Genomic DNA, 57,671 nt, shown 5'->3' with positions numbered 1-57,671 from the left:
CATTTTCATAAAAGAGGAAATTGGCTTCTTTTTAGGTAATCTTGTTATTTAGGATGATATGAAGTTGAAGAATTTGGTGCACCCGACAGAATTCGAATCTGTGACCTCTGCCTTCGGAGGGCAGCGCTCTATCCAGCTGAGCTACGGGTGCTTCACACTGATTATTAAAATCAGTTATGGTCTTTTAACTAATCATACTCTTAGCTTCAATGCTAAATTATCATTCTAATAAAAAAATTACTCGTTTGTAATTTATCTAACGACGCATTCCTTTTACTTTTTAATGATACTTTACCTTGAAATAACTTCTCTTTATTCAATGCTCTTTTTATTATAAAAAGAGCTTTTATTACAACTTCAAAACTCTCAAAAATAAGTTACAACATAAATTATAAGTATCAGGATAATTTTTAAATGGCTACATTACCAAATCGCTTTCATTTTATTTCCGCAGAAACTGAGGAGGCTATCAAAGCTACCCATAAATTAATTTCCGTTTATGGTCATTCTTCTCTGGAAGAAACTGATATTGTTGTTGCAATCGGTGGTGATGGGACAATGTTACAAACCGTACGAGATGTCATGAACACAGGCAAACCTATTTATGGTATGAATCAAGGTTCTGTAGGATTTCTTATGAATGAATTTCATGAAAAAAAATTGCCCAATCGTATTGCTGCCGCACATAAAAAAGAAATCCATCCCCTGCGCATGATTGCAAAATCTGAATGTCAAGATTCTATCGAGGCGCTTGCAATTAATGAAGTATCCCTCTTTCGGCAATCTTATCAAGCGGCAAAAATTCGCATCACCATTGATAACAACGTACGCATGGAACAATTAAGTTGTGATGGTGTCCTCGTCGCTACACCAGCTGGATCAACCGCCTATAATTTATCAGCACAAGGACCTATCTTACCTCTTATGGCTCCCCTTATGGCCCTCACTCCCGTTAGCCCTTTTCGCCCTCGGCGTTGGCATGGAGCTTTGCTTCCCGATACAGTAACAGTGCGCTTTGATATGCTTGAACCTGACAAACGCCCTGTAAACGCTGCTGCAGATAATATTGAAGTTAAATCTGTTCATTCAGTTACTATTTCAATGGCAACAGAAGTAACAGCTTCAATCCTTTTTGACTCAAATCATTCATGGGATGAGCGCATTTTATCAGAACAATTTCGCTATTAATGATTGTATTATGCGTTTTATATGTATATGATTGTTATAGTTAGTTTTTTTGTGAAAACATCTTAACACTTTTAAAGAGTGTAGAATATTGGTTATAATCATCATTAGATAGCGCAGTTAAAATCACAGAGCAGTTGATAAAAAAATGATACCATCTTTAAACAGTTTTGATGATTTAGGTCTTTCCGCAAAGGTTATTAATGCGGTGAAATCAGCGGGGTATACAGCTCCGACACCTATTCAAAGTGAAACAATTCCGTATGTCCTTCAAAGAAAAGACGTTTTAGGAATCGCCCAAACGGGAACAGGTAAAACCGCCTCTTTCGTATTGCCTATGCTCACTCTCCTTGAAAAAGGTCGTGCAAGAGCACGCATGCCCCGTACGCTTATCTTAGAACCAACAAGAGAAATTGCAGCTCAAGTTGAAGAAAATTTCGATAAATACGGCATAAATCATCGTTTAAATGTTGCTCTTTTGATTGGTGGAGTTTCTTTTGAACTCCAAGATCGCAAACTTGAACGGGGAGCTGATGTTCTTATAGCAACACCAGGACGCCTTCTTGATCATTGCGAGCGCGGTAAACTGCTCCTGATGGGCGTTGAAATCCTTGTTATTGATGAAGCTGATCGCATGTTGGATATGGGCTTTATTCCTGATATTGAACGCATCTGTAAGCTAACTCCTTTTACGCGTCAAACTTTGTTCTTTTCTGCAACAATGGCGCCAGAAATTACAAAATTAACGAAACAATTTTTACATTCTCCCGTATCTGTTGAAGTTACAAAAGCATCCTCAACCGCAACCACAATTACACAGCGGCTCGTCAAATCTGGAAGTAAGTCATGGGATAAAAGAGCTGTTTTGCGAGAACTTATTCATAATGAAGGTGCAGAGCTTCAAAATGCAATCATTTTCTGTAATCGAAAGAGAGATATCTCTGAACTTTTTAGATCGCTCATCAAACATAACTTTAATGTAGGGGCCCTTCATGGAGATATGGACCAATATTCGCGCATGAACACCCTAGCTGATTTTAAAAATAATAAACTTACACTTCTTGTTGCTTCTGATGTTGCTGCCCGTGGACTCGATATTCCAGCTGTAAGTCATGTCTTTAACTATGATGTTCCTACACATGCTGAAGACTATATCCATCGAATTGGTCGTACAGGGCGTGCAAATCGTAGCGGAAAAGCTTTTACAATTGTCACAAAAGCTGATCAAAAATATATCAATGCCATTGAGGAAATGAGTAATGAAAAAATTGAATGGCTCAATGGAGATCTCTCAACTTTAATAGTCGATGATCAAACAGAAGATATTGTTGTAAAGAAAAAATCTTCAAAATCATCAAAGAAAACTGCTCACAAAGAGCCTGTTGCTCACACTAAAAAATCTGTAGAAGAGAATAAAACAGAATATATCAAAAATGCAAATAATAAGGAGAAGCCCTCTGAGCACCAACGCCCACGAAAAAATAAGAATTACACGCCCCTTGGATTTGGTGATGATATTCCTGCTTTCATGCTTATAAAAACGTGTAAATAAATCCGTTCTTTACTCTCTTTAAGAGTGAAATGAACGAAATGCTTTAAAAAAAGCCGCTCCTATTTCCTAGAGAGTCTTTCTGCTACCTTTTCACGCCCTAAAAGCTGCAAAATTTTTCCCATTTCAGGTCCATGATCCATGCCTGTAAGTGTCTGACGTAATGGCATAAATAAAGCTTTTCCTTTTCGACCTGTTTTTTCTTTTAATGCTGTTGTCCAAATTTTCCAACTTTCCTCCTTCAAAGCACCTTCAGGTAAGAAATCGAGTGATTGGCGCACAAAAGCGCGATCCTCTAGTGCCACTGTATCAAAATTCTGTTCATCATGAATGATTTTCCACCACAAAACAGCATCATTGACTTTATTAATATTGCTTCTTATCGCGTTCCAGAAATATTCCGCCTTATCTCCCTCAATAGAAAGTTTTTTAAGGCGCATTTTTACTTCCTCATAGGTTAACTCATGGACAAGATGACTATTCAAAGCAAGAAGATCAGCAATATCAAATTTTGCAACGGATCTTGACGTATCTTGGAGATTAAAATGCTCTAAAAGCGCTGCTTGATTAGGATAGGGATGCACATTTTGCGATGTCCCAATCAAAACGGCAAGGCATTGAACAGCTATAGATTCAAATCCTTCTTCCCGTAGAGAACGAATAGAAAGATCATTATTACGTTTTGAAAATCCTTTTCCTAAAACTGTCGCCAATAAATTGGTATGAGCAAAAACCGGTAATTCTGCATTAAGAGCTTTAAAAATAGCAATTTGAGCGCCTGTATTTGTAATATGATCATCCCCACGAATAATATGCGTAATAGCCATATCTACATCATCAACAATAGAGGGCAATGTATAAAGATAGCTTCCATCTTCACGAATAAGAACGGGATCTGAAAGAGAAGCCAAATCAATCGTCTGCTTTCCCTTTATTGCATCATTCCAGCAAACTTCTGTTCGCTTTGTTTGTAAAGGATCACTTTCAAAATTAGGAAGAAGAAAACGCCAATGGGGTTTACGACCTTGAGATTCAAAGTTTTTTTTCTCTTCTGCTGTCAATTTTAATGCTGCACGGTTATAAATAGGAGGCAATTTGCGTGAAAGCTGGATTTTACGACGTCGCTCTAACTCTTCTGCAGTCTCATAACAGGGATAAAGAAGCCCGCGTTGTTTGAGAATTTCCGCAACTTCATCGTATCGATTAAATCGCTTAGATTGGTAATAAATTGAATCTGGTTGAATACCAAGCCATTCAAGGTCAACAGCAATAGCATCAATATATTCTTGTTTAGAACGTTCAACATCTGTATCATCATAGCGCAAAATAAATTCTCCTTTATGCGCTTGCGCATAAAGCCAATTGAAAAGCGCAATACGGATATTGCCAATATGAATATAACCTGTTGGAGAGGGAGCAAAACGAACTTTAACCATAACATAATACTCAATTTTTATCGCGAAAATGATTGACTATAGGATAGCGACGATCGCGTCCGAAATTCTTGTAACTGATTTTTACACCTGGTGCAGATTGTCGCCTTTTATATTCAGCACTATAAAGAAGCTGTTCAATTTTCTCAACAATTTCCCGTGAATACCCACGTTGAACAATATCACCAATACTCATGTCATTTTCTACAAGAGATTGCAAAATATCATCTAGAATAGGATAAGGTGGAAGTGAATCTTCATCTTTTTGATTTTCTCGCAGCTCTGCAGAAGGCGCTTTTTCTATAATATTGGATGGAATGACAATTCCTTCTGGTCCTCTCAAATTGTGCAAGTGATTTTTATTGCGCCACTCAGCTAATGCATAAACCTGCATTTTATAAATATCTTTAAGAGGATTAAACCCGCCATTCATATCCCCATACAATGTTGCATATCCCACAGCCATTTCTGACTTATTGCCTGTCGTTACCACCATTGAGCCGAATTTATTTGAAAGCGCCATTAAAAGTGTACCGCGTATACGACTTTGAAGATTTTCTTCTGTGACGTCAGAGGATAACCCTGAAAAAACAGGTGCCATTGTCTTTAAAAAAGCCTCAACAGGTTGTGCAATCGGTATGATTTCATAACAACATCCCAAAAGATCAGCACATTCTTTGGCATCTTTTAATGATTCTTGCGAAGTATAATGATAGGGCATCATAATGGTGCGAACCCTCTCAGCACCAAGAGCATCCACCGCCATTGCTGTACACAGGGCTGAATCAATTCCTCCTGAAAGACCAAGAATAACATCCTTAAAGCCGTTTTTATTAACGTAATCTTTCAACCCTAAAACACAAGCTTGATAATCGGCCGCTAATCCATTGAGAAGACTTTCTTTAGGACCTGAAATACAGTGCCATCCCGTCGTTGTTTTTTGCCAATGGCTTAAAGCAATATGGCTATCAAAGTGTTTCATTTGAAATATCTTTTTTCCTTCTCCATTCAAGGCAAAAGACCCGCCATCAAAAACGAGCTCATCTTGACCACCAACTTGATTAGCATAAATAATTGGCACCCCAGATCGTAGGGCTTGCGTATGAACAACATCTATACGTTTTAAGGTTTTATTACGATAGTAGGGAGATCCGTTAAGGACAAGAATAATTTCCGCTCCTTTATTACCAAGCTCCGCACAAAGTGAAGAATCATTCCAAATATCTTCACAAATCACTATTCCTAGTCCTACCCCACGATAGATAAGAGGCTCAGGTCGTGGGCCTGAAGAAAATAAACGCTTTTCATCAAATTCAGCATAATTAGGTAAATCAAACTTCAAACTTTCGGCAATGACTTGCCCTTCATCAAGAAGCATGACACCGTTGTAAATATTGCCATTGCGTCTTAATGGAAGTCCAATGACAATTCCTGGTCCGCCTACGGTTATCTTTGCTAATTTCTCAACAGTCTCTTCACATGTTTTTGTAAAAGCAGGTTTTAGAACAAGATCTTCCGGCGAATAAGCGCTTATAAAAAGTTCCGTGAATAAAACAAGATCTGCCCCCTCTTCTTTGGCCTTTTGATGCGCCATGACAGCTAAAGAAAAATTCCCCTCAATATCACCGACAATAGGATTTAATTGAGCAATTGATACCCGAAAATTATTTTTCATAAGCCTTTGTATCATTTCATCAGTTTAGTAACCACAACTTTATTCTTCATCATCTTTATTCTTCATCATCGGAAATATCATTTTTAAAAATTCTCTTCTGCCATAATGACCTAAAAAATATTAGGCAAATTTTTGCCTACCCCCCAGCAGCAATTGCTAACGAGTCAGTCACGCGATTTTTTTTAAGGAGTTCAGCAACAAGAAAAGCCAATTCTAACGCTTGATCTGCATTTAACCGTGGATCACATTGCGTATGATAACGATCAGATAAATCGTCCACAGAAATGGCATGTGCCCCTCCTGTACATTCAGTAACATCACGACCTGTCATCTCAATATGAATGCCTCCTGGATAAGTTCCCTCTCCACGATGCACTGCAAAAAAATTCTCTACTTCTTTTAAAACATAATCAAAGGGACGCGTCTTATAACCATTGGCAGTAATTGTATTGCCATGCATTGGATCACATGACCATATAACCGCACGCTTCTCGCGTTCAACGGCACGGATGAGTTTAGGCAGATAACTTTCAACTTTATCATAACCAAAGCGCGTAATGAGAGTAAGCCGCCCCAGCTCGTTTTCAGGATTTAAAATATCAATTAATTTTAAAAGCTCATCAGACTCAATGGAAGGACCACATTTTAATCCTATAGGATTCTTAATGCCGCGACAATATTCAACGTGAGCATGGTCAATCTGACGCGTACGGTCACCAATCCATAACATATGACCAGATGTTGCATACCAATTTCCTGAAATTGAATCAATCCGAGTCAAAGCCTCTTCATAACCAAGCAACAGTGCTTCATGACTGGTATAAAAAGATGTTTCACGCAATGAAGAATGTGTTTTGGATGTAATCCCTATAGAACGCATAAAATCAATTGCTTCAGAAATACGCTCTGCCAATAATTCATAACGTTCTCCCTGCGGACTGTTAGAAACAAAACTCAACATCCATGTGTGAACATTTTCTAAATTAGCATAGCCACCTTGTGAAAAAGCACGCAATAGATTAAGTGTTGCCGCAGATTGGCGATAAGCCATAGACATCCGTTGCGGATCTGGAATACGAGAACCTGCTTCAAATTCAATGCCATTAATAATATCCCCACGATAAGCAGGAAATTCAACTCCCTCTTTTCTTTCAATATCAGAAGAGCGAGGCTTTGCAAATTGACCAGCAATACGACCAATTTTAACAACCGGTTTAGAACTACCAAAGGTCAAAACAATCGCCATTTGCAAAAATACACGAAAAAAATCACGGATATTATCAGCTTCATGTTCTGCAAAGCTTTCGGCACAATCACCACCTTGCAATAAAAAAGCTTGTCCTTTTGCAACAGCTGCTAATTCATTTTTTAAATCACGTGCTTCACCGGCAAAAACTAAAGGAGGGTAACTTCTCAGTTTTCGTTCAACATCTTCTAACATAGACTTATCCGGATAAGTCGGAACTTGTTTAATTGGCCTTGTTCTCCAAGAGTCAGGTGCCCATTCTTTTATCATTACACTCTCTCTAAAGATTAATCTTACAGATTGGCATATCAAAAGCTTTTTACCGCAATATATGCTGTTTAACTTTCTATTTTCTTTCCATTTTCATATATATAACTTGGTTTATACATCGTTACCAATTCTTCTGCCATCGTTGGATGCACTGCCATCGTTTCATCAAAGATATCCTTCGTCAGCTTTCCTTTGAGAGCTATCCCAATAAGCTGTGCCATCTCACCAGCGTTTTCCCCTAAAATATGAGCGCCCACAACAATACGGCTTTCACCATCAACAATGAGTTTCATAAGCATTTTCTCTGAACTACCAGAAAGAACATTACGCATAGGACGAAAAACTGTACGATAAATTTCAAGACGCTTATAACGCTTTACCGCCTCCTCTTCTGAAAGACCAACCGTTCCAATCTCTGGCTGTGAAAAAACTGCTGTTGTAATTAAATCATAATCAGGTGTTGTTGGAATATTCTCAAATGCTGTCTTAACAAAACACATTGCATCATGAATCGCAACAGGTGTTAATTGAATATGACCTGTTACATCACCAACAGCCCAAATGTGGGGTACATTCGTTGTCATTCTTTCATCAACAACAACTGCACCAAATTCATCCACTTGAACACCTGCTCGCTCAAGTCTTAAACCTGTTGTATTTGGTACACGCCCCGTAGCCAACATAATCTGATCGGCACTAATCGTTTGCCCATTTGATAAAATAACTTCATAACAATTTTCTGCAGCCTGCACTTTAGAAATTGTTACACCATAGAGAATAGAAATCCCTTTTTCAGTCATTTCATCGCTGAGCAATTGCCGCAAATCATGATCAAAACCACGAAGGATTAAATCACCACGATGGAGCAGCGTTGTTTTTACACCTAATTCATGAAAAATATTAGCAAATTCAACACCAATATACCCTCCACCAACAATGACTATTGATTTTGGGAGTTGATCAAGGTCAAAAATCTCATTAGAAGTGAGGCAAAATCCACCGCCTTCTATGGAAGTATTTGGTGCAACTTTTGCCCCTGTTGCAATCAAAATTTTTTCTGCACTGACCCGCTCACCCGTGGCAGAAAGCTCTAATGTGTGATCATCTACAAAAGTAGCACGACTTTCATAAATATGCACATTGTTATTCTCTAATCCCTTACGATACAGCCCTTCTAACCTTGATATTTCTTTATTTTTAGCTGCAACCAACTTTTCCCAACTAAAAATTGGATCCGCATATTTCCACCCAAAACCAACACTTTTCTTAAATTCTTTTACATATTGTGATGCATAAACATAAAGTTTTTTGGGAACACAGCCACGAATAACACAAGTGCCCCCTATACGATATTCCTCTGCTATAGCGACCCGCTTGCCAAGACCTCCAGCAAGCCGTGCTGCACGCACTCCACCAGAACCACTTCCAATAACAAATAAATCAAAGTCAAAAGAGCCCACGAATTATTCCTTCTTATACATCTGCAAGAGTAGGCTAAGATCTTTTATTATCAAATGAAAGTCTTTTTTATAAAGCAGCATTCTAAAAGGACTTATTCTCATTAAAATATTTAAAACGGCGGGAAAACCGCCGCTATTTTAAAAATCAGAAATTGCCCATTGGTTGTCATGATATCAATCAAGCTATTTTTTATTTCCTGAAGATTCTGATTTTATAGGCACATTTGTAGGCATCGTAGAATTATTCAAATTAAGTGTTTCAGACATCTCTTTTCTCACATTTTCTACAAGATCCTGCATAAAAGCAGTACGCCATATATCAAATGCTGAGTAAGAATCACGTGCGATATTGGGAACTTCTGTCAAAAACTTTTTACCGGTATCAGAATTATAAAATGTTGTTATTGCATCAAGCTCTTTTTGAGTAAAATATTTTGCATATACATGAGCAATCTCTTTTTCTAGATCAGAGCGCCTTTTAATTAAAGCAAGCGCCTGCTTATCAACAATATCAGAAATATCCGCTGCCAAGTTTGGATCATCCCTCATCAGTACAGTTTTAAGATCTTCTACCGCATTTGGTAAAAAACTATCAAACTGATCCGTTGCGTGAATGGCACTTATAGCTTTTCTAGCTGAATCTAAATGTTGATCGCTCACACCTTGTGCATAAGCCATTCCAATATTCACAACAAAAACGACAACTACACCCAAATATACGACAAAACGCTGAAAAGAAAATATTATTTTCATTTAATGATTACCCCGATCGCTAATTATAATTTTAATTCGTTATTCTACCTAAAATCTTTAAGACCCTTTTTTACTGTGCTAACATATCATCATGTAAATGCCTTTTCTAAAAATCAAACGGTTCTAAAACTTTTATTTGACCATCAGCCATAGCGACAATTGCACGTGAAGCCAACCCCAAAAAAAGGCCATGCTCAACAACACCAGGAATAGCAAGAAGTGCATCCGATAATAGTTTTGGTTGCAAAATGCAGCCCCAAAATGCATCAAGAATAAAATGGCCACCATCTGTTTCAAAAGGATTTTTTCCATTCATTCGCAATGCAATTTTTCCAGAAAGCCCTAAATCATCAGCAACTTTTTCGATGGCTCTGCATGTTGTGTGGATACCAAATGGATTAACTTCAATTGGTAGTGCAAAAGCACCAAGCCTTTTTACCACCTTTGTTTCATCCGCAATGACAAGCATTGCACGAGATGCCGACGCTACAATTTTTTCATACAACAATGCTCCCCCTCCCCCTTTAATGAGCATCATCTCAGGACCAATTTCATCTGCTCCGTCAATATCAAGATCCAGCTCAGGTATTTGTTCTAAAGTGCTAACAGGCACTCCAAACTTATGACAGAGTTGTTCAGAATATTTTGAAGTAGCAACACCAGTCACCCGCAAACCATCCGCAACACGCTCACCTAGAAGACGAATAAATTCATTGACTGTCGAACCAGATCCGATTCCAAGCCGCATACCATCTTCAACAAACTCAAGCGCTTTAATAGCTGCCATTTTTTTTAACTGCTGAACATTCATGAATGACTTTGCCTTCTATCCGTATAAGCAGCATTTATCACCCCTATTACCACCGATAATAATGATAATAAAAGATAACCTCTTGACGCAATCTATTTAAATTGACCATCATCTTTTGCTTGAAGAGATGTTACTCGTTATAGAAATATATGATAAGAATAAAATAGAATAATCAACAATTATCTTTTTTATTTCTTTGAGAATATTTGTTAGCATTTTTCTCATTCAATAAGAATTTTTGATTTATTTTGTGCTATCAATAGGATGCACAAAGATGCACATATCAATTTTTTGAAAAAATTAAAATGATCAGATATAAAAAATCATCTATTTCTAGAAAACTGTAGATTATTATCTCATTTCAATGACGTTATCCAAATGTGAAGCAAAATATGACTGATTATATGTTTTTATGAACGCTGTCTGTGCATATTCCATGGTCTATGAAACCCTAGCGAAGACCAAATAATATCTCCACCTTTGGTCATCATAACGCTTCCTCGTGATAACAATTGTTGAGGTATAAATATTATTTTTGCCTTCTTGTAACAAGTTGGATTATGCATCACAAATGTCTGAATGAGAATATCTGCCTCTACACATTGACCTGTTTCTCTCTGTAAAACGATCACTTTTAATCCATTATCCAATAAAGATGTACATACATGATAATCACAAATAAATTGTCCGTGCAACGAAGGACCATATTTTGTTGGTTTAATCGTTTCATTCACACGAAATGACTTTTTCCATATGGATGTCGTGAACTTAGAAATATGGTAACGATCAATATATAACTTTTTATCATGGATAACGCCCACGAGACGCATATTATCTGCTATAATCAGTTGTACAGGTGAATGCATTACACAAATAGAAATACCTGCCAAAATAAACAAACTAAAAAAGAGCCGGATGGGTGTTTTGCAAAAAGTCAGTCCAACCAAGCCTATACTCAATAAAACTAACGCTGATAACGGCATAAAACCAGGATTCAAATCAGGAGAAATAGCCTTGATAGCATGTGCAATCTTTATTACAAGATCAACTCCAAAACCCATAATTTGAAGAGGAAGCCATTCGAATCCTCCTAACATTGCAAGAACTGCGATTAATCCAAAGGGAATGACAAAAATTGAGATGACAGGCAAAGCAAAAGCATTACTGATAATGCTCAACGATGCCATATTAGAAAAATGATAAGCAGCATAAATTCCACTTGCACTCCCTGCAACAAAGGAAGAAGCACATGTTGAAAGCATCGATAAGAAAACAAAATTTATCACTCCTCCTCCAACATAAAAGGGAGTTGTTTTTCTTTTACGAAAAAATGACCTTCCACTCCACCAATCAAAAAAAGCGATCAAAGCAGCAGTCGCAGAAAAGGACATTTGAAAGCTAGGACCTAATATTTCATGGGGTGTCATCGCTAGAGTTATCAACCCTGCAATGGAAAAATTACGCATTGTTATAGCAGAGCGATTACACAATATAGCAACCAACATAACAGCAATCATCACAAAACTTCTTTGCGCTGATATTGCTAAGCCCGACAATAACAAATAAAAAGCTGTTATCATAAAAGCAACGATAGCAGCAAATTTTTTACTGGAATAATAGGAAGAAAAAACTGGAAAAAATGCTAAAAAACTACGGATACTCAAAAGAACTATGCAGCTTAACAACGCCATATGTAAACCTGATATTGATAAAATATGAGCTAATCCAGCTGTACGTAATGCTTCATTTGTCTCATTTGAAATACCAGCACGCTGCCCTGTTATGAGGGCAGCTGCAACACTCCCCTTTTCTCCTTCAAGGGCTATACGGATTCTTTGTGTCATCTTCGTGCGTAAATTTTCAATTTTCTGTAGAATGATAGCGAATATTCCATCAGGCTGCGAAACGGATATTTTTCTTGGTTTTCCTAAATAAACGCCTTGTGCTCCAATTCTTTTAAAATAATTATGAAAACTAAAATCGTAGCCTCCTGGACGCACCGGCCCAGAGAATGCACGAATCTTAACTTTTCCATGCAATCCATCACCAATCGCTAAGCCAGATGGCAAATATCTTGCCGATAAACGAACACGATGAAGACTATGGCGTAATACGGGATTTTCTGTATTCAAAATATCCAAAACTAAACGAAATCCTCCTTTGGCACCTGACTCAATAGAAACAATTCTTCCCGTCAATGTAGTGACAATGTCACTGCTTAGCATGGGTGTTGCAATACGCCACGTTTCTATTTTTGCCGCTAAAACACCCAATATAATACAAAACAGAAACCCCACGGGAATCCATATTTTTCGATAAAAACGTGCAACATAGAATATTCCCAGAAAAATACTGACCAACGCCCCCAATTGTCCCCAACTTGGTTCCCACTCTAAATGAAAATAGAAAATGATTCCTAGGGCAAAAAAGACTAAAATCAGCGAAAAAAGGATACCAAAAGAAACTTCTTTATTAATACAATCTTCTAACCATTTGCGAAAAAAAATGATTACTTCTTTTAAGAGTGTCAATAAAAAAAGTTTTTGTTGATTATAGCTACCGTTCTTTGCATCATCATACCTAGAAAAAACACTCTGCCCTATCTGACATGGCTTTTTTCTTTCTGTAACAGATTTTTCGGATAAACCCTCTTTACTTTTATAAAACATCAGTCCCCCACTTTAACTCGCAATACGGCTATTGCACGCCCCATCACTTATGCTAACATGACTTTTCTATAAAATTCCATAAGTAATATCTTAGTTTAAAGGAAAATATTCGTGTCTGTTATTACTCGTTTTGCCCCTTCACCCACTGGCTTCCTTCACATTGGTGGTGCTCGTACTGCTCTTTTTAATTGGCTTTATGCAAAACATACCGGTGGAAAAATGCTTTTACGAATTGAAGATACAGACCGAGAGCGTTCAACAGAAGCAGCTGTAAAAGCCATTATAGATGGCTTGCACTGGATGGGTCTTAGTTATGATGGCGCCCCTATTTCGCAATTCGAACGTGCAGAACGTCACCGCCAAATCGCTGAACAGTTGGTCAAGAATGGCAAAGCATATTATTGTTATGCTTCACCTGAGGAGTTAGCTGAAATGCGTGAAAAAGCCCGTACAGAAAGGCGCCCACCCCGTTATGATGGACGTTGGCGGGACCGTGATAGTTCTGAAGCTCCTAAAGGTGTTAAGCCTGTTATTCGCATCAAAGCCCCTCAAGATGGAGAAACGATCATACATGACCGTGTTCAAGGTGATGTCCGTTTTCCTAATAAAGATCTCGATGACTTTATTATTTTACGTTCTGATGGTTCGCCTACCTATATGCATGCTGTTGTCGTTGATGATCATGATATGGGCATCACACATATTATACGTGGTGACGATCATCTTACCAACGCAGCCCGACAAACGATTATCTTTAAAGCAATGGGATGGGACATTCCTGTTATGGCCCATATTCCTCTTATCCATGGTGAAAACGGTGCAAAATTATCAAAGCGACATGGTGCGCTCGGTGTTGATGCCTACCGAACAATGGGATATCTTCCTGCTGCTTTGCGCAATTACCTTGTCCGTTTAGGTTGGAGTCATGGTGATGACGAACTGATGTCACTTAAAGATATGATTTCTTGGTTTGATATTGAGGATATTAACAAAGGTGCTGCTCGTTTTGATCTCAAAAAACTCGATTCCATCAACGGACACTATATGCGTATGAGTAATGATCAAGAACTTTTTGATGCCGCTCTTAATATTCTACCAGAAACCGATAGGGGAGCACAAATTATTGAAAGACTTGATGAAAAACGCCGTGTTCAATTTTTAAAAGCAATCCCGCATTTGAAAGAACGTTCAAAAACACTGTGCGAACTGATTGACAATGCCTCCTTCATTTTTACGCAACGACCTTTACAACTTGATGAAAAAGCTCAAATACTCTTAGATAAAAATGGACGAACCATTTTAAACGATCTTTATCTTGCTCTGAAAGCTTGCCCCTCTTGGGATACAAAAACTCTAGATGAAACACTTCGCTCTTGTGTACAAACACAGAATCTCAAATTTGGATCTATCGCCCAACCACTTCGCGCAGCTCTTACAGGATGTGCAACATCACCAGGTGTTTTGGATGTTCTTATTTTATTAGGACGCGATGAATCCCTTCATCGCATCAAGGACCAACTTATCACAACAATATGCCCATGATGGACACTGAGTATATTTCCTCAAATAAGGATCTATACAGATATCTCAACGTGCCCTAAAAGAGTTTTTTATGTTATATCATTGAAATACATTTCTTATTGAGTAATAATGATCAACAAGGAAATATTTTTAGATTGCATGTACTCACTTTTAGAGGCAATCTACCCTTAAATAAGTAAGAAAAGCTTCAGTTATACATCCCCTACTCTGATGAAGCAGAGTCTTAATTTTTAGAAGTGAAGGATCTGAAAGGAATACCGAATGTCTGAGAATAACGCATATATTATTGTGAATGATAAAAAAGTAGAGCTTCCCTTGCGTAAAGGCACGAGTGGACCTGAAGTCATTGAAATTGCTTCTCTCTATAAAAAAACCGATATTTTTACTTATGATCCTGGTTTTACTTCAACAGCTTCTTGTGAATCAAAAATTACTTATATCGATGGTGATAAAGGCATATTGCTTTATCGTGGTTATCCTATTGATCAATTGGCTGAAAAAGGAGACTTTCTCGAAAGTTGTTATCTTTTACTTTATGGTGAACTCCCAACACAGCAAGAAAAAAATCAATTTGATCGATGTATTATGCAGCATACCATGGTCCACGAACAATTTGCACGCTTCTTCCATGGCTTCCGTCGTGATTCTCATCCTATGGCCGTCATGGTTGCCTGCCTTGGCGCTATGTCTGCGTTCTATCACGACTCTATTGATATTACAGATCCTCACCAGAGAATGATTGCTTCTGTTCGTCTTATCTCAAAAGTTCCAACGCTTGCTGCTATGGCCTATAAATACAGTATTGGACAAGCATTTGTTTATCCACGTAATGATCTTAGTTATGCTGCAAATTTCCTCCATATGTGCTTTGCTGTTCCTTGTGAAGAATATAAAACAAACCCTGTGCTTGCTCGGGCGATGGATCAAATCTTTACCCTTCATGCAGATCATGAACAAAATGCTTCTACATCTACCGTACGTCTTGCTGGATCCTCAGGTGCTAATCCGTTTGCCTGTATTGCAGCAGGTGTTGCATGCCTTTGGGGACCAGCACATGGTGGTGCCAATGAAGCATGCCTAAAAATGCTACAAGAAATAGGTTCTATTAAAAGAATTCCTGAATTTATTGCACGTGCAAAAGATAAAAATGATCCTTTCCGCCTTATGGGCTTTGGGCACCGTGTCTATAAAAATTATGATCCACGTGCAAAAATCATGCAAAAAACCTGTCATGAAGTTTTAAAAGAACTCAACATTCAAGATGACCCTCTTCTTGATATTGCAATAGAGCTTGAAAAAATTGCCTTAAGTGATGAATATTTTATTGAGAAAAAGCTTTATCCCAATGTTGATTTCTATTCCGGCATTACATTAAAAGCTCTAGGTTTTCCAACTGAAATGTTTACTGTCCTTTTTGCATTGGCGCGCAGTGTCGGGTGGGTGGCACAATGGAAAGAAATGATTGAAGACCCTGCACAAAAAATTGGTCGTCCTCGACAACTCTACACAGGCTATGCTATGCGTGACTATGTTCCTATAGATGAACGTGCAAATTAAAAAAGAAATCAATAAAGCTTCAATTTACTGAAGCTTTATTGAGAGTAATCAAAAAACATCCTTTAAGAATTTTTATAAAACGTGATTTTAAAACTCTTTCTACAGAGATAACATCATCATAAAAATTTACTAAAAAATTCTAAGTTTTAGCTCTGTAAAGAAATTGAGAATACTCTTCTGCAAATTAGCCAAACATTTAGCAAAAAGAAATTGAAAATTTTACCTTATAATCCTCATTATCTTTAATGGAAATGTATTCCCTATTATTCCCCCATGTTTAAAAGCCTTATTACATATTAAAATCTAGCAATGTCAGAATTTTTCTTTCTATCTTCTTCAGATAAAATTGCAAAAAGCTTACATTAAGTGCTTCTCTAGTTAGAATAAAAACACTTTACATTTTGTTCTGTTAAAAGCTGAAATTTTCTTTGTATTTAAGTTAATAGTTTTTCTTTTAAAGATAAATTATTGATTTTTAAATAAAATTATTAAAAATCACCCTATAATCAATAAGAGATGACCTTCTTTCCTGTGTTTTTTATTCCCATACTTGATAAAAAGAAATTACTTTTTTTATAATGATATTCAGCATAATGATAGCAAAATGAACACAGATAAATTTTTTACATTGCTCCAAAAGAGCTTACAGATTATAAAAATTCATGATGGTTTCATATTTGCCAGCTTATCTAATAGGAGAACATAATGAAATTATTAGCAGGAGCGCTTATAATAAGCGCGACACTGTTTACCCTATCGGCCAATTCTCAAACGCTGAAAATTGCAAGCGATGCTTCTTATCCGCCATTTAGTTATATCGACTCAAATAACAAACTGCAAGGGTTTGATATTGATATATCTTATGCGCTTTGTAAAAAAATGAATGTTGAATGTACTATTGTCACACAAGACTTTGAGGGGATGATTCCCGGTCTTCTTGCCAAAAAATATGATGCTATCGTTTCTTCCCTTTCTCCTACAAAAGAGCGCTTACAAAAAATTGATTTTACAGATCCTTACTACAACACAGCACTCGCTGTTATCGTTACCAAAAATTCGGAAATTAAAGAAATCTCAACACAAGCCTTTAGAGGTAAAAACCTTGGTGTACAATCAAATACAACACAAGCTGCATATGCGGAAGATCATTATGCCTCTGAAGGAGTTAATATCAAACTTTATCCTACAGCAACAGAAGTTAATCGTGATCTTTTAAGCCATCGGCTTGATATCATCATCTTTGATAAATTAAAAGCATTAAATTGGCTTGAAAATGAAGGAAAAGACTGCTGTCTCCTCTTGGGAACTCTAAAAGAAACAAATTTTCCTATTGCAATTGCACTCCGTCAAAATAATAATGATCTTAAAAACAGTTTTAATAAAGCAATAGAAGAAATCCGCGCCGATGGAACCTATGAGAAAATTATGAGAAAATATTTTACTTTCGATATCAATTAGATAGTACTATGAATTAAAACTCAATCTGTATATTTAAGGAGTATTTTTTAAATCTTTATTGGACATGCAGGTATAATTAGAAATTCGGCATTTTTATAAGAAAATTTACATTTATCAAAATAACTTTAATTGCTCCTTGAGAGCTAAACATTTTGTAGAATCTAATGACAACAATAAGGTTGTATTTTTATCGTATTAAAATCTAATTTTTTTATGTTCAAATTTAATAGCCTTATTTTCAAGAAAAATCCTCAGTTTTTACCCATGAAATGATTCAAATCAAAAATTTCGTGAAAATTAAGCTATCATACAAGCAATAAGATATTTATTCTTTTTTTATCAATAATGCCCAACATAATGATCTAAAATAAACATCAATAAATTTTTGAATTGCTCCCAAAAAGCTTACAGATTATAAAAACATAATGATTTCATATTGCCCGCTTATCCAATAGGAGAACATCATGAAACTATTAGCAGGAGCTCTTATAATAAGCGCCGCACTATTCACCCAATTGGCTGATGCGAAAACATTAAAAATTGCGAGTGAAGGCACCTATCCTCCCTTCAGTTATATTGACTCAAATAATAAATTGCAGGGACTTGATATTGATATATCTTATGCACTTTGTAAAAAAATGAATGTTGAGTGTACTATTGTTACACAAGACTTCGAGGGAATGATCCCTGGACTTATTGCAAAAAAATATGATGCTATCATTGCTTCCCTCTCTCTCACACAAGAGCGTTTACAAAAAATTGACTTCACAGATCCTTACTACGATACAGCACTGGCTGTTATTGTTACCAAAGCTTCGGGAATTAAAGAAATCTCGACAAAAGACTTTAGAGGTAAAAATCTTGGTGTGCAATCAAATACAACACAAGCTTTCTATGCAGAAGATCATTTTGCCTCTGAAGAGGTGAAAATAAAACTCTATCCTTCCACAATAGAAGTGAATCGTGATCTTTTAAATCATCGACTTGATGTGATTATTGTTGATAAATTACAAGCATTAAATTGGCTTAAAAATGAAGGAAAAGATTGTTGTCTCCTCTTGGGAACTCTAGAAGAAACAAGATTTCCTGTTGCAATTGCAGTCCGTCAAAATAATAATGATCTTAAAAATAAGTTCAATGAAGCAATAAAAGAAATCCGTTTGGATGGAACTTATGAAAAAATTATGAGAAAATATTTTACAAGTGATGTTTATTAAATATCAATATGATATTTAAATAAAACCCGTTGGTTATTGCTAAAAAATATTATCTAACTCTTTCATGAGGAATACAAGAATGATTGAAAATTTAGCATTGCTATCATTTAGCAATGGTGGATGGGGAGCAGTTATACTTTCCAGTGCAGGAATGACTTTGTCATTGGCATTATGTTGTGGACTTCTAGGATTTCCTCTAGGACTTCTCAATGCAGTGATGATTCGATCCAATATTAAGATGGCCAAAGCTATGGCACGCCTCTTTTCAACGATATTTCGTGGGCTACCAGAGCTTTTAACTTTGTTTTTAGTTTACTACGGATTACAAAGCCTTATTCAAAATTTATTTGACTATTTTAGTTTTGAAATCATGTTCAGTATCAATGCTTTTGTTGCTGGTGTTCTTGCCCTTAGTATGGTTCTTGCAGCTTTTTCTTGTGAAGTTTGGCTTGGAGCATTTAATATTTTTGATAAAGGTCAATATGAAGCAGCTAAAGCTTTAGGACTTTCACGGTCAACCACATTTTTTCGTATTGTCTTCCCTCAGCTCATCCGAAATGCCTTGCCAGGACTTTCTAATAATTGGCTTACTTTACTGAAAGATACATCCCTTGTTTCTACCATCGCGCTTGTTGACCTCATGCGACAAACGAATCTAGCTGTCGCTGCTACCAATAAACCCATGCTATTTTATTTTGTAGCATGCTTACTCTATTTGTTATTTTCAGCGGTTTTTACTGCAATCTTACGCCATTTGGAAACATACACTCAAATAGGCTATAAAAAGGTGCTAGGTCAATGATTCCTGAGTGGCTTTATTTTCTTTTTAATCCTGATCTTTTAAGTCATTATGGACCAAAATTTATTAATGGCTTTATTGTTACTGTTGAACTTGTTTCTATTTCTTGTTCTCTAGGACTTTTTCTTGGTATGCTTATCGCTTTTGCACGTCTATCAGAGAATACATTTTTACAATATTTTGCAAATGCTTATGTCTATTTTTTCCGTGGCTCTCCTTTATTAGCTCAACTCTTTCTTTTTTATTATGGGCTTGGTTCAATGAACAGTTTTTGGCAACAAGTGGGGCTATGGTGGTTTTTTCAAAACGCGTGGTATTGTTGTCTTTTTATTTTTACACTCAATTCTGCTGCCTATCAATCTGAGATCTTTAAAGGAAGTTTTCTATCCGTAACAACTGGACAACGCGAAGCATCAAAAGCTTTAGGTTTAAGCAACTCTGTCACATTTTTTAGAGTTATTCTTCCACAAGCAATGATTGTAGCATTACGCCCCCTAGGAAATGAGTTGATTTTAATGATTAAATCCAGTGCTGTTGCCTCACTTATTACTGTTTATGATTTAATGGGGGTTGCTAAACTCGCTTATTCACGGACTTTCGATTTTCAAGTTTACGTTTGGGCTGCTCTTATCTATCTCTTTATCGTTGAACTCATTCATCGTTTTATTGTTTTTATCGAGCAGCGCCTCACTCGATATTTACGGTAAATAAAATGATCATAAAAAACTTTACCAAACCAAAATGTTGAATTAATCAAGTTCTTCATCAATGAAAGAATAAAATAAGATGAATTTGAAAAATAATAAATCGATCTCTCCCAGTAAAAAACCAGTGATCTCTATTCGAAATCTAAATAAATGGTATGGAAACTTTCAGGTCCTACATGATATCAACTTTAATGTTCAAGCTGGTGAACATATCGTTATTTGTGGACCATCCGGATCAGGAAAATCAACGTTAATTCGTTGTATTAATCAATTAGAACAAGCACAAAAAGGTTCAATCTGTATCCATAACGTTGATATCCATACTGCACCTATACAACAGCAAAAAAATGTTCTTCGTAAGATAGGAATGGTCTTTCAGAACTTTAATTTATTTCCCCACATGAGCGTTATACAAAATTGTATTTTAGCACCTATGACAGTTCAGGGACTTTCCAAACAACAAGCAAAAGAACGGGCAATTCGTTACTTAACACATGTTGGTATTGAAAAACACTGTGAAAAATATCCTTTACAACTTTCTGGTGGGCAACAACAACGTGTTGCGATTGCCCGTGCACTTTGTATGGAACCTGAAGTCATGCTTTTTGATGAACCAACCTCTGCTCTTGATCCAGAAAGTGTGGGAGAAGTTTTGGAAGTGATGGCTCGATTGGCCGATACAGGGATCACAATGCTTTGTGTTACCCATGAAATGGGCTTCGCACGTAAAGTCTCAGAAAGAATACTCTTTCTAGAAAATGGAAAAATTGTTGAAGATGCAGCCTCTGAAGAATTTTTTACCAATCCTAAAAGCCAACGTGCTTGTAATTTTCTTGCTAAAATTAAATATTAATCATTAAAATATTGCTTTATTTATACAATTTTATTCCTGCTTTTTAAAATAGTGATAATTGTTTGTGCGCCAACAACCCCCGATGGTACTTCAGTTTTCATTTTCTGTTCTACCATCTCAAAGGAATCAAGTTGTGCCTGTCGCAATAAAGGATTAGCCAAAAGTTGTTCTACCTGTCTTGCTAACATGCCAGGACGGATTAATTCATTCAAATATTCCGAAACAATAGGCTTATCAGCAATAATATTTGGAAGAGCAGCACTCCATAACATCATTTTAGGAAAAATAAATAATTTAGAAAAGAAATCAAGTTTATAGCAAAGAACCATAGGAACTTTTGCTAAGGCTAATTCAAGTGAAACAGTTCCATGTGCAGCAAGAGCAACATCTGCTTGTGCAAAAGCACGCCATTTTTCATCTTCACTAACTACAATTTCTATCTTGCTTTTCCAGCCCTGCACAAAGTCCCGGATTCTATCTACCAAATGAGGTAAGGTTGGTAAAATAATACGTAAATGAGGAATACGTTGTACAAGAATCTCTACTGTTTCTCGAAAAATAGGCATTAAGGAACGAATTTCTGAATTGCGTGATCCTGGCAAAATAACTAATGTAGGCGATAATGTTTGTGTATCGATCAAATTTCTTTGTTCTAATTGGCTTTTTTTTTCTGACTGAATTCTCAAAAGGGGAGGATATGTCAAAAGACGATGTCCAACATAAGTCGTGGCAGGGCCTCCCAAATCTTGCATAATCTTTTCTTCAAAAGGAAAAACCGCTAAAACATGATCAACAAATCCACACATAGCTTTTGCACGCTCTGGCCTCCATGCCCAAACGGTTGGTGCAATATATTTAATGATAGGAATAGAAGGCGCTAAAGCACGTACCTTTTTTGCAATACGATGCGTGAAATCAGGACTATCAATAATAATTAAACAATCAGGTTGTTCTTGTGCAATAAATTTGGATAAATTGCGAATATGTAGCAACAACAATGGTAGTTTTTTCAACACCTCCTTTAAACCTATTAAAGCAATATCATGGGAATCAAAAAAGCTTTTTAAGCCTAATGCCTTTAAATGGCTCCCCCCAACACCAATCAAATGAATATTGCATCCTATCTGTTGTAATAAACAAGAAATTAGATCGGCCCCAAGTAAATCACCAGATTCCTCACCTGAAACCACTGCAATCTTTAAGAAACAATTATTCATGACCAAACTTTTCAAATGTCTCTATAAATAAAGAATATTTGTTGGCTTTTTCTATTGTTGTTTTCACCGATAATATTAGACTTCTATTTGCCTCCACCGCAACACCAGATAAACCACTCTTTGCAATATTCATTATTGTCGCGGGCCCAATTGATGGCAAATCAACGCGATTATCCTGTTGTGGTTTTGCGCATTTTACAAGAATGCCACCTTTAAGGGGAATTTGCCCTCTTTCTCGCATTTCACAAATACGCCACAACATATTATCAGTTCCCTCAGCGCCCTCTAGAGCAACCACCCTTCCTTGAACAACGACAACGGCTTGCCCGATATCTAATTGACCTAAAAGCTTTGCTGCTTCTACTGCTAAAAAAATATCTTTTTTCTCTTTTGGAGTAGCGCGCCGTACTGTTAAATTAAATTCTATGGGAGCTAAAAGATCTGGGACTATTTCGTGAGCACCGATAACACAAAAACCGTGTGCTTCAATAACCCGTATAAAAGCTTTTAATAACGCATCGTCTCCCCTCTTCAAAGCTCCGATTAAATTAGGAAGAGCTAAAAATGTTGTCCAGTCCAGTCGCAATTGTTTAAGAAGTGGACGCTTTTTCACACCACCTGCCAAAACAACATTATATACACCAGCCTCTTTTAAAATTTTAACGAGTCGTGCTAACTCTACAATTGATAGCTCGCAATGCTCATAGCGATAAAGAACAGAATCTGCCTCACCATGCAAAAGCACAAGAAAAGGATTTTCTCCATTCTTCTCAAGAGTCTGCGCAACAGTAATCGGTAGAACACCATTTCCTGCTATAATAGCAGTACGGCCGGAAAGAAAACTTCTGGCTCCCCAAATAGGCATTTTTAATCCTTATGTTCTTTTATTCTAACACCTTCAAATTTTGGTGTACAATAAAAACGCTTTCCTTCTTCTTTAATAAAATTAACAACTTCAGAAACAGACTGAGAAGAAGAATAGAAAGAAGCAACATCACTGACACGCTCTTTAAATGGTTTGCTATGATCAAAAAGCATAGCAACCGCATGACGGAGTGCATGAATATCTTGACGCTCAAGTCCTGCACGCTTCATACCAATAATATTGAGTCCAGCAAGTTTTGCCTGCACACCAACAGCTGTTCCATAAGGTATCAGATCACCAACCAGTGCAGATACGCCGCCGATAAATGCATGATGTCCAACACGAACAAATTGATGAACAGCAGCACCACCACCAATAATCACATAATCACCAATAGTAACATGACCAGCAATCATTGCGTTATTGGCAAATGTTACATGATTGCCTACATAACAATCGTGAGCGATATGCGCATAACAAAAAAATTGGCAATTATCACCAACAACTGTCATTCCTACACTCGAATCGGAGCCCCTATGCATTGTTACACCTTCACGAATCGTACAATTCTTACCAATAAAAAGAGTTGTAGCCCCTCCTTTATGTTTATTATTTTGCGGATCTGCCCCCAAAACGGCATGAGAAAATACTTTACTCTTGGCTCCTAACGTTGTCTTTCCCATTATTACAACATGACTTGTCAAACTACATTCATCACCAATAACAGCCTCTGAACTAATATGGCAAAATGGTCCAACGCGTACATTCTCACCAAGCTGCGCTCCCTTCTCCACAAGAGCAGTTGGATGGATTTTCGTACCGGACATTTTTAAATTCCCATCAAATATCGTTTATTCTTCTTCGACAATCATCGCAGCAATTTCTGCTTCAGCGACACGGACATCTTCTACTTTTGCAACACATGAAAAACGTCTCATACCAGATCTTTTTTTCAAAAGCTGAACATGAATCTTGAGCTGATCACCAGGCATAACCGGCTTACGAAATTTCGCATTATCAACCGTCATAAGGTAAACTAAATTTGTTTGCTTATTGCCTAAATTTAAAAGTGCTATTGCTCCTGCCGTTTGTGCCATAGCTTCTAAAATCAAAACTCCAGGCATAACAGGCTTTGAGGGAAAATGTCCCGTAAAATGAGGCTCGTTAATCGTTATATTTTTAATACCAATCGCTTCTTGTTCACCATTAATATCAATTATACGATCAATTAATAAAAATGGATAACGGTGCGGTAATATTGATAATAGTTTTTCAATATCGACAGCCTCTAAGTTTTTAGTTTTTTCACTGCTGATCATATCAGCGTTTCTCCTTTTTAACTTTTCCCATACTGCGCAACGCCGCTACTTCACGAAACCATTGTTTAAATGGTCGCGCTGGACTACCTCCCCATTTTTCGCCATCCGGAATGTCATTCATAACACCACTACGAGCAGCAATCTGAACAGATTTACCTATTATGATGTGATCAGCTACTCCCACACTTCCACCAAGCTGAGACATATCCCCTATAGATGTACTTCCCGCAATGCCACATTGAGCGGCAATAAGACAATAGCGGCCAATTTTTACATTGTGGGCAATTTGTACAAGATTATCAATCTTGCTTCCTTCACCAATAACAGTATCTTGAAATGTCCCACGATCAATTGTCGTGTTCGCACCAACTTCTACACCATCCTCAATAATAACGCGACCAAGCTGTGGAATTTTCTCGATTCCAGAAACGCCCCCAACATAACCAAAACCATCTTGCCCAATGCAAACACCAGGATAAAGCTGAACCTTATCACCTATTATAGAACACTGAACTGTTACCTTAGGAGCAATATAGCAGTCACATCCAATACGGCAATTTTCACCGATAACAGCTGTGGATGAAATAAGAGTTCCTGCACCAATCTCAACATTTTTACCAATAACAGCTCCCGCTTCAATACACACATCATGTGCCAACTTAGCCGTTGGATGAATATGCGCATGCGATGAAATCCCCTTCTGCCCCAACCAAGGCATTGGCTTGACAGAATCTGGAAACAAAATACGACCAATCTGAGCAAAGTCACGCTGTGGTGTGGATGTCACCAAAATTGCCATAGTCTCGGGAACTTTAAAAACAATCTCATTCGTACACAAAACAGCAACAGCAGAACTGTCCAGTAAAGCATCAGAAAACTTCCGATGCTCTACAAAAACAAGCGAACCTTCCACAGCACTCTCAAGTGAAGAAAGAGTATTGATAACTTTATGAGAAAACTCTGGATTAAGAAGCTTTGCACCCGTCAACTCAGCAGCATTTGCAACTGTCAATCGTCGGGACGGCGTAAAAAAAAATGTATCCGCCATCAAAACACTTTCTCTCCCAGCTTAAGCTATTCTCTTCAAGTTTTCCCTCTTAAAATCGCTCAAATCAGAACTTCGTAGAAATACCAAAGTTCAATTGTTGCAAACGATCACCTTCCTGCTTCGTTATTGGCCAAGCATAATCAAAACGCAAAGGACCAAACGGAGAATCCCACATCAAACTCACACCTGCAGATGAACGCCAAGCACTTTTGGTATTGGTAACAGACGGTTCACCCTTAAAAACGGCTTTATAATTATTGCCATAAAGCGTGGCAATATCCGCAAATAAAGCACCGCGCAACCCAAATCCTTCAGGCACGACAGGGATAGGGAACTGTACTTCAGCAGTCGCATTCATATATGTCGTTCCCCCCAAGAAATAAACCTCACCCTTACTGGAAACCTGACGCGGACCTATTCCATTATATTTGAACCCTCGAATCATATCAGAATTTACTTTAAACATATCGAAAATACGAACACCATCTCGGCCCATTCCGTGGATATAACCACCCCCAAAGGAAAGCAAACCAACGATATCCTTCTGGTCAGAAAGAGTCTTGTACATCATCGCCTTACCCGTGGTCTTCAAGAACTTTGCACTCCCACCAAGCCCTGCATATTCCTGAAGCAGATGCACGTACCACCCATCATGGGGGGATCTCATATCATCAATCGTATTATAGGTGAAACCATAACTAATTGATGAACGTTTCCAAGGGCTGTGTTTTGCAGCTTGAACAATCGCACCAGAATATTTCCCATATAATTCTATTATGTCACTCTCTTTGTCAAAATCATACTCTCCGCCAAAATCATATTCTTCCTGCACATAAGAATAAGCTACATTAGCAGATAATTGATTATTAATAGGTAACGAAAACCGCAGCGATCCACCTGTCTGCCGTACATCATAGGCTTTATCAGCACGATAAGTACTACGAAAAACATCAACGCCAGCAGATAAACGATACCCTAAGAAATAAGGATCAACAAATGATAAATTATAATTACGAGATTTTTCTTGCCCCGCACCTAATCCTAAACGAACATATTGACCACGTCCCCCAAGATTACGTTCAGTAACAGAAACTTCAAGTGACATACCAGGACTTGTTCCCCCTGTTGTATACCCTCCAGAAAGAGAGAGATCTCCTGTTGAAGCTTCAACGACATCTATTACCAAAACAACTTGGTCAGATTGATCTGTAGGAACCATTGAAATATTAACGGCTTTGAAGAAACCTAAACTTTCTAGACGACGTTTTGCCCGCTGTAATAAAGTTTGATTGTAAGCATCTCCTTCGTTTAAATCAATCTCACGGCGAATGACGTAATCACGCGTTTTCTCATTGCCACGTATATCAATACGTTGAATATAAGCACGTGTACCCTGTTCAATATTATATAAAATTGAAATTGTATGATTTGCTAAATTACGATTTCCCCGCGGTTCAACTTTAGCAAAAGCATATCCCGAATCAGCAACTTTGTTATTAATAGTTGCAACAGACTGTTCAATATCTTCTGCACTATAAACATTACCTGGCTGGGTTTTAAGCACCCTTTTTACAGATTGAACGTCAATTCCATCAACATCACTTTCAACCTGAATATCGCTAATTTTATAGAGCGCACCCTCATCAAGAACGAAAGAAATTTTATACGTATTGCTTGCTGCATCAAAAGTTGCTTTAGAAGAGACTACACGAAAATCTGCATAACCACGGTTATAATAAAAGCGACGTAAAGCTTCTTCATCAACAGCGAGGCGCTCTTCACTGTAAACATCACCTCCCAACAACTTCGAAAAAATTCCTGAAGTTTTTGTTGAAATCACATCACGCAAACGGCGACTTCCAAAGACACTATTGCCCTTAAAAGTGATATCACCAATCTTTGTTTTTTTCCCTTCAACGACATTAAATACCACATTAACCCGCCCTTTTCCAAGGTTAATCGTTTGAACGTTAACAGTGATATTATTACGACCAAGAGTTTTATAAGCCTCACGAATTGTATTTATATCAGCAGAAAGCTTCGCAGAATTAAAAGGCTCATTCGGTTTTAAAGAAATAAACCGCTTAAGATCTGGGTCTTTAAAAGATTTATTTCCTTGAAACAATATTTGATTGACAACCTCATATTCTTTTACGAATACAACCAATTTATCACCCACCGGATTTATTTTAACATCATAAAATAAACCCAATTCGAAAAGGTTCTTCACAGCACTATCAACATCACCACTGGAAACACCTTGCCCAACCTTAATCCCCATATTGTCTCGAATCGCCTGAGAACTTACAAACTTATTCCCACGAACCTCAATAGAGCGGACTACAGACGCTTGTATTTCTCCGACCGCAGCAATTGACATAAAAACCGTTGCTGGGGCAATCATCCCCATCTTTAACACCAATACAGATGCTGCATTTAAAAACTTTGAATTCGTAGTCATTGGCTTTTTTACCTTACTCTCGTTCCTTAGACATGATGCCTTAAAAAGCTAACTGCCATAACAACCTTTTTACAGCAACCTTTTTACAGCGAGACTTTTCATTCCTTAATTACTCATTATAATGTACAACGCCACAACATTTTGTAGACATGGTAAACAACCTTCAATTTGTTTTTGCTATTATTACTTAATTTATAAAGCGTTTTCCATAATTTAATTAGCTAAACCAACAAAAATAATCATTAAAAAAGACAAAGATCATAAAAAGGAGAAGAATGGAAAAACCTAAACGAAAAACGATTCCCTGAATTTTAGCAGATATTTTCCTCCCAGTAATGACCTCAATGACATGCAATAAAAGATGCCCACCGTCAAGCGGTAGAATCGGAAAAAGGTTAATAAGCCCAACACTTATTGAAAGAAAAGCTGCTAAATTCAATAAAGAGATAAAACCTGTCTCGCTCACTTTCCAAGCAATTTTAACGGTTTTAGAAGGTCCACTTAGCCGACAACGATCCTCTTTGCCTCCTATTAAACGACTCATAAAAAGAACGGTTTGAGTGGCGATAAACACAGTACGGTCTGACGCTTTTCTTACAGCTGTTACAAAACCATAGCGAATATGTTTTATATAAGTTGGATCTAAACGTGCAGGATTATTTAAATCAACAGGAACACCTACACCTATCATAGCACTTCGTGTTCGATTACCAAATCCATCATCTCGCTCAACGACTTTCGGGGTAATCATCGTTGTAAAGAATCGCCCCATGCGTTCTATTTTAAACTCTATGGGTTCTCTTCCGTGAAAAGCTACATAATTCATCAAATCTTCAAAGCTTTCAACCCGTCGCCCATCCATTTCAACAAAACGATCACCTAATTCCAAACCGGATTGAAGAGCAGGGCTATCTTTTACCAAAGAACCAACAACGGGCTCAATGGCTACACGACCATAGATAAAGAAAAAAAATGTTAGAATAACAACAGTAAAAAGGGCATTGAAGAAAGGACCGGCAAAAACAGTTGCTGCTTTTTTCCAAGCATGCGCACTAGCAAATGAACCATCAACAATCAGAGATGATTGGGATGATTCCGTATCGATTTTTTCCTCATCCCCAACAAATTTTACATAACCTCCTAAGGGGATAAGTGCTAAACGCCACTTCGTGCCATGCTTATCTGTATAACTCGCTATTTCTGGTCCAAATCCAAGCGAAAAAATTAACGCCTTAATACCACACCACCGACCAATGAGATAGTGCCCAAATTCGTGCACAAAAATGATAATCATAATGATGAAAAGAATACTCAAACTTCTTAAAAGAAAATCACCCATAGTGACGATATGATTTAAAAGTTCCAAACTATCTTCTCCCAATTAGATCATACTAAAAAGATTAAAAGGCGCATCCATATCAGACATAAATGAACCAATTAAATAAAGAAGAAAAGCTGCCCCTACCAATCCATCTATACGATCCATAAAACCACCATGTCCAGGCAATAAAGAACTAGAATCTTTAACAGAAAACCGTCTTTTGAGCCATGATTGCCCTAAATCACTCAATTGTGAAACAATTGACAAAACAAGTGTAAGGAGTGGCACAAAAAAACTGGCTAAATTTATATCAAAAAATCCAAAAGCAACCCATATACCACCGAAAACTCCGACAAATGTACCACCAAGTGCTCCTGACCATGTTTTATTAGGAGAAAATTGTGGTGCTAATTTAGGGCCCCCTAATGCACGTCCGATAAAATAACCACCAATATCTGTTCCCCACACTATCGTAAATAAGAAAATAACAACTTGGAACCCCAACATTTCATGATCCCGTAGAAAGCATAAAGCAACAACAGGAAAAGATGCATATAAAAAACCACAAAAAACCCAACCACTCTTTTTTATAGATATAATAGCTAATACTGTAGCTAAAACGATTAAAACACAAAAAATCAATGAAGCAGATACACTCAACACTAAAAAAAAGCCAAAGATTAAATAAAATATACTTGCTAATATTTTTTGTAAAATACACCATTTCTCTTTAGTAATACTCATCCACTCATAAAGAACAAAACCGCCAATACACCATACAAATAAAAAAAAGAAGTTTCCTCCCAACCATGTTAGATACAACGCAATAATGCCAAAAACAAAAGCTGTCAGAATACGATAAACCAAATTAGACAAAACAACATCCAAACAATAAAAATAGAAAATACAAGCTCTAAAATTAACGCAAGAAAAACTCCCCTACGCAGTATTTTTATCTCATACCTGTATAATTTCTCTTATAATTTATCATAAATAATTCAGTCTACTAAGATAGCGCTTATGAAACTAATAATCAATGAAAACAGCTTCAAAAATCTCCGTCAAAATTATAAAATATTTTTTTAATATTTTCTCAAATATAAAATGAAAAAGCAGTTACCTCTGCCCCATACAAATTAACTAATATAGGTTTCGTATAAAAATACTTTTCTATCAACTATTCGTCATTAAAAAACGAATTACGCCACATAACATCTGCTTGATCAATTATACTCACATGTTTTATAATGAGAAATAAGAGAAAGGTTAGGCTTGTTTTTTGCATTATATTCTTTCCCCAACCTTCATCTTAGAATATTTGAATAATTTCTAATAATGCTTTCATTATGCATTTTAACAAAGACGTGCTCAACTAAAAAACCGCACCATGCTGTTAAATAGTGTCTCCCAGCAAAGGGCATGATTTATCACGCAGACTAAAAAATAAAAACATCCGCCCTTTCAAATCAGTCTCTCCCATATCAAAATGATAGAATACCTTCCTGCATCACACCTTGCTACCACAGAGCACACCACGCCCTACAATTATCCCTAGAAACAATTTACAGGCTGGGAGTATAACATCCTTTTTCTAGCGACAAAATCGTCTTAAACGTGCATAATCTCAGATTCTTTTACGGCTAAAATTTTATCAATATCAGCAATAGTTTCATCTGTGAGTTTTTGAACTTTTTCAGACAAACTATGGGATTCATCTTGTCCAATTTCACCATCTTTTTCTAACTTTTTCAAATTGTCCAGACCATCCCGACGAACATGACGTGTAGCAACACGCGCTTGCTCTGCATAGTGATGCGCAATTTTTACAAGTTCTTTACGGCGCTCTTCATTCAACTCAGGCAAAGGAATACGTAAATTCGTACCATCAGTTATGGGATTTAAACCAAGACCAGAATCGCGAATAGCGCGCTCTACAGCTCCAACCATCGTTTTATCCCATACAGAAACAGAAAGCATCCGAGGTTCAGGAACAGAAATATTAGCAACCTGATTTATATGAACAACAGAACCATAAGATTCAACGGTCAACGGTTCTAATAAACTGGCCGATGCACGTCCAGTCCGCAAACCACCTAACTCATGTTTAAAAGCCGTAATGGCACCATCCATGCGACGTTTCAGATCATCCATAATTGATGTAACATTCATATTTCTGTCTCCTTCAATTGTCCTTTGAAGCTTACCCTTATTCCGATACTATTGTAAAGCGTCCTGTTCCATTCAAGACCTTAGCCAAACCGCCTTTTTCATGAATGGAGTACACAATAATCGGTACATTGTTCTCACGTGCTAAAGTGACCGCCGTTGAATCCATAACAGATAATCCCCATTGCAAAACTTCAACATGTGTTAATTGGTCAAAACGCTTAGCCGTAGGGTCTATTTTTGGATCTGCTGAATAAATACCATCAACTTGTGTTCCTTTAAGAAGGACATCCGCACCAATTTCTGCTGCACGTAAAGTAGCAGCAGAATCAGTGGTAAAAAATGGATTTCCTGTACCACCTGCAAAAATAACAACTTTTCCCTGATTCATATAAGCTATTGCTTTACGTTGCGAGAAACTTTCACAAATTTGTGGCATAGCAATCGCAGAGAGTACAACAGTTTCAACCCCTAATTTTGTCAAAGATGTTCGCAATGCTAAAGAGTTAATAGCAGTTGCAAGCATTCCCATATGATCACCTGTCACTCGGTCCCCACCATGCGAAGCAACAGCAACGCCACGAAAAATATTTCCCCCACCGATAACAACCGCAACTTCTATCCCCATTGTGCGCACTTCTGCAATATCAGCGGCAATACGGTCTACAACAGAAACATCAATGCCAAAATTCTGCCCTCCCATAAGAGCTTCACCAGAAGCCTTTAAAAGAATACGTTTATACGGAAGTGCTAATGCCATTAATAATCTCCCCAAAAGCCCATTTACTTTTTGCTTTTGACATCACGAAGGGCACCACTTTTTTCACGTGACGCCCTCTCAACAATTACATTTTTCCCCTCAGAGATTCTACAACCAATGATATGACTTTAAATCTCTGATCAAGAGTTTGCAATAACTAGCCTTTTACAGCAGCAGCAACCTCTGCTGCAAAATCAGACTCCTCTTTTTCCACACCTTCACCTAATGCAAAACGAATAAAGCCTGTAATTTTTGCTGGAGCACCTATTGATTTCTCAGCATCCTTTAAAGCAGCCTCAACAGTTATATCAGGATTCATAACAAAAGCTTGAGAAAGCAAAACAACCTCTTCAAAAAACTTACGCATACGCCCTTCTACCATTTTTTCAATGATATTTTCAGGTTTTCCAGACTGACGTGCTTGATCTGAAAAAATTGCTTTTTCACGTTCAACAGCAGAAGCATCAACATCTTGTGCTGTAAGTGCTAATGGATTGGTTGCCGCAATATGCATCGCGACCTGCCGACCAAAAGCAAGAGCAGCCTCTTTATTTCCTGTTGTTTCAATCGCAACCAAAACACCAAGTTTTCCAAGCCCATCAGCCACACTATTGTGTATATAAGTCGCAACAACACCATTCTCAACGGACAATTTAGCGGAACGACGAAATGTTATATTTTCGCCAATTGTACCAATTGCATCTTTAATTGTAAGCTCTACAGTCTTCTCAGAACCTGGATAAAGAGAAACAGAAACAGATTCAACATCCCCTGACGTATCTAAGGCAGCAGTTGCTACTTTACGCACGATGTCTTGGAATCCATCATTGCGTGCAACAAAATCTGTTTCAGAATTAATCTCAACCAAAACTGCATGTGAATCTTTTGATACGACTCCGATTAATCCCTCAGCTGCTGTACGACCAGCCTTTTTATCTGCTTTAGCTATTCCTTTTTTACGAAGCCAATCAACAGCAGCTTCCATATCACCATTGGTCTCTGCTATGGCGGCTTTACAGTCCATCATACCAGCGCCAGATAGTTCTCGAAGTTCTTTTACTTGTGCAGCAGTAATGCTCATATTTGCCTCTTTATTTTGTAACAGTGAAAGCGTGCAAAATCCCTCTGCACGCCTATAACTTCTTCTTTAGACAATAAAAGTACCTTAATTAGGCATTTTATATTATTCAGAAACTTCTGAAACTGCATTTTCTTCCAAAATAGGCTCCACAGGTGCATCAACTTGAGCTCCTAAATCGATACCCATTGCTCCTTGCTGGCGTGCAATACCATCAAGAGCAGCACGGGCAAAAAGATCGCAATAAAGAGAAATTGCACGTGAAGCATCGTCATTACCTGGTATTGGATGTGTTACGTCATCGGGATCACAATTGGTATCAATAATAGCAATCACTGGAATACCTAAACGTTTTGCTTCTTGGAGTGCAATATTTTCTTTATTCGTATCGATAACAAAGATAAGATCTGGAACAGAACCCATATCTTTAATACCACCAAGCGCACGATTAAGCTTTTCACGATCACGTTCAAGATTTAAACGTTCCTTTTTAGTAAAGCCTTGCGCTTCAGCAGCAAGAATTTTATCAAGCTTTCGCAAACGATGTATCGAATTGGAAATCGTTTTCCAGTTTGTGAGCATGCCGCCAAGCCAGCGTGCATTAACGTAATACTGGGCAGAACGATTCGCCGCATCAGCGATAATGTCAGATGCTTGCCGTTTCGTACCAACAAATAGAATACGACCACCACGCGCAACAGTATCTGAAACAAGTTTAAGCGCTTGATGTAAAAGCGGAACGGTCTGAGCAAGGTCAATAATATGGATATTATTACGCTGACCATAAATATAGGGAGTCATTTTGGGATTCCAACGATGAGTCTGGTGACCAAAATGCACACCTGCTTCTAAAAGCTGGTGCATAGTAAAATCGGGTAGTGCCATAAATCTTATCCTTTCCGGTTCAACCTCCGCGGAAAAAGCAGGAAGACCTGCTACCGGCGGATGCTTGCTAGAAGTTTCTCACAGATCATTTGCAAACACCCAGACTCCGCGTGTGGAATAGCGCAAACATACTAATATTTGATTCTTTTTCAAGTTATTTTCTTTAATCATTTAATATTTGCATTTTCACATTGATTAAGATCTTTTCCAAGTTCCAAGAATTCGAGACTGTTCAATTTTGCACGCACTGAAAAAGTTCCATAATCTATATGAAGATCACGCATGACACCATTCTCATGTAAGAGAAAACTGCTACGATAAACCGGCAAACCATCTTTATTTTCTCCATCATCAAAATAAGAAATTGTAACAGGCCAATATTCTTCTTCATCCAATTTTCTTACTTTTTCCGTTTCGCTATCAGATAAAAGCGTCTTCTTTTCCCCTATGACGATACTTTCTTTTATAACTTTATCTGCTTTATTTGTCCCATCAAATACAGTAACATTGTAAAAATGATCTCCTGCTTTTGCATGGCGGATAATATTTTTTAGTTGCATCATTGGAAATTCAGCCATTGCAAGCTTATACTCTTTTTCCTTTGGCTTTTTTAAGGTAACTGTAATACCATCTTGCGTACGCTCCGCAACTCCCTCGGCACGATGCACAACCTCTTCTCCCTCTTGATCTGTAATATTAAAACGAAATGTACGGCTGTCTCCTGTTTCATAACTCGTCGTCTGTTGATCCGTCAAACGTACTGGCATATCTTCAATGTAAACACGGCTAATGAAACGAAAACGTGTGCTATAGCCTTGGCATGCCGAACCAGCAAGCTCGTAAACCATTCGCCCTGACATCGCAGAAATTGTCATGTCATGAGAAACGCTATCGAGATGAAAATCATAAATTGCTCGATGAGGCACAATAAAAATAGGCTCTTCAGCTCTCGCTGTACATAAAAAAACAATATATAAAATTATTATAAATAATGATCTAATCATTCCCAAATTCCAAACTTTATCCCCGTTGCATAACATCATACAATAAGGCAAAAAAGGCTAATTTCTCAATTAACCACACATTTCCTTAAATCAAAAAATAGATTATACAATGAATGTATTATAGAGCAGCTATGGAGTTTAAATTATGACTAATATGATTGAAAAAAACTTAGAGAAATTCGGAATCACTCTTCCTGAAGTAATCTCCCCCCTTGCCAATTACATCACCACTTCACAAAGTGGCAATCAACTCTTTATTTCTGGACAACTCCCTCTTATTAATGGAAAACCAATAGCCATCGGTAAAGTTGGTGCAACTGTGAATACCGAACAAGCCCAAAAAGCATCCGAAGCTTGCGCTCTCAATATTCTCGCTCAACTCCAAGCAACTCTAGGTGACTTAAATAAAATAAAACGTGTGGTAAAAATTACTGTTTTTGTGGCTGTAGATTCTCATTTTACCGATATTCCTTTTGTTGCCAATGGAGCTTCTAATTTATTCGTCAATATTCTTGGTGAAATTGGAAAACACGCCCGTTCTGCTATTGGTGTTGCCTCTCTTCCTATGGATGTTCCTGTAGAAGTTGAAGCCATCATAGAAATCTAAGCCTTTATATAAGACAGTGCACCATCCTAAATATAACTAAAGTCAAAATACTTCTTTGTCTTACACTCTGATAAACTTTGTATTTTTTCGTTTTTAATTAAAATCTTAAACTTACAATAAAAGGAAATATTTGTATGAAACAAGCTTATGATAACAACAATATTTTTGCTAAATTGATTCGCAATGAAATCCCTTCTGTTCGTGTATACGAAGATGATGATGTTATTGGATTTATGGATATCATGCCACAGGCACCAGGTCATACGCTGGTCATTCCTAAAAAAGGCTCTAGAAACTTACTTGATGCAGATACTGAAACATTATTTCCTGTTATTAAAGCTGTTCAAAAAATTGCAAATGCCGTCAAAAAAGCCTTTCAAGCAGATGGCATAACTGTCATGCAATTTAATGAAGCAGCTAGTCAACAAACCGTTTATCACCTCCATTTCCATATTATACCACGTATGGAGGGAATAGAGCTTACCCCTCATAATGATATGGTAACGCCTCCAGAAATACTTGAAGAGAATGCAAAAAAAATCCGTGCAGCTTTATAACACACTCTTAAGTTGTTGTGCTTTTTTTTCTACACGTTTTTTTTGTAAAGTTTTCCATTTTACTTTTCTTTGAACTTACAGATATATCGGAAGATGAAATTTCTAACTGTAAGCTTTCTTTTTTACCATTTGATTTTTGTGTCAATACGCGAACGGTACCGCCATTGCGTAACTTTCCAAATAAAATTTCATCAGCTAATGGCTTTTTAATATATTCTTGTATAACACGCCCTAATGGGCGTGCTCCCATCTGAGAATCATATCCTTTATTAGAAAGCCATAAAGTTGCAGAAGGGCTTAATTCAAAACAAATTCCCCGATCAGCTAATTGTGCTTCAAGCTGAAAAATAAATTTTTGCACTATCTGATTGATGATTAAATGAGATAAAGGTGCAAACGGAATAATTGCATCTAACCGATTACGAAATTCTGGTGTAAATAACCGATTGATTGCTTCTATATCCTCACCATCACGATGTACTTTCCCAAATCCAATAGCTGATTTTGCCATATCTGAAGCACCAGCATTGGTTGTCATAATCAAAATAACATTGCGGAAATCAATTTTCTTACCATTATGGTCTGTTAATCTACCATAATCCATTACCTGCAATAAAATATTAAATAACTCTGGGTGCGCTTTCTCAATCTCATCTAGCAATAGAACTGCGTGAGGTTTCTGATCAACGGCATCTGTAAGGAGACCTCCTTGATCAAACCCTATATAACCTGGAGGTGCTCCGATTAAACGTGCTATCGTATGCCGTTCCATATATTCTGACATATCAAAACGCAATAATTCAATGCCTAAAGATGATGCAAGCTGTTTTGCAACTTCAGTTTTTCCTACACCTGTTGGTCCTGAAAATAAATAACTTCCTATTGGTTTATCCGGTTCGCGTAAACCTGCTCGCGCCAATTTTATGGATGAAACTAAGACGGAAATTGCCTGATCTTGACCATAAACAACATGTTTGAGTTCTCTTTCAAGCTTACTCAGTATCTTCTGATCATTCCGGGAAACTGTTTTTGGTGGAATTCTTGCAATTGTAGCAACAGTCGCTTCAATTTCTTTAACACCTATACTCTTCTTGCGTTGTTTTTGTGGCAAAAGCTTTTGCGCTGCGCCACTTTCATCAATAATATCAATTGCTTTGTCAGGTAACCTACGGTCAATTATATAACGTGAAGATAATTCTACAGATGCCTTCATCGCCTGATCTGTATATTTAATCTGATGAAAATCTTCAAAGTAAGGCTTCATCCCCTGCAAAATTTTAATCGCATCTGTAACAGAAGGTTCATTAATATCAATCTTCTGAAAACGACGCTCTAAAGCACGATCTTGTTCAAAGAATTTGCGATATTCTCTGTAAGTCGTCGAACCAATACATCGCATAGTTCCAGAAGATAACACAGGTTTCAAAAGATTTGCTGCATCCATATTTCCCCCTAATGTTGCTCCTGCTCCAATTAAGGTATGGATTTCATCAATAAATAAAATAGCATCTGGATACAGCTCAAACTCTTTAATAACTTGCTTTAAGCGTTCTTCAAAATCACCGCGATAACGTGTACCTGCAACAAGTCCCCCCATATCAAGAGAAAATATTGTTGCATTTGATAAAACTTCAGGCACTTGCCCATCAACAATGCGCTTTGCCAATCCCTCAATTATAGCTGTTTTCCCTACTCCAGGATCACCAACCAAAAGCGGATTGTTTTTTGACCTTCGACATAAAATCTGAATCATGCGTGAAATTTCTATTTCACGGCCAATTAATAAATCAATTTTTCCATTACGTGCTTTACAATTGAGATCAACACAATAATTCGTTAAAGCACTTGTTCCTCTTTCACCATTATCCGAAATCTGCTGATCTAATTGCTCTTCAAGTCCTTCAAGTAACATGGATAACCCATCATCACGCGTGACACCCTGTGAAATAAAACGTACAGCATCATAGCGTGTCATTCCCATCTCTTGAAGAAAATATGCTGCATGGCTTTCACGTTCAGAAAAAATTGCAACAAGAACATTTGCCCCCGATACTTCATCTTTTCCAGCTGATTGTGCATGAATCACCGCACGTTGGATAACACGCTGGAAAAAAGCTGTAGGCTTTGTATCCTCATCAGCTCTAATCTGTTCATCTAACTCTGAGCGAAGATAATTGGTTAAGCGCTCTCGCAATTCCTCCACATCTACTTGGCAAGCCTGAATAACGGAATTTGCATCGGCATCATCTAACAGCGCAAGTAGAAGATGCTCTAGTGTTGCATATTCATGCCGTGCTTGAGTAGCAATTGTTAATGCACGATGCAAAACCTCTTCAAGACTAGGTGTAAAAGATGGCATAGCTCCTCACTTCCATTCCATTACACATTGTAACGGATGTTCATTTTGACGCGCACATTCCCTCACTTGTAATATTTTCATTTCAGCGACTTCATAAGTATAAGTCCCACATTCTCCTATCCCATTGTGATGAACATTTAACATTATCCGCGTTGCCTCTTCGAAACTTTTTTTAAAAAAGTTCTTCAAAACGAAAACAACAAAATCCATAGGTGTGTAATCATCATTAAGCAAAAAAACTCGACATAATTTAGGTTTTTCGAGTTTTTCTCTAGCCTTAGGCATTATAACCGCACCATGCCTACCTTCATCCCAATTCTTGCCCTTTTCATTATGCATAATATGAGCTATAGAGTTTATTATGAGCGTCTGTCCCATTATCGTTTTCCATGCAACACATTTTTTATTAATTTTAAATTCTTTCATAACTATTGCAATACCTGTTTGTATTAGAAAAAAATCTCCCTCTATGGTTAGACTTCAATCACTCACTCATAAAATAACTTCTGTAAACAAATTAGTAATACCATTCGCCTAAACTGCATCAACAAATTACAGAAAAGGAAGCTTTATAGAAGTTTTTCAGGATAAATGGAGAAATAGGATACTGCAAGTGTATATTAATTATCAAAAAATTATGCGCTACTGTAAAACAATAGCAATTTCTTTTGTTATGTTAGCTTTTTCTTACTGTTGGGCATCAGCCACACCTCAAGGCGCATATCCTGATAAGTATGCGGCTATTGTTATAGATGCTACTACGGGAAAAACTCTATTTCAAGCCAATGCAACACTGAAACGTTATCCTGCTTCTTTAACAAAAATGATGACATTGTACTTACTCTTTGAAGCTATGCAGATGCGTCGTGTGACACCAAATACACCAATTCCTGTTTCTCATTATGCAGCAATGCGTCCACCAACAAAAATTGGATTTAAAGCAGGCCAAACAATTTCTGCAGAATCAGCAGCTAAAGCACTCATTACAAGATCCGCAAATGATGTTGCTGCTGCCATTGCAGAATATCTTGGAGGTAGTGAAAAAAAATTCGCTCAAATGATGACAATAAAAGCTCGTAAACTTGGCATGAAACATACACATTTTGCAAATGCTTCAGGACTTCCGGATGTGCACAATTATTCTACAGCACGAGATATAGCGACTTTGTCATTAGCTTTACGTAAACATTTTCCCAAACAATATAAATTGTTCAAAACAAAAAGTTTTAATTTCCGTGGACATAAAATTAACAGCCACAATAAACTTGTTAAAATAATGAAAGGTGTCGATGGAATTAAAACAGGCTACACACAAATGTCAGGTTCTAATTTAGCAACTTCGATGCGTCTTGAGGGGCGCTCTGTTGTCGCTGTTGTTATGGGAGGTAAATCATCTACTGCGCGTGACGAGCATATGGCTAGCCTATTGAAACAATATTTGCCCAAAGCAAGCCAAATGAAAAGTGGTGAACGTTTAATGGCTTCTGTACGCTATCACTTACCGACTGGCGCCAATACTCCTATACCGACCATTAAAGCTGATTCAAGTAATTTTGACGATGAAATTTCGACTATGTTGACAGCATTTGCAGAACAACCTAAAAACTCCAATATCGCAATAACGGCTGTAAATAAGGTAATTATACCAATACCGAATCCTCAAAAAACTATACCGGCTGAGACTCATAAAATTGTAACAGTCTCTTTGTCCGAAAATGCCGGATGGGCTATCCAAATTGGTTCTCTTCCTAGTGAAGAACAAGCAAAAACTCTACTTTTAAAAGCAAAAAATATAGCTTTTTCTATTTTAAAACACGCATCTTCACACATGCAACTGTTTGAAAAAAATGGGCGGCGTTATTACCGAGCGCGCTTTACAGGGTTTCAATCAAAAAAAGCTGCATTTGATGCTTGCTCTACATTAAAGAAAGCAAATTTTAACTGCTATACTGTAGCCTACTAAAAATTTTTGAATTCTGCGTTAAGGATAGTATTATGACAGATAATGCTTTTGCTTCATTCCATAAAAAAGAAATTTTATTGAAGCAATCATCCCTCCTTTCATTGCGTTCTCTTCACGATGCTGCCGCAAAACTTACTGGTTTAAAATATAATTCGACTGCATTAGATACACAATCTCTTGTTCACCTTCTCATTTGCCAAACAATACGCAACCGTCGTCTCATAATGCCTCCTGTACGCATTCATTTACGCGTTGCGAGCCAAACTGGTAATGTGCCTATTAAAATCCGTTTAGGAGCAACAAATATTTAATTTCTCTAAAAAATTATTTTATTATTAACCATTATCTACAGCCTTAGAAAACCCTTTGATAAACATACTTTTTTCTTAAATTGTTGAATTTTTCTGACAGCTTTTCCAACTATCCAATATCTCCAAGCTTTCAATAAAAACATTGTTAAGGACATAAAAATACCCAATATTTTTCCACTTTTGGATTTAATATAAAAAATTATCCTTGATATCTTTCTGGAAAAAATGAATAGCTTCATTAGATGAAAGCTTATCATTTGATGGGATTATTGTAAAAGTTCAATAAAGAAAGTCCCTCTTAATAACGCTCCCCATACAACATAAACGCTGAAAAAAACATAAGCTTTATCAGAAAATACGATCTCTCTCCCAAAAGTCCAGTTATGGATTGAAAAATGTTCCAGCTCTTAACAAGATATCACATTGACTGCAAGACCACCTTTACTTGTCTCTTTATAGCGTTCACTCATATCATGACCAGTCTGGCGCATTGTTTCTATACAAGCATCAAGAGAAACAAAATGATCTCCATTACCATATAATGCAAGAGAAGAAGCCGTTACCGCCTTAACAGCTCCCATTGCATTACGCTCAATACAAGGAACTTGTACAAGACCTGCAACAGGATCACATGTCATTCCCAAGTGATGTTCAAGCGCAATTTCTGCCGCATTTTCAATTTGAGCTGGTGTTCCACCTAACGCTGCGGTCAACCCTGCTGCGGCCATTGAAGATGCCGTTCCAACTTCACCTTGACACCCAACTTCTGCACCAGAAATAGAGGCATTATGTTTGATAACACCGCCTATAGCTGCTGCCGTTAATAGAAAATTATGTATTCCCTCTCGATCTGAATCATCATTAAATTGAAGATAATAACGCAAAACGGCTGGGACGACACCGGCTGCTCCATTTGTTGGTGCTGTAACAACACGACCACCTGCTGCATTTTCCTCATTGACTGCTATAGCATATACCGAAAGCCAATCATTTGCCCAAAGTGGATAATTGTAATTTTTCTTTTGTTTTTCCAAAAGCGTTTCATGCAGCTTTTTAGCGCGCCTTAGAACACGCAATCCACCAGGCAACTCACCTTCTTGTGAAAGACCTCTATCAATGCAATTTGTCATCGCTGAAAAAATTTCATCAAGCCCTACATCAAGAGAAGAACGCTCTATCTTTGTTTCTTCATTTAAGCGCTTCATTTCAGCAATTGAAAGTCCTGATTTTTCTGCCATTGATAACATTGTACAAGCAGAATCGAATGGATATGGTACCTCAAATGCTTCTGGTTGTATATTATCATTCATATGGCTTAATTCATCCTCAGTCACAACAAAGCCACCGCCGATAGAATAATAAATCTGCCGCAACAGAACATTCCCATCAGTATCAAGTCCTTCAAAGGCTAGTCCATTTGTATGTCCAGGGAGGATTTGCTTTCGTTCAAAAATAAGATCACGTTGCACATCAAACTGATAAGCGGGATGACCTACTGGTTGCACTTTTTTTTCACGTATAACTTTTTCTAACAGAAACCCCATGCTATCAGGATCAACAGTAGAAGCTTTTTCTCCTAAAAGTCCTAATATGATAGCTCTATCTGTTGCATGACCAATACCCGTGAAAGCTAAAGAACCATAAAGATAAACACGTATACGAGAAACTTGAACATCAGACGACTGAGAAAAATCTCCTATCTTTTGCAAAAACATATTAGCAGCTGTCATTGGTCCCATCGTATGTGAGCTAGAAGGACCAATCCCAATTTTAAAAAGTTCAAAAACAGATAGAAACACGTATCACCTTAAACTATAGTACAGCTTGAGCATATATGCTTTTTCATAACGTTTCTTCCGTTTAAAATCAAATTGCGAGATAAACTAAAAAAATGACAACAATAAACACGAATGTCGCTCGTCTTGCTACCACCCAACACTTTCTTTCTATAGTGTTTTCCATTAGCCAACCTTTAAAACGGACAATGCCCCTAGAGTCACAACTCCTAATGTTTCAAGCGTAGTAAAATAAGTGTTAATATGCAATATTAAAATTCAATAAGGATGAGAAATCTTATCGGAAATATTTTTCATAAGGCACTAAGTTCTTCAAAACGTATGCTTAATTTTATAAAATATTTTATGGATATGTTTCAATGAAACGTACAAATTTTTCTAACGATTCTCGTTCTGTCTCAAAATTGTTTTCTGGAGCACTCATATCGCGATAACCAAGTGCCATACCACAGATAATATGGCGATCAGAAGGAATAGATAAAAGCGTACGAATCTGTTTATGATAATCAGCAAAAGCAGCTTGAGGACAGGTATCTAATCCAAATCCACGTGCAGCTAACATAATGGTCTGCATAAACATACCCAAATCAAGCCAACTCCCCATTTCCATGTCGTGATCCATTGTAAATAAGAGTCCTACAGGTGCATCAAAAAATAAAAAATTTCGCGCCTTTTGATGAAGTACTTTTTCTTCATCATCTTTTTGAATTCCAAGACTCTGATAAAGATCCAAACCAACTTTTCGACGCCTTGAAATATAAGGCTCACGCCACTGACGTGGATAATAACTATATTCACGCTCTCCTTTTACACCTGAAAGCACAAGTTGTGAAAGCTCTTGCCCTACTTTCTGTAATACACTTCCTGTAAGCACAATTACTTGCCATGGCTGAATATTTGTTCCAGATGGTGCACGTGCTGCAAGTTTTAAGATTTCTTTGATTGTTTCCAAACTAACTGGCTGATCAGTAAAAGCGCGAATTGACTTTCGTGACAAAATAGATTGAAAAACACTCATAGGAGAAACTGTCATTGTTTTTACTTTCTTTATGAAAAATAGTTTTTTCTTATCAAGGATAATATACTGCGAAAATACCTTTGCAGCTTTTTCAAACACTCTATTTCTTTAAATGACTTACACATTTCACGCAGTGGTAAATATTCCCCTTAGAGATAATATAATCTATCTCTTTTAAGAGAAAGAAATTTGTCTAAAAGAAGACAAAATAAATTTATAATCAATGACTAACCCCCAACTCCGTTAAGCTCTCAAAAAAACTCTCTTCAATTCGTTCTAAATCCTGTAGAAGATCATCAACATCATGCTGCTTTTGCTTTAAATCAGTTCGTTTTTTATGAATTCCTGCAATTAATTTCTTAAGCTTTTTCTCATCATCAGGTGGTTTTCCAACCATTGTCAACATATCAGATATTTCAGACAACGAAAATTTTACTCTGTTAGCATACAGGATTTGTTTTAACTTATGACGATCCGTTTATGTATAAAGCCGTGTACTTCCACACCGAAAAGGGATAAGAAGTCCCTCTTCTTCATAGCAAAGTTCGAGCTATTATTGAAAACTCACGTGTTAATTTTCCAATTGAATAATATTCGTACATTTTATTATTCTGTCTGCATAGATCACATTGTTATAAGAAATATATCTATTTTTTATAAAACTTAGTGAGCACCTTAATCTCTACTTTTCTGCATTCTAATTTAGAAGAAAATACATTCATAAACATTGTATAGTAGAGAATCAATTATTTTTAGATTACAGAAAGACTATTGATCTTTCATTATAAATCCTTTTAAATCTCTATAGAAGATATCAATTAAAAATTTTCCTAAAGTTTAAAATCAATCATTATTTGATTTGTAGATAATCAACTCTTTTCCTTGAATATGATTTTTGAGTTTCACATATTTGGGAAAAAACTTTCTATACTGCCTTCAGAAATTAAGAAACTTTAAAATGAAACAACAAGAAAGATAAGCATCATTACAAAACAATAAGCTACTAAAGATGTTTAAAATAACTATCGCCTTATAATTTTTGATATTTTTCAAGAAAATATACAACTTCTGCATTTCGAAATAAAAAACGTCTGAACTTTCTATTCAGACGTTTTTATATTATGTGGTGTTGTATTTAAATTATTCAGCAACGGCCCCGGTTGTCATATTTGTCAACATAGCCTTAGCCACTTCGTTATTACTAGACTTACGCTGCTCATCTACAATCAAATCATCACGAACTGCAGCAATACGACGGATTTGAGAAATTGTACCACCCGTACCTGCTGGAATAAGACGACCGACAATAACGTTCTCTTTAAGTCCTTGCAAAGTATCAATTTTACCAGAAACTGCTGCTTCAGTAAGAACACGTGTTGTTTCCTGAAACGATGCCGCCGAAATGAAAGAAGGCGTTTGAAGAGAAGCTTTTGTAATTCCAAGAAGAATGGGATTACCAGATGCAGGTTTCTTCCCTTCTGCAATCAAATTATCATTGATTTCATCAAGTTCAATACGATCAACATTATCACCTGGAATATAACCAGAATCTCCAGATTCTGTAATTTCAACTTTTTGCAACATTTGACGAACAATCACTTCAATGTGCTTATCATTAATAAGAACTCCCTGCAAACGATAAACCTCCTGAATCTCATTAACAAGATAAGATGCCAAAGCTTCAACCCCCTTAATCGCCAAGATGTCATGAGGTGCTGGATTACCATCAAGGATATAATCTCCCTTTTCAATTTGATCGCCTTCTTGGAAGTGGAACAACTTACCTTTTGGAATCAAGTATTCTACTGCCTCAAGAGTTTCATCATTTGGTTCAATAATGATACGACGTTTATTCTTATAACCACGGCCAAATCGAATTGTACCACTTACTTCAGCAATAATCGCATGATCCTTTGGACGACGCGCTTCAAAAAGCTCAGCCACACGAGGAAGACCACCCGTAATATCTTTCGTCTTGGCACTTTCCATTGGCAAACGAGCAATAACATCACCAGCCTTAACATGAGCACCAAGCTCAACAGAAAGAATAGTTTCCACTGACATCATATAACGAGCTTCACCTCCCTTATACAATTTAGCAATGGATTCACCTTCTTTATCCGTGTGAATAATAATAGCTGGTTTAAGATCCGCACCACGTGGATTAGCGCGCCAATCAATCACCAAACGCTTCGTAATACCCGTAGATTCATCAGCTGTTTCAGTGACAGATAAACCATCAATCATATCTTCAAAACCCACATAGCCTTCAACTTCCGTTAAAATTGGACGTGTATAAGGATCCCATTCTGCTATACGTTGGCCACGTTTAACCACATCACCATCATCAACAAAAATATGAGCACCATAGCTAACACGATGTACAACGCGCTCTTTTCCTAACTCATCCTTGATAAGGATAGCCATATTACGCCCCATAACAACCAAATGTCCTTCAGAATTACGAACCACATTACGATTACGAATCTCCACCTTACCTTCATAAGATGCCTCTAAATACGATGAATCAACAACCTGCGCAGTTCCTCCTAAGTGGAAAGTACGCATAGTAAGCTGTGTTCCCGGCTCACCAATGGATTGAGCAGCAATAACACCAACGGCTTCTCCCTGATTAACAGGTGTTCCACGCGCCAAATCACGACCATAGCATTTTGCACAAACACCAAGACGTGTTTCACATGTTAATGCAGAACGAATTTGAACAGATTGAATTCCAGCTGCTTCAATCTTCGCGACATCAGCTTCCTCAATCATTGCTCCACCTTCAAGGATAACCTCTCCAGAGACAGGATGTAGAATATCAACAAGCGCTGTACGACCAAGAATTCTTTGCCCAAGGGAGGCAACAATTTGTCCTGCATCAACAATCGGCTGCATGGTAAGCCCTTTTGCGGTACCACAATCAACTGCTGAAATAATAGCATCCTGTGCAACATCAACAAGACGCCGTGTTAAATAACCAGAGTTTGCCGTCTTTAACGCAGTATCAGCAAGTCCTTTACGTGCACCATGCGTGGAATTGAAGTATTCATTAACAGTTAGACCTTCTTTAAAATTGGATATAATGGGTGTTTCAATAATTTCACCCGATGGTTTTGCCATTAATCCACGCATACCGGCCAATTGTCTCATCTGGTTAGCAGAACCACGAGCACCAGAGTGCGACATCATATAGATAGAATTCATCGGTCGTTGACGACCTGTTTTAGGATCAAAATCGACGGCTTGAATACGTTTCATCATTTCATCTGCAACGCGATCTGTACATTTACCCCAAGCATCTACAACCTTATTGTATTTTTCACCTTGTGTAATCAAACCATCATTATATTGCTGTTCGTACTCCTTAGCCAAAGCTTCTGTTTCTGCGACTAAACGCGACTTACTATCAGGAATAACCATATCGTCCTTACCGAATGAAATTCCTGCACGACAAGCATAAGAAAAGCCAAGCTGCATAATACGGTCACAAAAAATAACCGTCTCTTTTTGTCCACAGTGCCGATAAACATGATCAATCATTTTAGAAATGTTCTTTTTCGTCATCTCTTGATTGACAATATCAAATGAGATATCCGCACTTCTTGGCAAAAGCTCACCGATAATCAAACGACCAGGTGTCGTATCATAAAGTTTAGAGACTTCTTTTCCATCCTTCCCCATATTCTTAACACGGCCTTTAATCTTCGTATGAAGCGTTATAACCTTATTTTCCAAGGCATAATGAAGCTCACCTATATCAGAAAAGGCCATTCCTTCACCTGGTTCTTTTTCAGAAACAATTGAAAGATAATAAAGACCAAGAACCATATCCTGTGAGGGAACAATAATGGGAGCACCATTGGCCGGATGAAGAATATTATTGGTGGACATCATCAAAACACGGGCTTCAAGCTGTGCTTCAAGAGAAAGCGGCACGTGAACCGCCATCTGATCACCATCAAAATCTGCATTAAAAGCAGTACACACCAGTGGATGAAGTTGAATAGCTTTGCCTTCAATTAAGATAGGTTCAAAAGCCTGAATCCCCAAACGGTGCAATGTTGGCGCACGGTTGAGTAAAACAGGGTGTTCACGAATAACCTCATCCAAGATATCCCAAACTTCTGGATGTTCTTTTTCAACAAGCTTCTTTGCCTGCTTTACCGTTGATGAATAGCCTTTTGCATCAAGCCGCGCATAAATAAAAGGCTTAAATAATTCAAGAGCCATTTTTTTGGGAAGACCACATTGATGCAATTTTAATTCAGGACCCGTCACGATAACAGAACGCCCCGAGTAATCAACACGCTTCCCAAGTAAGTTCTGACGAAAACGTCCTTGCTTGCCCTTCAACATATCTGATAAAGACTTAAGAGGACGTTTATTGGCTCCAGTAATCACACGCCCACGCCGTCCATTATCAAACAATGCATCAACAGCTTCTTGTACCATACGCTTTTCATTGCGTACGATAATTCCAGGAGCACGCAATTCAATCAGCCGTTTCAAGCGGTTATTACGATTAATAACACGCCGATAAAGATCATTCAGATCTGATGTCGCAAAACGCCCACCATCAAGCGGAACCAATGGACGCAAATCCGGTGGAATAACCGGAATTGTTTTCATAATCATCCACTCTGGCTTATTTCCAGATTCAAGAAAATTTTCAACGATTTTAAGTCGTTTAATCAATTTTTTCTGCTTTAACTCTGAAGTTGTTTCAGCTAATTCAAGACGCAAATCATTAGCGATTTTATCTAACTCCATACTAGCTAAAAGCTCGTAAATAGCTTCAGCGCCAATCATAGCTGTAAACTGATCTTCTCCAAATTCATCAATAGCAAGCATATATTCTTCTTCAGAAAGAAGCTGATGGAGCTTAAGAGACGTCAATCCTGGTTCGGTTACAATATAATTCTCAAAATAAAGAACCCGTTCAATATCTTTTAAAGTTAAATCTAAAAGTGTAGAAATACGACCTGGTAATGATTTAAGAAACCATATATGCGCAACGGGTGCCGCAAGTTCAATATGCCCCATACGCTCACGACGTACGCGGGAAAGAGTAACCTCTACACCACATTTTTCACAAATAATGCCCTTATACTTCATGCGTTTATATTTGCCACATAGACATTCATAGTCCTTAATAGGGCCAAATATACGTGCACAAAAAAGACCATCACGCTCTGGTTTAAAAGTCCGATAATTAATCGTCTCAGGCTTCTTAATCTCACCATACGACCAGGACAAAATTTTCTCAGGACTCGCAATAGAAATACGAATAGAGTCAAATGTCTGCGCTGGCGCTTGAGGATTGAAAAGATTCATGACCTCGTGGTTCATGCTGTTCTCCTTCAAAGATTCTTAGAACCTGTTGTAATATCTCATCTATTTTATAACAGATCTTCTTTAAAAGACATTTACTTTTAAAAATGACCTGTATAGCCTTAATAAGGTTATTGAGCCTCTTAAAGTAATAAGAGCGCAGCCTTTTTCTAATGCGCTCCTTGAATTATTATTCTGCCGTATCAGACAATGCCCGCTGTGCAATAAGTTCACGCGCATCATCAAGCTCCACATTAAGAGCAAGTGAGCGCATTTCTTTTACCAACACATTAAAGCTTTCGGGTATACCTGCCTCAAATGTATCATCACCACGCACAATTGCCTCATAGACTTTTGTTCGACCAGCCACATCATCTGATTTTACTGTTAGCATCTCCTGCAAAGTGTATGCAGCACCATAAGCTTCAAGTGCCCAAACCTCCATTTCACCAAAACGCTGACCACCAAATTGTGCCTTACCTCCTAATGGCTGCTGCGTAACAAGTGAATAGGGACCAATAGAACGTGCATGAATCTTATCATCAACAAGGTGATGCAATTTCAACATGTAAATATATCCCACCGTTACTGGACGATCAAAAGGCTCCCCAGTACGACCATCATAAAGCGTAACCTGCCCTGAACTATCTAAGCCTGCGTCTTCCAGCATCATGTTAATATCAGACTCATGTGCTCCATCAAAAACAGGCGTTGCAATTGAAACCCCTTTCTTCATCTGCAATGCCAATTTGTAAAGGCTTTCATTATCATACTGACGAACTGGTTCATTATGATTATCATCAGGCATAAGATTTTCAATACGCTGACGCAACGGCAATATATCCCCAGTCTCTTGATATAACTCTAACAAAGCACCAATCTTCTTGCCCATCCCCGCACATGCCCAACCAAGATGCGTTTCAAGAATTTGTCCAACATTCATACGACTAGGCACACCAAGCGGATTCAAGACGATATCAGCATGGGTCCCATCTTCAAGAAATGGCATATCTTCTACGGGAAGAATACGTGAAACAACACCCTTATTCCCGTGACGTCCCGCCATCTTGTCACCTGGTTGGATTTTGCGCTTCACAGCCACAAAAACCTTCACCATTTTCATGACACCAGGAGGCATTTCATCACCTCTTTGGACCTTTTCAACCTTATCCATAAAGCGACGTTGTAATGCTTCTTTTGATTCATCATATTGCTTGCGCAAAGCTTCAATTTCATTTTGAAGCTTTTCATCCTCAACAGCAAATTGCCACCACTGGGATCGTGGATAATGCCCCATTACTGTACTATCAAGCTTTTTGCTGCCCGAAAAGCCTTTCGGACCTTCTACAGCAACTTTACCTGTCAACATATCGGTGAGGCGCGCATAAACATTGCGATCAAGAATAGACTGTTCATCATCACGGTCTTTTGCTAAACGCTCAATTTCTTCACGCTCAATTGCCATCGCACGTTCATCTTTTTCCACGCCATGGCGATTAAAAACGCGAACTTCAACAACAGTACCAAAAGTCCCAGGAGGCATACGCATAGAAGTATCACGAACATCGGATGCCTTTTCCCCAAAAATTGCACGCAGAAGCTTTTCTTCCGGCGTCATGGGACTTTCACCTTTCGGGGTAATCTTTCCAACTAAAATATCACCTGGTTGAACTTCAGCACCAATATAAATAATGCCAGCTTCATCAAGATTTCTTAACGCTTCTTCCGCAACATTAGGAATGTCGCGCGTAATTTCCTCAGGTCCAAGTTTTGTATCGCGTGCCGCAACTTCAAATTCCTCAATATGAATTGAAGTAAACACATCATCAGCAACAATGCGCTCGGATAACAAAATAGAATCTTCATAATTGTATCCATTCCAAGGCATAAAGGCTACGAGAACATTCCGCCCAAGAGCCAAATCACCAAGATCCGTGGATGGACCATCTGCAATGATATCACCTTTCTCTACCCTATCACCGACATGTACAAGAGGACGCTGATTAATACAAGTGGACTGATTAGAACGCTGAAATTTCTGTAAGCGGTAAATATCAACGCCTGATTTTGAAGGATCTAAATCTTCTGTTGCACGGATAACAATACGGGTAGCATCGACTTGATCAACAACACCACTACGTTTTGCACTTACAGCAGCTCCTGAATCGCGCGCAACAATAGATTCCATTCCCGTCCCAACAAATGGCGCTTCAGCGCGTACAAGAGGAACTGCTTGACGCTGCATGTTCGATCCCATAAGCGCACGATTCGCATCATCATTTTCCAAAAAAGGAATAAGCGCTGCTGCAACTGAAACCAACTGTTTTGGTGAAACATCCATCAAATCAACATGATCACGCGGCGCCATTAAAACTTCACCAGCATGACGGCAAACAACAAACTCTTCTATAAAACGACCTTCGTTATCTAATGAAGAATTAGCCTGAGCGACATAATGCTTTGCTTCTTCCATCGCTGAAAGATAAATAACTTCTTTTGTGACTTTCCCATCAATAATTTTTCGATATGGGCTTTCAATAAAGCCATATTTGTTAACTCGCGCAAATGTTGCTAAGGAGTTAATCAGACCAATATTGGGGCCTTCTGGTGTTTCAATCGGACAAATACGACCATAATGCGTAGGATGTACGTCACGGACTTCAAAACCCGCACGTTCACGAGTCAAACCACCTGGACCAAGAGCAGAAAGACGGCGCTTATGGGTAATTTCTGACAATGGATTGGTTTGATCCATAAACTGCGACAATTGTGAAGACCCAAAAAATTCACGGACCGCTGCTGCCGCAGGCTTTGCATTGATTAAATCCTGTGGCATAACTGTATCAATTTCAACCGATGACATACGCTCTTTTATCGCACGCTCCATACGAAGAAGACCAATGCGATATTGATTTTCCATCAACTCCCCAACGGAACGAACGCGACGGTTGCCAAGATTATCAATATCATCAATTTCACCACGTCCATCACGCAATTCAACCAACATCTTAACAACAGCAAGAATATCCTCTTGGCGTAAAATGCGAACTGTGTCTGGACAATCAAGATCCATACGTAAATTCATCTTAACACGCCCGACAGCTGAAAGATCATAACGCTCTGGATCAAAAAACAATGAATGGAACATTGCTTCTGCTGTATCGATTGTTGGAGGTTCACCTGGACGCATCACCCGGTAAATATCAAATAACGCATCCTGCCGACTTTCATTTTTATCCACCTTCAAAGTATTGCGGATGTAAGCGCCAATATTCATGTGATCAATATCAAGAATATTGACTTGATCAGCACTAACATCGAGCAGAATTTTTAATACTTTTTCGTCAATTTCATCACCAGCTTCAAGGTAGATTTCACCTGTTTCGTAATTGACGATATCTTCGGCTAGATAACAACCTAATAAATCATCTTCACTAACTTTAACCGCTTTAAGTCCTTTTTCTACCAAAGACTTCGCAGTACGAACTGTTAATTTTTTACCAGCCTCCGCAACGACTTCACCACTATCTGCATCTATAAGGTCAGAAATGAGCTTCATTCCTTTAAAGCGATCCACAGAATAAGGAACTCGCCATCCTTCTCCATCACGCTCATAAGTCACTTTATCATAAAACGTCGATAAAATATCCGACGCATCCATACCTAATGCCATCAAAAGACTAGTAACAGGAATCTTGCGCCGTCGATCAATACGCGCATAAATGATGTCCTTAGCATCAAACTCAATATCAAGCCAAGAACCTCGATACGGAATAACACGAGCAGCAAAAAGAAGCTTTCCTGATGAATGGGACTTTCCTTTATCATGGTCAAAAAAGACACCAGGAGAACGATGCATCTGAGAAACAATAACACGCTCCGTACCATTAACAATAAAGGTACCATTCGTCGTCATTAAAGGCATATCGCCCATATAAACGCCTTGCTCTTTAATGTCTTTGATATCTTTGGAGCCAGTATCCTCATCAACATCAAAAACAATCAAACGCAATATGACCTTTAATGGGGCAGCATAAGTTAAATCACGTTGACGGCACTCTTCAACATCAAATTTTGGTAAATCAAATTCATAACCTACAAACTCAAGCATAGCTGTACCGGAAAAATCTGAAATAGGAAAAACCGATTTAAAAACAGCTTGCAAACCTTCATCTGGTCGTCCACCTTTCGGTTCCTCAACCATGAGAAATTGATCGTATGAGGCTTTTTGAACCTCAATAAGATTCGGCATTTCTGCTACTTCAGGAATCTTACCAAAAAATTTCCGTACGCGCTTACGACCATTGAATTGAGACATCATTGCGTGAGTCTGAGCCATCGTCGCTCCTTGATCTTTACTCTTCAAGGTAGACCAACCTTGAAAGCCTTATACCATTAACCTGCATATGCAGACCAGTTCACTTGACACTCAATAATGAGCATCATTAACTTTCCCCACCAACATAAGCCATTTATCTCTTTGACTCTATGATGAAGGGGTAAGTAATCCAAACCTATCCCATTCCTGTTACGAAACCATTGGGAAAAGGTTTTTTACTCATTATTTTCCCTCTTTGTATTAAGAGAAAGAAAATCGGCGAACATAAATGCCCGCCGATAAAATTAAATTTACTTAAGTTCCACCTTAGCACCGGCAGCTTCAAGTTGAGATTTAATTTTTTCTGCTTCTTCTTTAGAAGCAGCCTCTTTAATAGGCTTAGGTGCACCTTCAACCAGATCTTTAGCTTCTTTAAGACCAAGTCCAGTAAGAGCACGAACTTCCTTAATAACATTAATTTTTTGTGCGCCACCTTCAACAAGAATAACATCAAATTCTGTTTTTTCTTCAGCAGCTGGAGCAGCAGCACCAGCAACAGCAGCGACAGCTACAGGAGCAGCAGCCGAAACTCCCCACTTTTCTTCAAGTAACTTAGAAAGCTCAGCGGCTTCCAAAAGGGTTAGATTAGAAAGGTCTTCTACGATCTTCTCTAGATCAGCCATTTTTAAATTCCTTCAATTAAAAGATTTTAACCATTATTAAATCTTATTCAAAAAAACAGAAAAGCATTAAAGCTCTTCCATAAACGTGAATACAAACAGCCTTAAGCCGCCTTATCCTCCTGAGCATATGCTCCAATGACACGTGCAACCTGACCAGCAGGGGCATTAACAACCTGTGCAATACGGGTCGCAGGGGTAGAAATCATACCCACAAGTTTTGCACGCAACTCGTTTAATGAAGGCAATGAAGCCAATGACTTCACAGCATCTACAGTTAAACTTGTTGCACCCATTGAACCGCCAAGTATGACAAATTTGTCATTGCTTTTCGCAAAATCAACAGCAACTTTCGGTGCTGTGATTGGATCTTCTGAATAAGCAATAAGTGTTTGTCCAGTAAACAAACCCACTATCGATTCAGATTCCGTGCCCTGAAGAGCGATTTTAGCAAGACGGTTTTTGGCGACCTTAACGGCACCGCCAGCTTCACCCATTTTCGAACGCAAATCATTCATCTGTGAAACTGTCAGACCGGAATAATGTGCAACAACAACAGAACCAGACTTCCGAAAAGCCTCGTTAAGCCATGTAACAAATTCGCGTTTTTCCGCTCTATTCACTGTCTCTCTCCATTTAACAGATTTGCTTAAAACAAACCTGTTGGTTACCTTTGATAACATAAAACACTTCATGTCACCGATGAGGATCCTGTCCCCTTTTTCACGCACAGCGTTCAAAGGCAACCTTGGCTCAAACCCTTTAAGTCTTTTAACTCTCAGTTTTTACCCCAGTCTCATGCAGGTTTTTTTGATTAAGATACTTAAAAGCATCACCTACAATCTCGGACAGGATATTCCGGAATTTCTCCCGGTACAACCTAAGCCCTATAAAGCTTAGATAGCGAGCTGATCAAAATCAGCATTTTAAATACAATTTTGATATTCCCATACCCCAAAACAAAATTATAAATCAGCTTATACTAGCTCTGAACGAACCGTTGCTGGATCAACTTTAACACCAATTCCCATAGTCGACGAAACAGCAACGCGCTTAATATACTCACCTTTTGCACCTTGCGGTTTGGCTTTAATAACTGCACTTGCAAAGGCTTTTATATTTTCTACGATTTTTTCAACACCAAAAGAAGCCTTACCAATACCAGCATGCACAATACCAGCTTTTTCCACACGAAACTCAACAGCACCACCTTTAGAAGCTTTGACAGCACCGGCGACATCAAGTGTTACAGTACCAACTTTCGGATTCGGCATCAAACTCCGTGGACCAAGAATCTTACCAAGACGACCAACAAGAGGCATCATGTCTGGCGTTGCAATACAACGATCAAAATCTATAGTCCCTCTATTAACGCTTTCAAATAAATCTTCGGCACCCACAATATCAGCTCCTGCCGCCTTAGCTTCCTCAGCCTTATCCCCACGAGCAAAAACGGCAACACGAATATTTCTCCCTGTTCCATTAGGCAAATGAGCAACGCCTCGAACCATTTGATCAGCATGACGAGGATCAACACCCAAGTTCATTGAAATTTCGATTGTTTCATCAAACTTAGCAACAGCACGCTCCTTAACCATTGAAACGGCATCTTTTAAAGCGTAAAGTTCATTAAAATCAATATCTTTTCGGATATTTTTTATTCTTTTTGCTACTTTTGCCATAATATTAGCCCACCACTTCCAAGCCCATCGAGCGAGCAGAACCTTCAACCATACGCATTGCTGCCTCAATGTCATTCGCATTAAGATCTTTCATCTTTGATTCCGCAATCGAACGAATTTTATCGCGAGAAATGCTTCCTACAGACACTTTACCAGGCTCTTTTGAGCCAGATTTCAGGTTTGCTTCCTTCTTTAAAAAGAATGATACAGGAGGCGTCTTGAGAGAAAATGTGAAAGATTTATCTTGGTAATACGTAATAACAACTGGAATCGGTGCCCCCTTTTCCATTTCTTGTGTCGCTGCATTAAACGCCTTACAAAATTCCATGATATTAATACCACGCTGCCCAAGAGCTGGACCAATCGGTGGAGATGGAGTAGCAGCTCCTGCAGGGACCTGCAACTTAAGCTGACCTATACTTTTTTTTGCCATAACAATCTGCCTTTAATTTTACTGGTATACTGACAATTCATCTTGCCCGTTACCCGCTTGCAGTCACGTGGTTCGGATCATTAAGCCGACAAAAGCTATAAATCACCTCCCACTCCTTCCTTAAAGTAATTAAAACTACTCTAAGTTTAATCAGAGTTTTTCAACCTGACTAAATTCCAAATCAACAGGCGTAGGACGCCCAAAAATAAGCACTTCAACCTTAAGACGAGAGCGCTCTTCTTCAACCTCTTGAACAATTCCATTAAATGAAACAAAAGGACCATCAGCAACGCGAACTTGCTCTCCAACCTCAAACAATACAGAGGACTTTGGAGACTCAACCCTTTCCTGAACTTGTTTGAGAATTTGCTCAACCTCTCGATCAGAAATGGGAACAGGACGCGCATCTGATCCTAAAAAACCTGTCACTTTAGGCGTATTCTTAATAAGATGATAAACTTCATCTGTTAACTCAGCACGAACAAGAACATAACCAGGAAAAAATTTTCGCTCAGTATCAACTTTGCGTCCACGACGAACCTCTACAACACGCTCTGTTGGAACAAAAATCTTTTCAAAAAGATGATCAAGTCCCTTTTGCTTTGCCTCCTTATCAATAGCTTCCGCTACTTTCTTTTCAAAGTTTGAATATGCCTGAACAATATACCAACGAGCTGCCACAGTCACACTTCCTTACATTCTCAACTAAAAAGATATTTCAGAAGATCAATAACCCGCCAAACACCAAAATGCATAACCTGATCCACAATAAAAAAGAAAGCTGAAGCCAATGCAGTTACCAACAAAACCATAATAGTAGAAATAACCGTCTCACGACGTGTAGGCCATTTCACTTTAATTGTTTCTGCATAAACCTGCTTCAAAAAGGTAATCGGATTGGTTTTAGATGCCATCGTCACACTATACTCTCTCTAGTCCTATTGTGTTTTATAGAATAAAATAAACAGGAAAAAAAATGCAAAAGCCAACTTTCAGACTTATGCAATTTCCTTACTTTCTATTCAATACCGTTTCACACACAAAAAAACAAGCCCCATATCAAAAAAAGCGAAAAAGGCAGCAAAATCCACTCCCTTATATGTAACCCCCCTTTGGCAGGGGCAGCAGGACTTGAACCCGCGACCTGCGGTTTTGGAGACCGCCGCTCTACCAACTGAGCTATACCCCTAACTCTCAAAACTAAAACACTTTTAACACCCCTTTAACAAGCATTATTTATTCAATGATCTTAGAGACGATACCGGCACCAACAGTACGACCACCTTCACGAATAGCAAAACGCAG

Annotated in this window: 46 protein-coding genes, 2 tRNA genes and 1 pseudogene; 13 read left to right on the top strand and 36 right to left on the bottom strand. The window is 37.9% G+C overall.

Features of this window, described 5'->3' with window-relative positions:
• Positions 1-74 precede the first annotated feature (74 nt).
• Positions 75-151, bottom strand: a tRNA-Arg gene (locus ACFIME_RS01405).
• A gap of 263 nt (positions 152-414) precedes the next feature.
• Between ACFIME_RS01405 and ACFIME_RS01400 the strand changes: the two genes are divergently transcribed.
• Positions 415-1,188, top strand: a complete 774-nt coding sequence (locus ACFIME_RS01400) for an NAD kinase (protein WP_375662586.1) — start codon at positions 415-417, stop codon at positions 1,186-1,188.
• Positions 1,189-1,333: 145 nt separating this feature from the next.
• Entirely contained in the window at positions 1,334-2,737 is a 1,404-nt protein-coding gene (locus ACFIME_RS01395) for a DEAD/DEAH box helicase (RefSeq protein WP_375684372.1), read from the top strand.
• A 59-nt stretch (positions 2,738-2,796) separates the two neighbouring features.
• Here ACFIME_RS01395 and gltX (ACFIME_RS01390) read toward each other — a convergent pair whose 3' ends face one another.
• The 7 genes from gltX (ACFIME_RS01390) to ACFIME_RS01360 form a co-directional block, all read right to left on the bottom strand.
• Positions 2,797-4,170, bottom strand: a complete 1,374-nt coding sequence (gene gltX, locus ACFIME_RS01390) for a glutamate--tRNA ligase (protein WP_375662584.1) — start codon at positions 4,168-4,170, stop codon at positions 2,797-2,799.
• Between the two features lie 10 nt (positions 4,171-4,180).
• On the bottom strand, positions 4,181-5,842 hold the full coding sequence (locus tag ACFIME_RS01385) for an NAD+ synthase (RefSeq protein ID WP_375662583.1): 1,662 nt from the start codon (positions 5,840-5,842) through the stop codon (positions 4,181-4,183).
• A gap of 136 nt (positions 5,843-5,978) precedes the next feature.
• Entirely contained in the window at positions 5,979-7,358 is a 1,380-nt protein-coding gene (locus ACFIME_RS01380; protein ID WP_375684371.1) for a class II 3-deoxy-7-phosphoheptulonate synthase, read from the bottom strand.
• A gap of 68 nt (positions 7,359-7,426) precedes the next feature.
• Positions 7,427-8,818 (bottom strand): glutathione-disulfide reductase, encoded by a 1,392-nt coding sequence (gene gor / locus ACFIME_RS01375; RefSeq protein ID WP_375662582.1) that lies wholly within the window; start codon positions 8,816-8,818, stop codon positions 7,427-7,429.
• 183 nt (positions 8,819-9,001) lie between these two features.
• The gene (locus tag ACFIME_RS01370) at positions 9,002-9,571 is read right to left on the bottom strand and encodes a DUF2059 domain-containing protein (RefSeq protein ID WP_375632798.1); all 570 of its coding nucleotides are present in this window, start codon (positions 9,569-9,571) and stop codon (positions 9,002-9,004) included.
• A 106-nt stretch (positions 9,572-9,677) separates the two neighbouring features.
• Entirely contained in the window at positions 9,678-10,382 is a 705-nt protein-coding gene (rpiA, locus tag ACFIME_RS01365) for a ribose-5-phosphate isomerase RpiA (protein ID WP_375684370.1), read from the bottom strand.
• 410 nt (positions 10,383-10,792) lie between these two features.
• Positions 10,793-13,051, bottom strand: a complete 2,259-nt coding sequence (locus ACFIME_RS01360; RefSeq protein ID WP_375684369.1) for a ComEC/Rec2 family competence protein — start codon at positions 13,049-13,051, stop codon at positions 10,793-10,795.
• Between the two features lie 111 nt (positions 13,052-13,162).
• Here ACFIME_RS01360 and gltX (ACFIME_RS01355) point away from each other — a divergent pair, with 111 nt between their 5' ends.
• From gltX (ACFIME_RS01355) to ACFIME_RS01325, 7 genes are all read left to right on the top strand, one after another.
• Positions 13,163-14,593 (top strand): glutamate--tRNA ligase, encoded by a 1,431-nt coding sequence (gene gltX, locus ACFIME_RS01355; protein WP_375662580.1) that lies wholly within the window; start codon positions 13,163-13,165, stop codon positions 14,591-14,593.
• 261 nt (positions 14,594-14,854) lie between these two features.
• A complete protein-coding gene (gltA, locus tag ACFIME_RS01350; RefSeq protein WP_375684368.1) occupies positions 14,855-16,150 on the top strand; it encodes a citrate synthase in 1,296 nt (431 codons plus the stop codon).
• A 705-nt stretch (positions 16,151-16,855) separates the two neighbouring features.
• A complete protein-coding gene (locus ACFIME_RS01345) occupies positions 16,856-17,608 on the top strand; it encodes a transporter substrate-binding domain-containing protein (protein WP_375618360.1) in 753 nt (250 codons plus the stop codon).
• A 464-nt stretch (positions 17,609-18,072) separates the two neighbouring features.
• Entirely contained in the window at positions 18,073-18,825 is a 753-nt protein-coding gene (locus ACFIME_RS01340) for a transporter substrate-binding domain-containing protein (RefSeq protein ID WP_375612134.1), read from the top strand.
• 79 nt (positions 18,826-18,904) lie between these two features.
• Positions 18,905-19,627, top strand: coding sequence for an ABC transporter permease (locus ACFIME_RS01335; RefSeq protein ID WP_375639751.1), 723 nt, complete (start codon positions 18,905-18,907; stop codon positions 19,625-19,627).
• A complete protein-coding gene (locus tag ACFIME_RS01330; RefSeq protein ID WP_375632788.1) occupies positions 19,624-20,331 on the top strand; it encodes an ABC transporter permease in 708 nt (235 codons plus the stop codon). Before ACFIME_RS01335 ends, ACFIME_RS01330 begins: the two co-directional genes overlap by 4 nt.
• Before the next feature lie 79 nt (positions 20,332-20,410).
• Complete coding sequence (locus ACFIME_RS01325; protein ID WP_375634730.1) at positions 20,411-21,184, top strand: amino acid ABC transporter ATP-binding protein; 774 nt, start codon at positions 20,411-20,413, stop codon at positions 21,182-21,184.
• A gap of 20 nt (positions 21,185-21,204) precedes the next feature.
• Here ACFIME_RS01325 and lpxB read toward each other — a convergent pair whose 3' ends face one another.
• The 13 genes from lpxB to ACFIME_RS01260 form a co-directional block, all read right to left on the bottom strand.
• Positions 21,205-22,401, bottom strand: coding sequence for a lipid-A-disaccharide synthase (lpxB, locus tag ACFIME_RS01320; protein WP_375684367.1), 1,197 nt, complete (start codon positions 22,399-22,401; stop codon positions 21,205-21,207).
• Complete coding sequence (locus ACFIME_RS01315) at positions 22,394-23,266, bottom strand: LpxI family protein (RefSeq protein ID WP_375632782.1); 873 nt, start codon at positions 23,264-23,266, stop codon at positions 22,394-22,396. The genes lpxB and ACFIME_RS01315 overlap by 8 nt, the downstream gene beginning before the upstream one ends.
• Before the next feature lie 2 nt (positions 23,267-23,268).
• A complete protein-coding gene (gene lpxA / locus ACFIME_RS01310) occupies positions 23,269-24,093 on the bottom strand; it encodes an acyl-ACP--UDP-N-acetylglucosamine O-acyltransferase (RefSeq protein ID WP_375609506.1) in 825 nt (274 codons plus the stop codon).
• A gap of 24 nt (positions 24,094-24,117) precedes the next feature.
• Positions 24,118-24,585: a 3-hydroxyacyl-ACP dehydratase FabZ gene (gene fabZ / locus ACFIME_RS01305; RefSeq protein ID WP_375655237.1), complete on the bottom strand. Its 468-nt coding sequence runs from the start codon at positions 24,583-24,585 to the stop codon at positions 24,118-24,120.
• A 1-nt stretch (position 24,586) separates the two neighbouring features.
• The gene (lpxD, locus tag ACFIME_RS01300; RefSeq protein WP_375612127.1) at positions 24,587-25,633 is read right to left on the bottom strand and encodes a UDP-3-O-(3-hydroxymyristoyl)glucosamine N-acyltransferase; all 1,047 of its coding nucleotides are present in this window, start codon (positions 25,631-25,633) and stop codon (positions 24,587-24,589) included.
• A 64-nt stretch (positions 25,634-25,697) separates the two neighbouring features.
• On the bottom strand, positions 25,698-28,094 hold the full coding sequence (gene bamA / locus ACFIME_RS01295; RefSeq protein ID WP_375662578.1) for an outer membrane protein assembly factor BamA: 2,397 nt from the start codon (positions 28,092-28,094) through the stop codon (positions 25,698-25,700).
• A gap of 217 nt (positions 28,095-28,311) precedes the next feature.
• Positions 28,312-29,460, bottom strand: a complete 1,149-nt coding sequence (locus tag ACFIME_RS01290; protein ID WP_375618369.1) for an RIP metalloprotease — start codon at positions 29,458-29,460, stop codon at positions 28,312-28,314.
• A 15-nt stretch (positions 29,461-29,475) separates the two neighbouring features.
• Positions 29,476-30,291, bottom strand: coding sequence for a phosphatidate cytidylyltransferase (locus tag ACFIME_RS01285; protein ID WP_375613469.1), 816 nt, complete (start codon positions 30,289-30,291; stop codon positions 29,476-29,478).
• Between the two features lie 732 nt (positions 30,292-31,023).
• A complete protein-coding gene (gene frr / locus ACFIME_RS01280) occupies positions 31,024-31,584 on the bottom strand; it encodes a ribosome recycling factor (RefSeq protein WP_375684366.1) in 561 nt (186 codons plus the stop codon).
• A 37-nt stretch (positions 31,585-31,621) separates the two neighbouring features.
• Positions 31,622-32,341: a UMP kinase gene (gene pyrH / locus ACFIME_RS01275; RefSeq protein WP_273790666.1), complete on the bottom strand. Its 720-nt coding sequence runs from the start codon at positions 32,339-32,341 to the stop codon at positions 31,622-31,624.
• A gap of 157 nt (positions 32,342-32,498) precedes the next feature.
• Positions 32,499-33,422: a translation elongation factor Ts gene (tsf, locus tag ACFIME_RS01270; RefSeq protein WP_375684365.1), complete on the bottom strand. Its 924-nt coding sequence runs from the start codon at positions 33,420-33,422 to the stop codon at positions 32,499-32,501.
• 102 nt (positions 33,423-33,524) lie between these two features.
• On the bottom strand, positions 33,525-34,304 hold the full coding sequence (gene rpsB / locus ACFIME_RS01265; RefSeq protein ID WP_273788135.1) for a 30S ribosomal protein S2: 780 nt from the start codon (positions 34,302-34,304) through the stop codon (positions 33,525-33,527).
• A 167-nt stretch (positions 34,305-34,471) separates the two neighbouring features.
• Positions 34,472-35,308, bottom strand: coding sequence for a cell envelope integrity EipB family protein (locus ACFIME_RS01260; RefSeq protein WP_375662576.1), 837 nt, complete (start codon positions 35,306-35,308; stop codon positions 34,472-34,474).
• A 145-nt stretch (positions 35,309-35,453) separates the two neighbouring features.
• Between ACFIME_RS01260 and ACFIME_RS01255 the strand changes: the two genes are divergently transcribed.
• Both ACFIME_RS01255 and ACFIME_RS01250 read left to right on the top strand, forming a co-directional pair.
• Positions 35,454-35,915: a RidA family protein gene (locus ACFIME_RS01255; protein WP_208439554.1), complete on the top strand. Its 462-nt coding sequence runs from the start codon at positions 35,454-35,456 to the stop codon at positions 35,913-35,915.
• A gap of 134 nt (positions 35,916-36,049) precedes the next feature.
• Positions 36,050-36,472 carry an HIT family protein gene (locus ACFIME_RS01250; protein WP_375662575.1) on the top strand — a complete coding sequence of 141 codons (423 nt, stop codon included), beginning with the start codon at positions 36,050-36,052 and terminating at the stop codon, positions 36,470-36,472.
• Between the two features lie 7 nt (positions 36,473-36,479).
• Here ACFIME_RS01250 and clpA read toward each other — a convergent pair whose 3' ends face one another.
• Both clpA and clpS read right to left on the bottom strand, forming a co-directional pair.
• Positions 36,480-38,831 carry an ATP-dependent Clp protease ATP-binding subunit ClpA gene (gene clpA / locus ACFIME_RS01245; protein ID WP_375632768.1) on the bottom strand — a complete coding sequence of 784 codons (2,352 nt, stop codon included), beginning with the start codon at positions 38,829-38,831 and terminating at the stop codon, positions 36,480-36,482.
• Positions 38,832-38,837: 6 nt separating this feature from the next.
• The gene (gene clpS / locus ACFIME_RS01240) at positions 38,838-39,209 is read right to left on the bottom strand and encodes an ATP-dependent Clp protease adapter ClpS (RefSeq protein WP_273790742.1); all 372 of its coding nucleotides are present in this window, start codon (positions 39,207-39,209) and stop codon (positions 38,838-38,840) included.
• Between the two features lie 235 nt (positions 39,210-39,444).
• Here clpS and ACFIME_RS01235 point away from each other — a divergent pair, with 235 nt between their 5' ends.
• Entirely contained in the window at positions 39,445-40,794 is a 1,350-nt protein-coding gene (locus ACFIME_RS01235) for a D-alanyl-D-alanine carboxypeptidase (protein WP_375632766.1), read from the top strand.
• A gap of 32 nt (positions 40,795-40,826) precedes the next feature.
• Complete coding sequence (locus tag ACFIME_RS01230; protein ID WP_375618379.1) at positions 40,827-41,105, top strand: hypothetical protein; 279 nt, start codon at positions 40,827-40,829, stop codon at positions 41,103-41,105.
• Positions 41,106-41,512: 407 nt separating this feature from the next.
• Here the strand turns inward: ACFIME_RS01230 and ACFIME_RS01225 are convergent, their stop codons facing one another.
• The 13 genes and pseudogenes from ACFIME_RS01225 to ACFIME_RS01165 all read right to left on the bottom strand — a co-directional run.
• Positions 41,513-42,904 carry an L-serine ammonia-lyase gene (locus ACFIME_RS01225; protein WP_375632764.1) on the bottom strand — a complete coding sequence of 464 codons (1,392 nt, stop codon included), beginning with the start codon at positions 42,902-42,904 and terminating at the stop codon, positions 41,513-41,515.
• 340 nt (positions 42,905-43,244) lie between these two features.
• Positions 43,245-43,934, bottom strand: coding sequence for a nitroreductase (locus ACFIME_RS01220; RefSeq protein WP_375618388.1), 690 nt, complete (start codon positions 43,932-43,934; stop codon positions 43,245-43,247).
• 205 nt (positions 43,935-44,139) lie between these two features.
• Positions 44,140-44,343, bottom strand: a complete 204-nt coding sequence (locus tag ACFIME_RS01215; protein WP_375662573.1) for a hypothetical protein — start codon at positions 44,341-44,343, stop codon at positions 44,140-44,142.
• Positions 44,344-45,059: 716 nt separating this feature from the next.
• The gene (gene rpoC / locus ACFIME_RS01210; protein WP_375632761.1) at positions 45,060-49,271 is read right to left on the bottom strand and encodes a DNA-directed RNA polymerase subunit beta'; all 4,212 of its coding nucleotides are present in this window, start codon (positions 49,269-49,271) and stop codon (positions 45,060-45,062) included.
• 172 nt (positions 49,272-49,443) lie between these two features.
• Entirely contained in the window at positions 49,444-53,592 is a 4,149-nt protein-coding gene (rpoB, locus tag ACFIME_RS01205) for a DNA-directed RNA polymerase subunit beta (RefSeq protein WP_375632759.1), read from the bottom strand.
• Positions 53,593-53,882: 290 nt separating this feature from the next.
• Complete coding sequence (gene rplL / locus ACFIME_RS01200) at positions 53,883-54,254, bottom strand: 50S ribosomal protein L7/L12 (protein WP_273790654.1); 372 nt, start codon at positions 54,252-54,254, stop codon at positions 53,883-53,885.
• Positions 54,255-54,355: 101 nt separating this feature from the next.
• Positions 54,356-54,874 carry a 50S ribosomal protein L10 gene (gene rplJ / locus ACFIME_RS01195; RefSeq protein WP_012755027.1) on the bottom strand — a complete coding sequence of 173 codons (519 nt, stop codon included), beginning with the start codon at positions 54,872-54,874 and terminating at the stop codon, positions 54,356-54,358.
• A 354-nt stretch (positions 54,875-55,228) separates the two neighbouring features.
• Positions 55,229-55,933, bottom strand: a complete 705-nt coding sequence (gene rplA, locus ACFIME_RS01190) for a 50S ribosomal protein L1 (protein ID WP_375613460.1) — start codon at positions 55,931-55,933, stop codon at positions 55,229-55,231.
• Positions 55,934-55,937: 4 nt separating this feature from the next.
• Positions 55,938-56,366, bottom strand: coding sequence for a 50S ribosomal protein L11 (rplK, locus tag ACFIME_RS01185; protein ID WP_273723157.1), 429 nt, complete (start codon positions 56,364-56,366; stop codon positions 55,938-55,940).
• A 150-nt stretch (positions 56,367-56,516) separates the two neighbouring features.
• Positions 56,517-57,047 (bottom strand): transcription termination/antitermination protein NusG, encoded by a 531-nt coding sequence (nusG, locus tag ACFIME_RS01180; protein ID WP_375632755.1) that lies wholly within the window; start codon positions 57,045-57,047, stop codon positions 56,517-56,519.
• Positions 57,048-57,067: 20 nt separating this feature from the next.
• Entirely contained in the window at positions 57,068-57,280 is a 213-nt protein-coding gene (gene secE, locus ACFIME_RS01175; protein ID WP_273790652.1) for a preprotein translocase subunit SecE, read from the bottom strand.
• 199 nt (positions 57,281-57,479) lie between these two features.
• Positions 57,480-57,555: transfer RNA gene (locus ACFIME_RS01170), tRNA-Trp, on the bottom strand.
• Between the two features lie 47 nt (positions 57,556-57,602).
• Positions 57,603-57,671, bottom strand: a pseudogene (locus ACFIME_RS01165) (elongation factor Tu); the annotation flags it as partial.

Origin of the sequence: Bartonella sp. AP1QHHD (assembly GCF_042196265.1) — a bacterium.
Lineage (GTDB): Bacteria > Pseudomonadota > Alphaproteobacteria > Rhizobiales > Rhizobiaceae > Bartonella.
This window is presented reverse-complemented; position numbering and strand designations above follow the sequence as displayed.

What these genes read in the sequence shown, in the direction of transcription:
- clpS (WP_273790742.1), bottom strand. Translation starts at nt 39,209, where the DNA reads ATGGGACAGACGCTCATAATAAACTCTATAGCTCATATTATGCATAAT.
- ACFIME_RS01345 (WP_375618360.1), top strand. Translation starts at nt 16,856, where the DNA reads ATGAAATTATTAGCAGGAGCGCTTATAATAAGCGCGACACTGTTTACC.
- rpoB (WP_375632759.1), bottom strand. Translation starts at nt 53,592, where the DNA reads ATGGCTCAGACTCACGCAATGATGTCTCAATTCAATGGTCGTAAGCGC.
- lpxD (WP_375612127.1), bottom strand. Translation starts at nt 25,633, where the DNA reads ATGGCGGATACATTTTTTTTTACGCCGTCCCGACGATTGACAGTTGCA.
- gltX (WP_375662584.1), bottom strand. Translation starts at nt 4,170, where the DNA reads ATGGTTAAAGTTCGTTTTGCTCCCTCTCCAACAGGTTATATTCATATT.
- ACFIME_RS01400 (WP_375662586.1), top strand. Translation starts at nt 415, where the DNA reads ATGGCTACATTACCAAATCGCTTTCATTTTATTTCCGCAGAAACTGAG.
- rplA (WP_375613460.1), bottom strand. Translation starts at nt 55,933, where the DNA reads ATGGCAAAAGTAGCAAAAAGAATAAAAAATATCCGAAAAGATATTGAT.
- pyrH (WP_273790666.1), bottom strand. Translation starts at nt 32,341, where the DNA reads ATGGCATTAGCACTTCCGTATAAACGTATTCTTTTAAAGGCTTCTGGT.
- tsf (WP_375684365.1), bottom strand. Translation starts at nt 33,422, where the DNA reads ATGAGCATTACTGCTGCACAAGTAAAAGAACTTCGAGAACTATCTGGC.
- gltA (WP_375684368.1), top strand. Translation starts at nt 14,855, where the DNA reads ATGTCTGAGAATAACGCATATATTATTGTGAATGATAAAAAAGTAGAG.
- fabZ (WP_375655237.1), bottom strand. Translation starts at nt 24,585, where the DNA reads ATGATCAGCAGTGAAAAAACTAAAAACTTAGAGGCTGTCGATATTGAA.
- ACFIME_RS01385 (WP_375662583.1), bottom strand. Translation starts at nt 5,842, where the DNA reads ATGAAAAATAATTTTCGGGTATCAATTGCTCAATTAAATCCTATTGTC.
- ACFIME_RS01220 (WP_375618388.1), bottom strand. Translation starts at nt 43,934, where the DNA reads ATGACAGTTTCTCCTATGAGTGTTTTTCAATCTATTTTGTCACGAAAG.
- rpiA (WP_375684370.1), bottom strand. Translation starts at nt 10,382, where the DNA reads ATGAATGTTCAGCAGTTAAAAAAAATGGCAGCTATTAAAGCGCTTGAG.
- ACFIME_RS01370 (WP_375632798.1), bottom strand. Translation starts at nt 9,571, where the DNA reads ATGAAAATAATATTTTCTTTTCAGCGTTTTGTCGTATATTTGGGTGTA.
- ACFIME_RS01330 (WP_375632788.1), top strand. Translation starts at nt 19,624, where the DNA reads ATGATTCCTGAGTGGCTTTATTTTCTTTTTAATCCTGATCTTTTAAGT.
- ACFIME_RS01260 (WP_375662576.1), bottom strand. Translation starts at nt 35,308, where the DNA reads ATGATTAGATCATTATTTATAATAATTTTATATATTGTTTTTTTATGT.
- ACFIME_RS01255 (WP_208439554.1), top strand. Translation starts at nt 35,454, where the DNA reads ATGACTAATATGATTGAAAAAAACTTAGAGAAATTCGGAATCACTCTT.
- clpA (WP_375632768.1), bottom strand. Translation starts at nt 38,831, where the DNA reads ATGCCATCTTTTACACCTAGTCTTGAAGAGGTTTTGCATCGTGCATTA.
- ACFIME_RS01315 (WP_375632782.1), bottom strand. Translation starts at nt 23,266, where the DNA reads ATGCCTATTTGGGGAGCCAGAAGTTTTCTTTCCGGCCGTACTGCTATT.
- frr (WP_375684366.1), bottom strand. Translation starts at nt 31,584, where the DNA reads ATGAATGTTACATCAATTATGGATGATCTGAAACGTCGCATGGATGGT.
- rpsB (WP_273788135.1), bottom strand. Translation starts at nt 34,304, where the DNA reads ATGGCACTACCCGATTTTACTATGCACCAGCTTTTAGAAGCAGGTGTG.
- rplK (WP_273723157.1), bottom strand. Translation starts at nt 56,366, where the DNA reads ATGGCAAAAAAAAGTATAGGTCAGCTTAAGTTGCAGGTCCCTGCAGGA.
- bamA (WP_375662578.1), bottom strand. Translation starts at nt 28,094, where the DNA reads ATGACTACGAATTCAAAGTTTTTAAATGCAGCATCTGTATTGGTGTTA.
- ACFIME_RS01380 (WP_375684371.1), bottom strand. Translation starts at nt 7,358, where the DNA reads ATGATAAAAGAATGGGCACCTGACTCTTGGAGAACAAGGCCAATTAAA.
- rpoC (WP_375632761.1), bottom strand. Translation starts at nt 49,271, where the DNA reads ATGAACCACGAGGTCATGAATCTTTTCAATCCTCAAGCGCCAGCGCAG.
- ACFIME_RS01230 (WP_375618379.1), top strand. Translation starts at nt 40,827, where the DNA reads ATGACAGATAATGCTTTTGCTTCATTCCATAAAAAAGAAATTTTATTG.
- ACFIME_RS01360 (WP_375684369.1), bottom strand. Translation starts at nt 13,051, where the DNA reads ATGTTTTATAAAAGTAAAGAGGGTTTATCCGAAAAATCTGTTACAGAA.
- secE (WP_273790652.1), bottom strand. Translation starts at nt 57,280, where the DNA reads ATGGCATCTAAAACCAATCCGATTACCTTTTTGAAGCAGGTTTATGCA.
- ACFIME_RS01335 (WP_375639751.1), top strand. Translation starts at nt 18,905, where the DNA reads ATGATTGAAAATTTAGCATTGCTATCATTTAGCAATGGTGGATGGGGA.
- ACFIME_RS01395 (WP_375684372.1), top strand. Translation starts at nt 1,334, where the DNA reads ATGATACCATCTTTAAACAGTTTTGATGATTTAGGTCTTTCCGCAAAG.
- lpxA (WP_375609506.1), bottom strand. Translation starts at nt 24,093, where the DNA reads ATGTCCGGTACGAAAATCCATCCAACTGCTCTTGTGGAGAAGGGAGCG.
- ACFIME_RS01250 (WP_375662575.1), top strand. Translation starts at nt 36,050, where the DNA reads ATGAAACAAGCTTATGATAACAACAATATTTTTGCTAAATTGATTCGC.
- ACFIME_RS01340 (WP_375612134.1), top strand. Translation starts at nt 18,073, where the DNA reads ATGAAACTATTAGCAGGAGCTCTTATAATAAGCGCCGCACTATTCACC.
- rplL (WP_273790654.1), bottom strand. Translation starts at nt 54,254, where the DNA reads ATGGCTGATCTAGAGAAGATCGTAGAAGACCTTTCTAATCTAACCCTT.
- ACFIME_RS01325 (WP_375634730.1), top strand. Translation starts at nt 20,411, where the DNA reads ATGAATTTGAAAAATAATAAATCGATCTCTCCCAGTAAAAAACCAGTG.
- lpxB (WP_375684367.1), bottom strand. Translation starts at nt 22,401, where the DNA reads ATGAATAATTGTTTCTTAAAGATTGCAGTGGTTTCAGGTGAGGAATCT.